Annotated in this window: 44 protein-coding genes and 1 riboswitch (2 of these 45 only partly in view); of the genes, 18 read left to right on the top strand and 26 right to left on the bottom strand. The window is 73.4% G+C overall.

Annotated elements, in window-relative coordinates; translation table 11 throughout:
* The 4 genes from ACFYW3_RS04325 to ACFYW3_RS04310 all read right to left on the bottom strand — a co-directional run.
* Nucleotides 1–39, bottom strand: partial view of an LPXTG cell wall anchor domain-containing protein gene (locus tag ACFYW3_RS04325; protein ID WP_351763300.1) — the 5' portion only. Its footprint begins 444 nt before the window's first position; only the first 39 of its 483 coding nucleotides appear in the window; it begins with the start codon at nt 37–39; its stop codon lies beyond the left edge, outside the window.
* A gap of 157 nt (nt 40–196) precedes the next feature.
* Nucleotides 197–1,111: a nitroreductase/quinone reductase family protein gene (locus tag ACFYW3_RS04320; protein ID WP_389385486.1), complete on the bottom strand. Its 915-nt coding sequence runs from the start codon at nt 1,109–1,111 to the stop codon at nt 197–199.
* Nucleotides 1,112–1,534: 423 nt separating this feature from the next.
* Nucleotides 1,535–1,906, bottom strand: coding sequence for a YbjQ family protein (locus ACFYW3_RS04315; RefSeq protein WP_267826701.1), 372 nt, complete (start codon nt 1,904–1,906; stop codon nt 1,535–1,537).
* A gap of 47 nt (nt 1,907–1,953) precedes the next feature.
* Nucleotides 1,954–2,304, bottom strand: coding sequence for a hypothetical protein (locus ACFYW3_RS04310; protein WP_389385485.1), 351 nt, complete (start codon nt 2,302–2,304; stop codon nt 1,954–1,956).
* Between the two features lie 395 nt (nt 2,305–2,699).
* On the opposite strand from ACFYW3_RS04310, the gene ACFYW3_RS04305 reads away from it, so the two are divergent.
* Nucleotides 2,700–3,185 (top strand): hypothetical protein, encoded by a 486-nt coding sequence (locus ACFYW3_RS04305; RefSeq protein ID WP_351763292.1) that lies wholly within the window; start codon nt 2,700–2,702, stop codon nt 3,183–3,185.
* Between the two features lie 85 nt (nt 3,186–3,270).
* Here ACFYW3_RS04305 and ACFYW3_RS04300 read toward each other — a convergent pair whose 3' ends face one another.
* The 3 genes from ACFYW3_RS04300 to ACFYW3_RS04290 form a co-directional block, all read right to left on the bottom strand.
* Nucleotides 3,271–3,630 (bottom strand): NTP pyrophosphohydrolase, encoded by a 360-nt coding sequence (locus ACFYW3_RS04300; RefSeq protein WP_351763290.1) that lies wholly within the window; start codon nt 3,628–3,630, stop codon nt 3,271–3,273.
* Between the two features lie 15 nt (nt 3,631–3,645).
* On the bottom strand, nt 3,646–6,021 hold the full coding sequence (locus ACFYW3_RS04295) for an AAA family ATPase (RefSeq protein ID WP_389385484.1): 2,376 nt from the start codon (nt 6,019–6,021) through the stop codon (nt 3,646–3,648).
* A 120-nt stretch (nt 6,022–6,141) separates the two neighbouring features.
* Nucleotides 6,142–6,573, bottom strand: coding sequence for a VOC family protein (locus ACFYW3_RS04290; protein ID WP_389385483.1), 432 nt, complete (start codon nt 6,571–6,573; stop codon nt 6,142–6,144).
* Between the two features lie 152 nt (nt 6,574–6,725).
* On the opposite strand from ACFYW3_RS04290, the gene ACFYW3_RS04285 reads away from it, so the two are divergent.
* Entirely contained in the window at nt 6,726–7,475 is a 750-nt protein-coding gene (locus ACFYW3_RS04285; protein WP_389385482.1) for a YoaK family protein, read from the top strand.
* Nucleotides 7,476–7,509: 34 nt separating this feature from the next.
* On the opposite strand, the gene ACFYW3_RS04280 is transcribed toward ACFYW3_RS04285, so the two are convergent.
* Nucleotides 7,510–8,469 carry a tellurite resistance/C4-dicarboxylate transporter family protein gene (locus tag ACFYW3_RS04280; protein WP_389385481.1) on the bottom strand — a complete coding sequence of 320 codons (960 nt, stop codon included), beginning with the start codon at nt 8,467–8,469 and terminating at the stop codon, nt 7,510–7,512.
* A gap of 186 nt (nt 8,470–8,655) precedes the next feature.
* On the opposite strand from ACFYW3_RS04280, the gene ACFYW3_RS04275 reads away from it, so the two are divergent.
* Entirely contained in the window at nt 8,656–9,330 is a 675-nt protein-coding gene (locus ACFYW3_RS04275; RefSeq protein ID WP_389385480.1) for a hypothetical protein, read from the top strand.
* Between the two features lie 78 nt (nt 9,331–9,408).
* On the opposite strand, the gene ACFYW3_RS04270 is transcribed toward ACFYW3_RS04275, so the two are convergent.
* From ACFYW3_RS04270 to ACFYW3_RS04245, 6 genes are all read right to left on the bottom strand, one after another.
* On the bottom strand, nt 9,409–10,035 hold the full coding sequence (locus ACFYW3_RS04270) for an alpha-ketoglutarate-dependent dioxygenase AlkB (RefSeq protein ID WP_389385479.1): 627 nt from the start codon (nt 10,033–10,035) through the stop codon (nt 9,409–9,411).
* Between the two features lie 239 nt (nt 10,036–10,274).
* Nucleotides 10,275–11,069: an enoyl-CoA hydratase gene (locus tag ACFYW3_RS04265; RefSeq protein WP_389385478.1), complete on the bottom strand. Its 795-nt coding sequence runs from the start codon at nt 11,067–11,069 to the stop codon at nt 10,275–10,277.
* A complete protein-coding gene (gene mmsB, locus ACFYW3_RS04260) occupies nt 11,066–11,980 on the bottom strand; it encodes a 3-hydroxyisobutyrate dehydrogenase (RefSeq protein ID WP_389385477.1) in 915 nt (304 codons plus the stop codon). Before mmsB ends, ACFYW3_RS04265 begins: the two co-directional genes overlap by 4 nt.
* Nucleotides 11,977–13,050 (bottom strand): enoyl-CoA hydratase/isomerase family protein, encoded by a 1,074-nt coding sequence (locus ACFYW3_RS04255; RefSeq protein ID WP_389385476.1) that lies wholly within the window; start codon nt 13,048–13,050, stop codon nt 11,977–11,979. Before ACFYW3_RS04255 ends, mmsB begins: the two co-directional genes overlap by 4 nt.
* On the bottom strand, nt 13,050–14,195 hold the full coding sequence (locus ACFYW3_RS04250) for an acyl-CoA dehydrogenase family protein (protein ID WP_351758366.1): 1,146 nt from the start codon (nt 14,193–14,195) through the stop codon (nt 13,050–13,052). Before ACFYW3_RS04250 ends, ACFYW3_RS04255 begins: the two co-directional genes overlap by 1 nt.
* A 5-nt stretch (nt 14,196–14,200) precedes the next feature.
* Nucleotides 14,201–15,700, bottom strand: coding sequence for a CoA-acylating methylmalonate-semialdehyde dehydrogenase (locus tag ACFYW3_RS04245; RefSeq protein ID WP_389385475.1), 1,500 nt, complete (start codon nt 15,698–15,700; stop codon nt 14,201–14,203).
* 224 nt (nt 15,701–15,924) lie between these two features.
* Nucleotides 15,925–16,104, bottom strand: a riboswitch (cobalamin riboswitch).
* A gap of 149 nt (nt 16,105–16,253) precedes the next feature.
* On the opposite strand from ACFYW3_RS04245, the gene ACFYW3_RS04240 reads away from it, so the two are divergent.
* Nucleotides 16,254–17,174: a cobalamin-binding protein gene (locus ACFYW3_RS04240; RefSeq protein WP_389385474.1), complete on the top strand. Its 921-nt coding sequence runs from the start codon at nt 16,254–16,256 to the stop codon at nt 17,172–17,174.
* Nucleotides 17,175–17,301: 127 nt separating this feature from the next.
* Here ACFYW3_RS04240 and ACFYW3_RS04235 read toward each other — a convergent pair whose 3' ends face one another.
* Together ACFYW3_RS04235 and ACFYW3_RS04230 are read right to left on the bottom strand one after the other, a co-directional pair.
* Complete coding sequence (locus ACFYW3_RS04235; RefSeq protein ID WP_267800889.1) at nt 17,302–17,634, bottom strand: YnfA family protein; 333 nt, start codon at nt 17,632–17,634, stop codon at nt 17,302–17,304.
* A 14-nt stretch (nt 17,635–17,648) separates the two neighbouring features.
* Nucleotides 17,649–18,461 (bottom strand): LysR family substrate-binding domain-containing protein, encoded by an 813-nt coding sequence (locus ACFYW3_RS04230; RefSeq protein WP_351758357.1) that lies wholly within the window; start codon nt 18,459–18,461, stop codon nt 17,649–17,651.
* 58 nt (nt 18,462–18,519) lie between these two features.
* Here ACFYW3_RS04230 and ACFYW3_RS04225 point away from each other — a divergent pair, with 58 nt between their 5' ends.
* Together ACFYW3_RS04225 and ACFYW3_RS04220 are read left to right on the top strand one after the other, a co-directional pair.
* Entirely contained in the window at nt 18,520–18,924 is a 405-nt protein-coding gene (locus ACFYW3_RS04225) for a DUF5997 family protein (protein WP_351381645.1), read from the top strand.
* Nucleotides 18,925–19,145: 221 nt separating this feature from the next.
* The gene (locus ACFYW3_RS04220; protein ID WP_053678698.1) at nt 19,146–19,379 is read left to right on the top strand and encodes a DUF6296 family protein; all 234 of its coding nucleotides are present in this window, start codon (nt 19,146–19,148) and stop codon (nt 19,377–19,379) included.
* Nucleotides 19,380–19,439: 60 nt separating this feature from the next.
* On the opposite strand, the gene ACFYW3_RS04215 is transcribed toward ACFYW3_RS04220, so the two are convergent.
* The gene (locus tag ACFYW3_RS04215; protein WP_351758355.1) at nt 19,440–19,799 is read right to left on the bottom strand and encodes a PRC-barrel domain-containing protein; all 360 of its coding nucleotides are present in this window, start codon (nt 19,797–19,799) and stop codon (nt 19,440–19,442) included.
* 186 nt (nt 19,800–19,985) lie between these two features.
* On the bottom strand, nt 19,986–22,067 hold the full coding sequence (locus ACFYW3_RS04210; RefSeq protein ID WP_351758352.1) for a SpoIIE family protein phosphatase: 2,082 nt from the start codon (nt 22,065–22,067) through the stop codon (nt 19,986–19,988).
* Between the two features lie 226 nt (nt 22,068–22,293).
* Here ACFYW3_RS04210 and ACFYW3_RS04205 point away from each other — a divergent pair, with 226 nt between their 5' ends.
* Together ACFYW3_RS04205 and ACFYW3_RS04200 are read left to right on the top strand one after the other, a co-directional pair.
* Nucleotides 22,294–23,034, top strand: coding sequence for an IclR family transcriptional regulator (locus ACFYW3_RS04205; RefSeq protein ID WP_389385473.1), 741 nt, complete (start codon nt 22,294–22,296; stop codon nt 23,032–23,034).
* Nucleotides 23,035–23,212: 178 nt separating this feature from the next.
* On the top strand, nt 23,213–23,539 hold the full coding sequence (locus tag ACFYW3_RS04200; RefSeq protein ID WP_389385472.1) for a putative quinol monooxygenase: 327 nt from the start codon (nt 23,213–23,215) through the stop codon (nt 23,537–23,539).
* A 33-nt stretch (nt 23,540–23,572) separates the two neighbouring features.
* Here ACFYW3_RS04200 and ACFYW3_RS04195 read toward each other — a convergent pair whose 3' ends face one another.
* The 5 genes from ACFYW3_RS04195 to ACFYW3_RS04175 form a co-directional block, all read right to left on the bottom strand.
* Nucleotides 23,573–24,064, bottom strand: coding sequence for a MarR family winged helix-turn-helix transcriptional regulator (locus tag ACFYW3_RS04195; RefSeq protein WP_351758346.1), 492 nt, complete (start codon nt 24,062–24,064; stop codon nt 23,573–23,575).
* A 51-nt stretch (nt 24,065–24,115) separates the two neighbouring features.
* The gene (locus ACFYW3_RS04190; protein ID WP_389385471.1) at nt 24,116–24,820 is read right to left on the bottom strand and encodes a M24 family metallopeptidase; all 705 of its coding nucleotides are present in this window, start codon (nt 24,818–24,820) and stop codon (nt 24,116–24,118) included.
* Nucleotides 24,807–25,655, bottom strand: coding sequence for a methyltransferase domain-containing protein (locus ACFYW3_RS04185; protein ID WP_351758340.1), 849 nt, complete (start codon nt 25,653–25,655; stop codon nt 24,807–24,809). Before ACFYW3_RS04185 ends, ACFYW3_RS04190 begins: the two co-directional genes overlap by 14 nt.
* Nucleotides 25,656–25,770: 115 nt before the next feature.
* A complete protein-coding gene (locus ACFYW3_RS04180) occupies nt 25,771–26,883 on the bottom strand; it encodes a MarR family transcriptional regulator (RefSeq protein WP_389385470.1) in 1,113 nt (370 codons plus the stop codon).
* Between the two features lie 171 nt (nt 26,884–27,054).
* On the bottom strand, nt 27,055–28,002 hold the full coding sequence (locus ACFYW3_RS04175; protein WP_389385469.1) for a methionyl-tRNA formyltransferase: 948 nt from the start codon (nt 28,000–28,002) through the stop codon (nt 27,055–27,057).
* Nucleotides 28,003–28,248: 246 nt separating this feature from the next.
* Here ACFYW3_RS04175 and ACFYW3_RS04170 point away from each other — a divergent pair, with 246 nt between their 5' ends.
* The 4 genes from ACFYW3_RS04170 to ACFYW3_RS04155 all read left to right on the top strand — a co-directional run bounded on the left by ACFYW3_RS04170 (nt 28,249) and on the right by ACFYW3_RS04155 (nt 46,670).
* Complete coding sequence (locus ACFYW3_RS04170; protein WP_389385468.1) at nt 28,249–29,598, top strand: lysine N(6)-hydroxylase/L-ornithine N(5)-oxygenase family protein; 1,350 nt, start codon at nt 28,249–28,251, stop codon at nt 29,596–29,598.
* Between the two features lie 131 nt (nt 29,599–29,729).
* Nucleotides 29,730–30,770 carry an iron-siderophore ABC transporter substrate-binding protein gene (locus ACFYW3_RS04165; RefSeq protein ID WP_389385467.1) on the top strand — a complete coding sequence of 347 codons (1,041 nt, stop codon included), beginning with the start codon at nt 29,730–29,732 and terminating at the stop codon, nt 30,768–30,770.
* Between the two features lie 45 nt (nt 30,771–30,815).
* On the top strand, nt 30,816–46,451 hold the full coding sequence (locus ACFYW3_RS04160; RefSeq protein ID WP_389385466.1) for an amino acid adenylation domain-containing protein: 15,636 nt from the start codon (nt 30,816–30,818) through the stop codon (nt 46,449–46,451).
* Nucleotides 46,452–46,529: 78 nt separating this feature from the next.
* The gene (locus tag ACFYW3_RS04155) at nt 46,530–46,670 is read left to right on the top strand and encodes a hypothetical protein (RefSeq protein WP_389385465.1); all 141 of its coding nucleotides are present in this window, start codon (nt 46,530–46,532) and stop codon (nt 46,668–46,670) included.
* 92 nt (nt 46,671–46,762) lie between these two features.
* Here the strand turns inward: ACFYW3_RS04155 and ACFYW3_RS04150 are convergent, their stop codons facing one another.
* Nucleotides 46,763–48,724, bottom strand: a complete 1,962-nt coding sequence (locus ACFYW3_RS04150; RefSeq protein ID WP_389385464.1) for an ABC transporter ATP-binding protein — start codon at nt 48,722–48,724, stop codon at nt 46,763–46,765.
* Entirely contained in the window at nt 48,721–50,418 is a 1,698-nt protein-coding gene (locus tag ACFYW3_RS04145; RefSeq protein WP_389385463.1) for an ABC transporter ATP-binding protein, read from the bottom strand. Before ACFYW3_RS04145 ends, ACFYW3_RS04150 begins: the two co-directional genes overlap by 4 nt.
* A gap of 194 nt (nt 50,419–50,612) precedes the next feature.
* Here ACFYW3_RS04145 and ACFYW3_RS04140 point away from each other — a divergent pair, with 194 nt between their 5' ends.
* The 4 genes from ACFYW3_RS04140 to ACFYW3_RS04125 are packed head-to-tail and all read left to right on the top strand — an operon-like array spanning nt 50,613 to nt 55,233.
* A complete protein-coding gene (locus ACFYW3_RS04140; RefSeq protein ID WP_389385462.1) occupies nt 50,613–51,683 on the top strand; it encodes a FecCD family ABC transporter permease in 1,071 nt (356 codons plus the stop codon).
* On the top strand, nt 51,680–52,795 hold the full coding sequence (locus ACFYW3_RS04135; RefSeq protein ID WP_351758317.1) for an iron chelate uptake ABC transporter family permease subunit: 1,116 nt from the start codon (nt 51,680–51,682) through the stop codon (nt 52,793–52,795). Before ACFYW3_RS04140 ends, ACFYW3_RS04135 begins: the two co-directional genes overlap by 4 nt.
* Complete coding sequence (locus ACFYW3_RS04130) at nt 52,792–53,649, top strand: ABC transporter ATP-binding protein (protein WP_351758315.1); 858 nt, start codon at nt 52,792–52,794, stop codon at nt 53,647–53,649. The genes ACFYW3_RS04135 and ACFYW3_RS04130 overlap by 4 nt, the downstream gene beginning before the upstream one ends.
* A 12-nt stretch (nt 53,650–53,661) precedes the next feature.
* On the top strand, nt 53,662–55,233 hold the full coding sequence (locus tag ACFYW3_RS04125) for an amidohydrolase (protein WP_389385461.1): 1,572 nt from the start codon (nt 53,662–53,664) through the stop codon (nt 55,231–55,233).
* A gap of 64 nt (nt 55,234–55,297) precedes the next feature.
* On the opposite strand, the gene ACFYW3_RS04120 is transcribed toward ACFYW3_RS04125, so the two are convergent.
* A complete protein-coding gene (locus ACFYW3_RS04120) occupies nt 55,298–55,453 on the bottom strand; it encodes a hypothetical protein (protein WP_389385460.1) in 156 nt (51 codons plus the stop codon).
* A gap of 60 nt (nt 55,454–55,513) precedes the next feature.
* On the opposite strand from ACFYW3_RS04120, the gene ACFYW3_RS04115 reads away from it, so the two are divergent.
* Both ACFYW3_RS04115 and ACFYW3_RS04110 read left to right on the top strand, forming a co-directional pair.
* Nucleotides 55,514–55,912, top strand: a complete 399-nt coding sequence (locus tag ACFYW3_RS04115; RefSeq protein ID WP_389385459.1) for a phosphopantetheine-binding protein — start codon at nt 55,514–55,516, stop codon at nt 55,910–55,912.
* 70 nt (nt 55,913–55,982) lie between these two features.
* Nucleotides 55,983–57,671, top strand: partial view of a non-ribosomal peptide synthetase gene (locus tag ACFYW3_RS04110; protein WP_389385458.1) — the 5' portion only. 120 nt of this gene lie beyond the right edge of the window; the window shows 1,689 of its 1,809 coding nt (coding positions 1–1,689); the start codon lies at nt 55,983–55,985; the stop codon falls past the right edge of the window.

Below are 57,671 nucleotides of genomic sequence, written 5' to 3'. Positions count from 1 at the left end.
CCGGCGGGCGGACAGGGTGACGCGCTTCAGGTTCTTCACGGTGGTACTCCACGGTCGTGCGGTCGGGACGAGGACGCGGAACCACGCCCTTCACCCCCGCACGACGCGCGACCTCCCCGGAGGTTGCCGCCGTTTCCGAAAAACTTTTCCGCGTGTGCCGTGAGGTGTCCGCGTCCGCCGGTTCCGGGGCCCGCCGTCAGGCTCCGCCGGGCGGTCCGGGCGGCCAGGGGACGTCGGCCAACAGCGGGAGCAGCACCTCCTCTTCGTGGTCGAGGTGCGCGTTCAGCGCGTCCGACATCCGTCGCAGCTCGCGGCGGAAGCGCTCCGGTTCGGCGACGGCGAGATCGCCCAACAGGGCGACCAGCGCGCCTTGGAGACGTGCGACCGCACGGTGCTCCTCGCGGAGCCGGTCGAACACGTCGGACAGGCCGGGGTGGTGGACGGCCATCCCCGGGAACAGGTGCGCGTCCTCGGTGGTGTGGTGGAACTCCAGGGACTGACAGAAGGCCAGGCACCGCTGCCGGATCTGGAGCCCGAGCGACGGGGGCAACGGGTCCCCGGGGCCCGAGTGCGCGGCCCGTGCGGCGAAGTGGGCCTCGACCTCGGCGCCGACGTGCCGGAGCTGCGCCCGTAGCCAGGTGTGCGTCTCCAGCAGTTTGTCGGCCAGGGTCGCCACCTCGCGCGGCGCCTCCCAGCCGTCGGGTTCGGCCCGCCGCAGTTCCACGACGGGCAGGATCCGGGTGGTGCGGGCCTGGTAGTCGGCGTACCCGGGGGATCTGCTCTCCACGTACGCGAACAGTTCCGCGCGCCGGGGTTCCTCGGCGGGGACGGCGAGGGCCTCGAAGCCCTCGGTCCCGAGTTCCACCCGTACCACGGGGTGGGCGAGCAGGTTGTGGTACCAGTCGGGGTGGCGGGGGCCGCCCAGGTCGGAGGCGACGAGCAGCAGGGCGTCGTCGTGGCGGACGTATCCGAGCGGGGTGGTCCGCTCGGTCCCGGTCCGGGCGCCGGTGGTGGTCAGCAGCAGCAGGTCCGCCCCTTCGAAGGGGCCGCCGACCTTGCCGTGGTGGGCGCGGAACTCCTCGATGACGGATCGGTTGAACGGTGTGGGCATGCGGATGTCTGTCTCCGGAACGTGGTGGGGGCGCGCACGGGCGGCGCGGGAGGTGCGTGGCGGCGCGTGCGGCGTGAAGTGGGTGGCGGGAGGCCACGTGGCGCGGATCGCGAGGCGGGACGCGAGGGAAGAACGAACGCCTCGGGCTGCTCGGCGTCAGATGCGGAGCGCGGAGTGCGAACTCATGGAGTGTCCCCTGAGTGAAGGGTGTTCGCCCGACCGCCGGCCGGCCCACTGCTCTTGGCCGGCGTCACGCGACACCGGTCCTCATTACACGCACGCGGCGCGCGTCTGTCAACGCCGAGGATCGTTCCCGGAGATGCCCGGTGATGCCTTGTGATGGCCGGTGATGGCCCGGGCGGGATGTTCGGGCCACGCTCACCGGGGTCGGCGCGGTGCCTCTGCCGGGAGCGCGGCGCCGGTTCAGCCGGCGGGTACCAGGACGACGGCCGTGCCGTACGCGCACACCTCGGTGCCGACGTCGGCGGCCTCGGTCACGTCGAACCGCATCATCAGGACGGCGTTGCCGCCCCGTGCCTTCGCCTGTTCGATGAGCCGCTCCATCGCTTGGTTCCGGGTCTCTACCAGGGTCTTGGTCAGCCCCTTGAGCTCGCCGCCGATCATGGACTTAAGGCCCGCGCCGATCTGGCTGCCCAGGTGGCGGGAGCGCACGGTGAGGCCGAAGACCTCGCCGATGACCCGCTCCACCCGGTAGCCGGGGACGTCGTTGGTCGTCACCACCATGACACCGGTCTGCTCGGCGCCGGGGCCGCCGCCGTAGTCTTCGATTCCCATGCGTCCCACTCTGGATCCGCGGGCCGTGCCGCGCATCCTGGCGGCCGTCAGGCGGGCCAGAGCGTCCACCGGTCGCCCAGCAGCCGGAACCTGCCCGAGGCGACCTCGCAGAAGGACAGGCCCTCCCCCGTGAACGTGCCGTTCGCGGGCTCGAAGGCGTACCTCTTCGACACGCCCTGGTAGGGGGTCGTGCGCACCGTGGGCAGCGGGTCGCCCCGGCCGATCCGCGGCCGCCCCAGGCCCTCGGCGCACCGGGCCGGCAGGTGGACCGCGTCGTAGGCCTCGGCCGCGTACAGGGGTGCGGCGGCGTTGCCGTGGCGGGTGCGGTAGGCCGCGGTGAAGGCGCGGGCCCGGGCCGACGACGCGGTGGCGGCGTCGAGCACGGTGGAGACGATCAACCATCCCTCGGCGCTCGGCCCCGCCTCGGTCAGGAAGTGTCCCGGCCGCCGCTCTCGCCCTCGCCCGCCCACGCCGCATGACGCCCCCGCCCCCTCGCCGGACCACCGTGTGGGTTCACCGTTTCGATCCCGGGCCGCGACCACCCTGAGTACGGTCACTCAACCCACCGAGCAGCAGGCGAAGTTGACTCCCGGGCCGTGGCGCAGTGCGGGCCGCACGGCCGGCGGGCACCCCGACGCGGCCCGGACGACACATTGGGCATTTCGGGCGAAACGGCGGTGCGCCGCCGGTGCCATGGGGCGCCGCGTGGTCATAGTCGTCCCTGGCAACCGCCAGGTTGCCGCCCGGCCCGCCCGTCGCGGTCGGGCGGATGTCTTTGCAGAGGAGCCGGCTCATGCTGAAGCCCACCAGGACCATCCTCGCTCTCGCCACCGGAGGCCTGGTGCTCGGCCTGGTCGGCGCGGGCACCGCCATCGCCGACGAGGGCCCGATGGACGACATGTCGGGACACGAGAAGGTCATCCTCGACGGTCACGACGACTACGACGACGGTGACTACGACCGGCCGCGCCACGCCTGGGGCAAGGTCGTCTCGCGCGGCCCGCTGAAGGTCCGCAGCAAGCCGAGCACCCGCGCGTACGTCCTGGGCAAGGTCCAGCCGCACCAGAAGCTCGCCCTGGAGTGCAAGACCCGCGGCGAGCGGGTCGACGGAAACAACATCTGGTACCTGCTGGCCGACCGGGACCGCGAGAACGTCAACGACGGCATGAACGGGGACGAGGACCGCACGGAGCGCATGAACCACAAGGACCGCAAGGACCGCTGGGTCTCCGCCCGCTACGTCGACAACTTCTCCCCCGTGAAGTGGTGCCGCAACTGATCGGTGACGTCCGCGTCCTGACGGCCGAGGGTCCGGCCCCCGCTCACGGGGGCCGGACCCTCGGCCGTCGTACGGGCGCTCGTGGTCAGTCCGCCGGGCGCACGCTCCGCGGTCCCGCGCAGCGCGCGCCGTACGCCTCGACGCGCGAGCGCAGTTCCCGGTCGGCCGTGACCACGACGCACTCGCGCCCGGTGTGGGCCGCGACGAGTTCCACGATCCGATCGTCGCCGCTCCCGGGCGCGGAGTCCACGCGCACCCCGGGCACGGACTCGACGCCCCGGGCGGCGCCTTCGACGACCAGGACGATCTCCTCGCCGGCGTCCCGTTCCGCAAGCCGGTCCCGCAGCCGCTCGGCGGCGGCCCGACGGTCGCGCCACCAGCCGTCGGGGACGGACCCGACGACGTTCGCGCCGTCGACGATCAACACGGTGCCGGTCGCGTTCACGGTGGCCGCCCTCCGTCAGAAGTCGCCGTAGTTGACCTGCCAGGTGGGCAGGCCCATCCGGCGCCAGACCGCGACCACCCGGTCCCGGTCGTCGAGCGAGACGCGCACCGCGTAGCGGTGGCGCACGTGCGCGTCGAACAGCTCGGCCTTGACGACGTCGTCGCGTCGGGTGTCGCCGGCCGCGCGCATCCACAGCTCGTCGTACGGCACCTGATGGCGCCTCAGCCAGGACTCCGTCTGCGGGCGGTGTTCCTCGCCGCGTCCGGACAGCAGCACGACGACGTCCCCGTGGGCCCGCCGGAAGGCGTCGAGCGCGCCCCGCACGGACTCGTTGAGCCGGTCGAGTTCGCAGCGCGTGAAGTCGTACGGCCCCCGATCGCCGATCAGGGCGAGCGTCCCGTCTATGTCGCACATCACCGCGGAGGGCAGCGCCGGGTCGGCCACGTACGGCTCGACGGCCGGCTGGTCGTTGAGCCACTCGGCGGTGAGCTTCCAGCCGCCCTTGCGGGACTTGGCGTGCTTGTCGGCCAGGATCCGGATGATCTCCTCGCCGACCTGCCGCTCGCGGGCGGCGTCCCGACGCAGGCACTCCTCCAGCGGCACGTCGGTGAAGTCGTGCACGACGAAGGTGGCGCGGCCCCCGACGGCGGCCTTGAGGCGTTTGGGGATGTTCGGGGTGAGGTGGGTGTTGTCCACGACCACGTCGAAGCCGCCCTCGACCGCCGCGCGCAGCGCCGCGTCCTGGATCTCCAGGACCGTCTGCTCGTGCTTGTACGAGTGGCCGCGCCCGTGATCGTGTCCGTCGAGCATGCCCCGGAGGTCGTCCAGGTTGACGCGTCGCATCCGGCCCCCGGATTCCGCCTGCAGGGCGCGCGCGGCGGTGGTCTTGCCGGAGGCGGGCAGGCCCGTCATGACGTGGACCACGGGCAGGGGACGCACGGGCGGCGCGTCGGCCGCCGGGGGTTCGCTCGCCGCGGGGCCGGGCTCGACGGCCGACGGCACGCCGGCCGACGGTCGCGGTACCGAGGGCCCGGCGCCGGAGGGCCCGGCGGACGAAGACGCGGTCGCCGACGACGCGGTGACCGTACGCCCGGTGACCGGGGTGACAGGGGCGACCGGCTTGCCCTCCGTGGCCGACCTGGCCTGTGCGGGTACGGTGCGCGCGCCGTCGCCGGGCCGGGGTGCGCTCTCCTCGTCCGTCAGGAAGGGGACGGACGCATCGGGTCGGAGGGAACGCCAGGTGAGCAGCTCGGTCGACTTCCCGTCGAGCCGCAGGAACATGGTGGAGCGCAGGATGCCGGCGGGCAGTTGCTTCGCGGCGCGCGCGAAGGCACCCCGGTCGGCGGCCAGGTGGGCGAGGCTCGCGAAGGCCTCGTCGATGGTGCGCTCGCGCTCCGCGGCGGCCTCCTCCAACCGGTCGATGACCTTGCGGACCCAGGCGTCGAACTCGTCCGGGACCTGCGCCAACAGCGCGTCGAGCGGCTTCCCGCCCCAGGCCCGAAGGTCGGCGACGGTGCACTGAAGGCCTTGGGCCAGCTCCTTCGTGGACAGGCCGGCGAAGCGCTGCACGCCGTGGCTGCGCCAGATGTCCCGCTCGTTGACGCCGGTGAGCACCCTGTGCAGGCGCACGTACTCGGCGATCTTGGCCTTGGCCCGGACGCCCGAAGCGAAGCGCAGCACGTACCCCTCGGCGTCGGTGCCGGTGGACGTGCCGCCCCCGAGCAGGGTGTTGGCCTCGGTCAGTGCGACGAGTTCGGCGAGGGGCATGGCGGGCCACACCTTGACGACGTCGCCGACGGCCCTCCAGTGCGCGGCGGCCTCGGAGAGGGGCACCTCGGTGCCGTCCGCGCCGTACGCGGCGAGGAGCACGAGGTCGCGGCGCTCGCCGTAGTCGACGACGATCCGGTTCTGCGGGTACAGGATCTCGGCGAGGTAGGTCACGCCCGGTACGAGCGCCGAGGTGTCCAGGCCGTCGAGCCGGCGCTGCGCCCAGGTCGCCTGGACACTGATGAAGGAACCCTTGGAGGCGACCCGCCAGCGGTCGGCGTAGTGGAAGACCACAGCGAGGCTGCCGTCGACCTTGTCGTAGACCTCGAACGGCTCGTCGGGCAGCGCGGGGGCGTACGGTTGGCCGGACTCGTGCTCGCCGACGTTGAAGAACTTCGGCAGCGGCAGGGCGACGATCCGCCCGGTGGTGTCGTCGGCGACGAGACCGCGGCAACGCCTGGTGACCTGGTTCCAGATCTGCTCGTACTGCGCGGTGCGCGTGTACGTGTAGATGGACAGCGGCAGTTCGGGGTGCGACTTGCGGGTCACGTACCCGGCGTCGATGGCCGCCGCGAGATCCTGGGCGGGCAGCAGTGCGTGAAGAGTCAGGTGATCCTGGCTCATGGGGTTCCTCCCGGTTCGAGATGCCGCATTCTCTCGTGCGGGAGACCTGCGCCGATAGTCAATTATGGCCGGATACCCGGGCTGATCAGGGATTCCTCGGTGGCGTGCGGGTTCCGCGGGCTATCGCGAGATGCAGAGCTCGTTGCCCTGCGGGTCGGTGAGGGTGGTCCAGACGCTCGGCCCCTGGCGGCCTTCGTGGAGGCGCTTGGCGCCCTTGGCGACGAGACGCTCGACCACGGCCTCGTGGTCGGGTCCGGTGCGCACGTCCAGGTGGACGCGGTTCTTGACGGTCTTGGCCTCGGGTACGCGCTGGAAGAGGATCCGGGGCGCGACCTCCAACCCGTCCGGGTGGCGGATCCCGGCCCCCGCCTTCCAGACGAGGACGCCGCGGTGGGTGGTGGTGTCGTCGTCGGTCGCGTGTCCCGCCTCGATCATGCTGCGGATGAACGCCTCGTCGCTGGGCTCCACTTCCCATCCGAGGGCGTCGGCCCACCAGTCGGCGAGCGGGTGCGGGTCGATGGAGTCGATGGTCACCTGAAACGTGTAGGCCATGCCGGGACCCTACTGAGTGGCGCGCCGGCGCGCCACAGGAACGTGGTCCGCGTCGTTTCGCCCGGGTCGCCCCGGCGATCGGTACCGTTTCCGGCACGTTCGGGCTTCGTCCGCCGGACGTCATCGGCCACTGCGCCTCATGGGGGCATCGGATGGGATCCGACCACGCGGGGAACGACCGGGGCGGGATCCTGCGGGCGCTCGCGGACCGACTGTTCCCGCCGGCCGGGGGCGGAGGCGGCGGAGCCGCCCGGCCGCACGGGCTGCTGCCGCCCCTGCTCGTCGTACTGACCTTCGTGAGCGGTCTGGTGGACGCCGTGAGCTACCTCGGCCTCGACCACGTGTTCGTCGCCAACATGACGGGGAACGTGGCCCTGCTCGGATTCGCCCTGGCCGGGGACCGGGAGTTGTCCGGCGCGGCGTCGATCCTGGCCCTCGCCGCTTTCCTGCTGGGGGCGTGGGCCGCCGGACGGTTGCGCCGGTCCGGGGCCGGGGGCGGGAAGGGACTGTTCGGTCCGCTGGTGGCGGTACAGGCGGTACTGGTGGCGGGGGCGCTCGCCGTGTCGGTGACCGGCGGCGGGCAACTTCTCCTGGTCGGACTGCTCGCGCTCGGCATGGGGCTGCAGAACGCCGTCGTCCACCGGCTGTCCGTCCCGGACCTCACCACCACCGTGGTCACCCGCACGCTGACCGGGCTGGCGGTCGACCCCTGGGGCCCGCCGTCGGTACGGAGGGTGGTCTCGGTGGTGGCCTTGCTCTGCGGGGCGCTGTGCGGCGGGCTGCTGACCTTGAACCACGGCTCGCGGTGGGCGCTGCTGGCGGCGCTCGTCCTGTTGGCGTGGGTGGCCGCGCTGGGCCTGCGCGGCGCCGGCCCCGGTCCGGAGCAGCCCGCCGGACCGTAGCCGCGTACCGGTCGGACCGGCCCGTACGTCGTCCTCAGGGCGCGCCGGCGGTGCGCCGGTCCAGGGCGAACGCCACACAGGTCAGCACGCAGGCGGCCACGGCGATCCACAGCAGCACCTCGCCCACCGGGCGCAGCCAGGCCACGCCCGTCGGATCGGCGGCCGACAGGCAGGCGGTGGCCGTCATCCCGAGAGGGAAGACCGTGGACCAGCGCCGGATGTCGTAGCGGGGGCGCGGGCGGCGCAGCTCGGCGGTGAGCAGGACGACGTACCAGGCCAGTGAGAGGCCGAGGGCGACGAGGGTGGCCGTGCGCAGCGCCGTGTGCGCAGCGCCCGTCCAGATCGGCGCGGCCGTGAGCTTGGCACCCGCGAGGGCGGTGATGGACAGCGCCCCGCCCGCCACCCAGTGGTCCCCCGCGCCGCCGCTCACCTCGTGGAGGTCGAAGCGGGCCAGGGCCAGGCCGTACAGGAGCACGCCCAGGCAGAAGCAGGCGAGTCCCGCCCGGCCGAGCCAGTCCCGGTGGAGGGTGACGCACAGCATCGCCGCGAGGACGGCCAGGCCCTGGGTGGCCACGCAGACCAGGAAGACGGCTCCCGGCATCCGCCGCTTCCAGTGCCGCAGGACGTGGTACAGCAGCAACGGCCAGAGCGCGGCGGCGAGGACGAGCAGGGCGGCGGCCACGGCCTCCCGGCCGGACTGGGCGAGCCGGGCGCCGAGCACGGTGGTGGCGGCGACGGCCGTCAGGGCGGACGGGGTGTAGGCCTCGGACCGGAGGCGGCGGCGGTCGGCGATCAGGCGGAGGCCGAAGTCGGCTGCCAGTACGAGCCACAGCGCCCCGGCGACGGCGAGCGCGGCCAGCGACAGGACGTCGTGGCCGATCAGTTCCAGGCCGATGGAGAGGATCCCGGCGGCCATGACGGCGGAGCCGGCGGCGGGCGGGAGTCCGGTCCACCAGCGGTCCGCGCGCACGAGGCGTCCCGGGAGGAGGCTCACCCCTCCAGCGGACACCCGTCGGCGGCGGCCCGCCAGCCCACGTCCGCCCGCGGGCCGGGTGGTGGGGGCGCTCGTGCCGGGAGGCGGGGCCGCCGGCGCGTCCTCGACCGGGGAATGCGCCGGAGTGCCGTACCCGGGGGCGGGCGGGCTGCCAGTCTGGGGGGACCACAACCTTGGGGGCCGTCCATGGAACGTGAGGAACGCCGGCGGGCACAGCACTCCGGACACGAGGTTCGGCCTTCCGCGTCGACGGGTGGGCACGGGTCGTACGCACCGCCCCCGCGGCGTCGGGGGATCCGGACCCCGACGTTCGCCCCGCACGACGAGGAGCGGCGGCGGCAGGAGTTCCTCACCGGGACGGTGCCGGCGGCGGGCGCCTGCGTGATCCTCCCGGTGGGCGTCGCACCGGACGCGGACGTGTTGCCCTCGTTGTTCGTCATCACCGTCCACGAGGACGAACGGACCTACGGACCGGCGCCCGAGCTGCGCGAGGCGTTCGCGCTGCTCGACGCGCGGGGCGCGGTGGAGACGAGCCGGGGGCTGGACGTCGACTGCGCGTGGTCCGGCTTCGGCGGGGTCAGACCCGTGGTCAAGCTGCGGCTGGACTTCCGGGTTCCGCGGACGGCGCCGCTCAGGTCGTCGGTGTCGATCGTGGTGCCGGCCGATCCGTACGCCGAGGTCTGGCACCACGTCCTCGATGGTGGCCTGCTCGGCGTCAGCACGAAGGCGCGGCTGGACCGGGTCACGAGCCTGCCCCGTTCGTCGTTCGCCGCCGGACTGGAGGCCTGTCTCCTGCTCGGCACGGGGCCCTCGCCGGTGTTGGAGCGGCTGATCACGACGTACGAGTGGCCGCGCGACTGAGCCGGACGGGCGGGCGGGCGAGCCGGACGGGCAAGCGGGCGGGCGGGCGGGGGCCCTGCGGGTCGGCGGGCCCGGGCGTCACATGACGCCGCGGGTACGGAACTGGACGCTGACGCGGGGGCCGACGGCGCGGGCCGACTTGGGCACCGCGTGCTCCATGGTGCGCTGGCAGGAGCCGCCCATGACCACCAGGTCTCCGTGCCCCAGCGGCAGCCGCAGCAGGGTCGGGCCGCCGTCGCGCGGGCGCAACACCAGGTCGCGGGGGTCTCCCACGGAGACGATGGCGACCATGGTGTCCTCGGTCGCGGAGCGGCCGGTCCGGTCGCCGTGCCAGGCGACGCTGTCCTTGCCGTCCCGGTAGAGACACAGCCCGGCCGTCACGAACGGTTCCCCCAGTTCGGGGGCGTAGTGGCCGGTCAGTGCCGTGCGGGCGTCGGTGAGCGCGGGGTGCGGGAGTGCCTCGCCGACCCCGTAGAAGGCGAGCAGTCGGGGCACGTCCACGTCCCGTTCGTACATTCGGCGCCGCTCCGCCCGCCAGGGGACATCGGCCGCCAGACGCTCGAACAGCGCGTCGGAACCGGACAGCCAGCCGGGCGCGTGATCGACCCAGGCGCCGGCCCCCAGCTCCGTGCGGCGCACTCCCGTGAGCGGGCCGAGCCGGATGTCGTCGGCCTGGTCGAAGAGGGAGCCCTGGAGCGCGTGCATGGTTCCCAGCCTACCCCGATAACCGAACACGTGCTCGAATGGCACGTCGGGATCGCCCGCGCCCGTTCCGTGGACGGGGCGCGGGCCGGTCGGGGCCGGCGCCGTGCGCCGTGCGCCGTGCGCCGTGCGCCGTGCGCCGTGCGCCGACAAGCGTGGAACCTGCGACCCCGCGCCGGCGCGGACGGGACTCGCGCCCGCGCGGGGCCGGCCCACTGACGGGCCGGCCCGCGCCCCTCGGGTCAGCGGTGAGTGAATCCCGGAGCACGCTTGTCCACGAAGGCGCTCATGCCCTCCTTCTGGTCGGCCGTCGCGAACACCGCGTGGAACAGGCGGCGTTCGAAGCGGACGCCTTCGGCCAGGGTGGTCTCGAAGGCCCGGTTCACGGCCTCCTTCGCCATCATGGCGACGGGCGCGGACATTCCCGCCACCGTCGCGGCGACGGCGAGGGCCTCGGCGAGGAGGTCGTCGGCCGGGACGACGCGGGAGACCAGTCCGGCCCGCTCCGCCTCCACGGCGTCCATGGTCCTGCCCGTCAGGCAGAGTTCCATCGCCTTGGCCTTGCCGACGGCGCGGGTCAGTCGCTGGGATCCGCCGATACCGGGGATGACGCCGAGTTTGATCTCCGGCTGCCCGAAGACGGCGGTGTCGGAGGCGAGCAGGATGTCGCAGAGCATGGCCAGCTCGCAGCCGCCGCCGAGGGCGTACCCGGAGACGGCGGCGACGGTCGGCGTGCGGAGGTCGCCGAGTCGGTCCCAGGCGGCGAACCAGTCGCCGAGGTACATGTCCATGTACCCCTGCGGCTGCATCTCCTTGATGTCCGCGCCGGCCGCGAAGGCCTTCGTCGAGCCGGTGAGGACGATGCAGCCGATGTCGGGGTCCCGGTCGAGGGCCTCGGTGGCGGCCACGACCTCGTTCATGACCGTGAGGTTGAGGGCGTTGAGCGCCTCGGGGCGGTTGAGGGTGAGCAGCGCGGTGCGACCCGTGCGCTCGACGAGGATCGTTTCGTGGGCGGTGTCGGTCACGAGGTCGGTCACGAGGTCGGTCCGTTCCGGTCCGTGGTGGTGGCGCGCAGGGCGTGGACGATGCCGGAGAAGTCCTGTGTGGCTCCGTCTCCTTCGGCGAACGCGGCGTACATCTCGGCGGCGCGCCCGCCGAGTCCGGCGTCGATGCCGCCCGCGCGCAGGGCGTTGGCGGCGAGCCCGAGATCCTTCGCCATGAGCGGGGCGGCGAAGCCGGGGCGGTAGTCGCGGTTGGCGGGGCTGGCCGGAACCGGTCCCGGCACCGGACAGTTGGTGGTGAGGGCCCAGCACTGGCCGGACGCGGTGGAGGCCACGTCGTACAGCGCCTGGTGGGACAGGCCGAGGCTCTCGCCCAGGACGAAGGCCTCGCTGACCGCGATCATCGAGATGCCCAGGATCATGTTGTTGCAGATCTTCGCGGCCTGTCCGGCGCCCGCTCCCCCGCAGTGCACGATCTTGCCGCCCATGATGTCCAACAGTGGGGCCGCCTCGGCGAACTCGGTCTCCGCGCCGCCGACCATGAAGGTCAGGGTGGCGGCCTCGGCGCTGCTCACCCCGCCGGAGACGGGCGCGTCGAGTGCCCGGTGGCCCGCCTCGCCGGCGGCGGTGTGGGCGTGAACGGCGTCCTCGACGTCGATGGTGGAGCAGTCGATGAACAGGGTTCCGGGCTTGGCGGCGGCGAGCAGTCCCTGCTCCCGGTAGAGGGCCAGGACGTGGCGACCGGCCGGCAGCATGGTGATCACCATGTCCGCCTCGGCGACGGCCAGGGCGGCGGAGTCCGCGACCTCCACGCCGGCCGACGCGGCGGAGGCGAGCGCGGCGGGGACGAGGTCGAAACCGATCACACGCCGGCCGGTCGCGGCGAGGTTGGCGGCCATCGGGCCGCCCATGTGGCCCAGCCCGATGAAGGCGATGACGCTGGTCACCAGGGCACCTCCTGAGGAGAGTCGGTGGCGGCGAGGCGCAGTTCGCGCCCGTCGTCGAGGGGGGCGAAGTAACGGGCCACGTCGGATTCCGTGACCTCTTCGAGGGTGGCCGGCGACCAGCGGGGGGCGCGGTCCTTGTCGATGACCTGGGCACGGATCCCCTCGACCAGGTCGGGAGAGCGCAGGGCCGTGCGGGAGATCCGGTACTCCTGTTCCAACACCCTTTCCAACGGCCCCGTTTCGCGTGCGCGGCGCAGGGCGGCCAGGGTGACCTTGAGCGCGGTGGGCGACTTGGTCAGGATGGTCTCGGCCGCGTCCTTGGCCTCGGGTTCACCGCTCGCGAGGAGCCGTTCGACGATCTCCTCGACGGTGCCGGCGGCGTAGCAGTGGTCGATCCACCCCCGTCTTCCGGCCAGCAGCCCGGGAGGGGCCTGGCCGACGTGGCGGGCCAGGGTCTCGTGTACGGGCGCGCGTCCGAGGTCCGCCGACAGTCGGTCGAGCCGATCGGCGGGGACGAAGTGGTCGGCGAGCCCGCACAGCAGCGCGTCGGCCGCGCCCACCGGTGCGCCCGTCAGGGCCAGATGGGTGCCCAGTTCGCCGGGCGCGAGCGCCAGGAGGTAGGTGCCGCCGACGTCGGGGACGAAGCCGATGCCGGTCTCGGGCATGGCCACGCGGGAGCGTTCGGTGACGATGCGAACGTTGCCGTGGGCCGAGATCCCGACTCCGCCACCCATCACGATGCCGTCCATCAACGCCACGTACGGCTTGGGGTAGCGGGCGATGAGCGCGTTCAGCCGGTACTCGTCCCGCCAGAAGTCCGCCGAGGCCGTACCCCCGGCCTTGGCGTCGTCGTGGATGGCCCGGATGTCACCACCCGCGCACAGCCCGCGCTCGCCGGCGCCGGAGACGACCACCGCCTCCACGGCCGGATCGCCGCGCCAGGCGGTCAGGGCCTCCTCGACGCGCAGCACCATGGGGTGGTTGAGGGCGTTCAGGGCCTTCGGGCGGTTGAGGGTCAGGCGGCCCGTGCGGCCCTCGACGTGGACAAGGACCTCCGCTTCGCCGGTCATCACAGGTTCTCCGTCAGGCCGCGGGCGACGATGACGCGCATGATCTCGTTGGTCCCTTCCAGGATCTGGTGCACACGGAGGTCGCGGACGATCTTCTCGATGCCGTACTCGCTCACGTAGCCGTATCCGCCGTGCAGTTGGAGCGCCCGGTCGGCGACGGTGAAGCCCGTGTCGGTGGCGAAGCGCTTGGCCATGGCGCAGAGCTGCGCGGCCTGCGGGTCGCCGTTGTCCAGGGCCTGGGCGGCGGTGCGGACCAGGGCGCGGGCGGCGGTGAGTTCCGTGGCCATGTCGGCGAGGCGGAACTGGAGGGCCTGTGCGTCGAGCAGGCGCGCTCCGAACGCCTCGCGGTCGGCGAGGTGGGCGAGGCTGCGGTCCAGCGCGCTCTGGGCGCCGCCGAGGGAGCAGGCGGCGATGCCGAGCCGACCGCCGTTGAGGGCGGTCATGGCCATGCGGAACCCGTCGCCCTCCGCGCCGAGCCGTCGCGCGGCGGGGATCCGCACCCCGTCGAGGAGGACCTGGCGGGTGGGTTGGGCGTTCCAGCCCATCTTGCGCTCGTCGGGGCCGAAGGAGAGCCCCGCGTCGGCGCGTTCGACGACGAAGGCGGAGATCCCGCGCGGCCCGTCGGCTCCGGTGCGGGCCAGGACCACGTACACGTCGGAGGCTCCGGCGCCGGAGATGAACTGTTTCACACCGGTCAACACGTAGTGGTCGCCGTCGCGTTCGGCGCGGGTGCGCAGTGCGGCGGCGTCCGATCCCGCGCCGGGCTCGGTGAGGCAGTAGCTGCCGAGGGTGCGGGCGGAGCAGAGGCCGGGCAGCCAGCGCTCGCGCTGGTCGGGGTCCCCGTACCGGTCGACCATCCAGGCGACCATGTTGTGGATGGAGAGGTAGCCGGCGATCGAGGGGCAACCGGTGGCCAGCACTTCCAGGACGAGCACCCCGTCGGCGCGGGTGAGCCCGGAGCCACCGGACTCCTCGCGTACGTGGATCCCGGCGAGGCCGAGGTCGGCGGCGCGGCGGAGCACGTCGACGGGGAAGTGCTTGTCCTGGTCCCAGGCGATGGCGTGCGGGGCGAGTTGCTCCTGCGCGAAGTCGAGGGTGACCTCGGCCAGGGCGAGTTGGTCCTTGCTGAGCAGGGTCGTGGTCATGGCGGTCACCCCATCGTCGGAATGGTGAAGCTGGCGCCTTCCTTGACGCCGGAGGGCCAGCGCGAGGTGACGGTCTTGGTGCGGGTGTGGAAGCGGATCGAGTCGGGACCGTGCTGGTTGAGGTCTCCGAAGCCGGAGCGCTTCCAGCCGCCGAACGTGTGGTAGGCGACCGGGACGGGGATGGGCACGTTGACGCCGACCATGCCGGCGCCCACCCGTCGGGTGAAGTCGCGGGCGGTGTCCCCGTCGCGGGTGAAGATGGCGACGCCGTTGCCGTAGGGGTGCTCGCTGGGCAGGCGCAGCGCCTCCTCGTAGTCGGCGGCGCGTACGACGCTCAGCACCGGGCCGAAGATCTCCTCGCGGTGGATCCGCATCCGGGGGGTGACCCGGTCGAAGAGCGAGGCGCCGGCGAAGTAGCCGTTCTCGTACCCGGGGAGGGTGAACCCGCGCCCGTCCACGACGAGTTCGGCTCCCTCGGTCACGCCGATGTCGACGAAGCGGTTCACCCGGTCGAGGGCGTCGCGGCTGACGAGCGGGCCGAAGTCGGCGTCCGGGTCGTCGGAGGTGCCGATGCGCAGGGCGGCGATCCGCTCCTTCAACATGGCGACCAGCGCGTCCGCGGTCTCCTCCCCCACGGGGACGGCGACGGCGATCGCCATGCAGCGTTCGCCCGCGGAGCCGTAGCCGGCGCCGATCAGGGCGTCGGCGGCCTGGTCGAGATCCGCGTCCGGCATCACGATCATGTGGTTCTTGGCGCCGCCGAAACACTGGGCGCGCTTGCCGTGGGCGGCGGCGGTGGCGTAGATGTGCGCGGCGATCGGGGTGGATCCGACGAAGCCGAGGGCCTGGACGCGCGGGTCCTCCAGCAGGGTGTCGACGGCCTCCTTTCCGCCGTTGACCACGTTGAGGACGCCGGGCGGCAGGCCCGCCTCCAGGAAGAGTTCGGCGAGCCGCAGCGGGACGGAGGGATCCCGTTCGGAGGGCTTGAGGATGAAGGCGTTCCCGCAGGCCAGGGCGGGGGCCGCCTGCCACAGCGGGATCATCGCGGGGAAGTTGAAGGGGGTGATGCCGGCGACCACGCCGAGCGGGGCGCGCAGCGAGTGCACGTCGATGCCGGAGCCCGCGTTGTCGGTGAACTCGCCCTTGAGGAGGTGCGGGATGCCGGCGGCGAACTCGACGACCTCCAGGCCGCGTTGCAGGTCGCCGTGGGCATCGGCGACGGTCTTGCCGTGTTCGGCGGACAACAGCCGGGCCAGGGCGTCCCGTTCGCCCTCGACGAGTTGGAGGAAGCGCAGCAGCACGCGGGCGCGGCGCTGCGGGTTCCACTGGCCCCATTCGCGCTGGGCCGCCTCGGAGTCGGCGATGGCCGTCCCGGTGTCGGCGCGACCGGCCAGGGGGACCCTGGCCTGGACCGTTCCGGTGTTGGGGTCGTGGACGTCGGCGTACAGGCCGGAGGTGCCCGGGGTGTGCTTGCCGCCGATGAAGTGGGTGAGCTCGCGGATCATCGAAGCCTGCTCTCGTCAGGTGTGATCCGAGGAGGGCGCGACGGGCCGGCGGCGCGGCGCGATCGGGGTGCGCGGCGCGGGGCGGGTCGCGGGACAGTGAAGGCGTGGCCGCCTTCGGTGAGTCACGAACGCGCGGACAGGGCCGCGCGCTTCGGGAACTCCGCCGGATCACCTGGGCCGTGGTCACGTACCGGTGCCATGCGTGTCTGCTCCATCCTCGTGGACAACACGGAACACCCCGCGGCCGGTATCCTGACTCCCGGATCAACGCGCGCTCTCCGGCCTTCCCAACGGGTTTCCCCGTCAGTGGCCTGTCCTGCTGGAAGAGCACACTCCTCGGTCACAGTGGCGGGACCGCGTCGGATTCACACCGACTTCCCTGCACCGCGGGCTTGCCCAGGAACATATAGTTGGACGTCCTAGTAAGTCCACCCCCGCCCGTCGTCCCGGGCGCGTCGCGCGAGTGGCGCTCCACCGCGAGCGGCCGGAAATCGCCGCGGTGAGGCTCGCTCGGGTCGGGCGCCACTTCCACGACAGGGCCTACGCTCGGGGGATGCGCATCGTTTCGCTGCTGCCCGCCGCCACCGACATCGTGGCCGAACTCGGGCTGCTCCCCGATCTGGTCGGCCGTACGCACGAGTGCGACTGGCCGGCGGCGGTGGCCGGCGTGCCGGTGGTGACCTCCGCCGCGTTCTCGTCCGACGAGCTGTCCAGCCGGGAGATCTCCGAGGCGGTCGGGGGCGCGGCACACAGCGGCTCCTCGCTCTACGACCTGGACGTCGAGGCGCTGGGCGCGCTGGCGCCCGAGGTGGTCCTCACCCAGGACCTGTGCGACGTGTGCGCGGTGTCCTACGCGGGCGTGAGTCGGGCCGTGCGCGTGCTCGACGGAGGACCGAGGGTGCTCAGCCTGGAGCCGCGCACCCTCGACGACGTCCTGGACTGTCTGGTCCGCGTGGGTGAACTGCTGGGCGTACCGGAGGTCGCCCACGCCGGCCGGGCGCGGGCGCGGGCCCGACTGGAGGCCGTGCGCGCCGCCGTGGCGGGCCGTCCCCGGCCCCGGGTGGTGGCCATCGAATGGCTGGATCCGCTCTGGCCCGCCGGGCACTGGGTGCCCGAACAGATCACCGCGGCGGGCGGGGAGCCGTTGATCGCGGCCCCGGGCGAGCACACCCGGCCGATGGACTGGGACACGGTACGGGCCGCCCGACCGGACGTCCTGCTCCTGCTGCCGTGCGGGTTCAGCCCGCGGCGCACGCTCCGCGAGCGCGGGGCGCTCACCGCGCTGCCGGGGTGGTCGGAGCTGCCGGCGGTGCGGTCCGGCGAGGTGTGGGTGCTCGACGGGCCCGCGTACTTCAACCGGCCGGGCCCCCGGGTGGTGCGGGGCGCGGAGGTCCTGGCACGGGTGCTGCACGGGGTCCGGGTCGGTGACCCGGTGACGGAGACGGAGGCCTTCCGGCTGCCCGACCCCGCCTGACGGGGGCCCGCACCGGGCACGCGGGCAGGGCGGGTCGCGCCGTGACCGGACCGGCCAGGCCTGGCCGCCCGCGAGGGCCCCGGGGGGCGGCGAACGGCGCGCCGGCGGCCGGGCGGGAACCGGTAGGTCAGCCCCGGGGCGCGTACATGATCACGGCGACGCCGGCGAGGCAGAGGCAGGCGCCGATCAGGTCCGCCCGGTCCGGGCGGTAGCCGTCGAGCACCATGCCCCAGATCAGCGAGCCGGCGACGAACACCCCGCCGTACGCGGCGAGGATCCTGCCGAAGTTCGCGTCCTCCTGGAGGGTGGCGACGAAGCCGTAGATCCCGAGGGCGATCACGCCCGCGCCGATCCACGCCCAGCCCCGGTGCTCGCGGACGCCCTGCCACACCAGCCAGGCTCCGCCGATCTCGAAGAGGGCCGCCGCGAGGAACAGGCCGACCGAACGGGCGACGAGCACGTCGGCGCCCGCTTCTAGCGGCCGCGCGGCTTGCCGCGCTTGCCGCCGCCCTTGCCCGCGGTGCCGCCCTTGCCACCCTTGCCGCCCTTGGGGGCGCCGGCGCCACCGCGCGGGTTCTTGCCGCCGGCCTTGCCGCCGGTGGCTCCCCGTCCGCCTCCGCCGGGCGCCGGGCGCTTGCCCTTCGGCTGCGCCGGGGCGGGCGCGGGGGCTGCCAGGGAGCGGCCCCGGGAACTGTTCACGGTCCGCCCTCGGACGATGCCGATGAACTCCTCCACCAGGTCGGTGGTCTCCTCCTCGGGCCAGGACAGCGCCACCCGCGACTCGGGGGCGCCCGTCAGCGGCCGGTAGGTGAGGTCCTTGCGGTGGTACAGGCGCGCGAGGGACTGCGGGACGACCAGTACGCCGATGCCCGCGGCCACCAGCTCGACGGCGTCCTCCGTCGTCGCGGGGCGCTCGATCGCGGGCCGCCCCGGCAGGGTCTCCCAGTCGAGGGTGTCGTCGAGGGGGTGCAGCACGATCTCGTCGGCCAGGTCCCCGGTGGACACCTCCTCGGCAGTCGCCACCAGGTGGTCCTTCGGGATCACGACGACCGTGGTCTCGGTGTAGAGCGGGATGGCACTGAGGTCCGTGCGGTCGATCGGCAGCCGGACGAATCCGGCGTCCGCCTCGCCGGCGCGCAGCGCGTCGGGGGCGTCGGCGGGGGCGACCGCGACGAGGGTCAGCGGGATGCCGGGCAGGCGTTCGTTCCAGATCCGCACCCACTTGGTGGGTGTCACCCCCGGAACGTAGGCGAGCCGGAACGAGGGAGGTACTTCCGAGCCTGTCACCGGGCCAGGTTACCGGCCGTGGTCAGAGGTGGTGCACACGCTCGATACTCTTGACTCCATGACGTCGCACAAGACCGCCCAGACCATGAAGCCCGCGACCGCGGCGAAGAAGCTGGGTGTGTACCTCGAAGCCACCCCCGCCGAGTTCCAGGAGGGTGTCGTTTCGCGCAGCGAGTTGGGTGCCCTGCAGACCGATCCGCCCGAGTGGCTCCAGGAGCTGCGCCGCAACGGCCCGCACCCCCGGCCGGTGGTCGCGGCCAAGCTGGGTGTCTCCATCGCCGGTCTCGCCCGGGGCGGGGTCACCGAGCCCCTCACCACGGAGCAGATCGAGGCGCTGAAGAACGAGGCCCCCGAGTGGCTGCAGAAGGAGCGTGCCACGCAGGCCGAGGTCCGCAAGGAGACGGTCCGCATCAAGGAGAAGAACGCGCAGAAGCAGGCGCAGCAGGAGCAGCAGGAGGGCTGAGCCCCCGCACGCCGCACCGCCGCGAGCAGCCCCGGACCCCTGTCCGGGGCTGTTCGCGTGTCCGGGCCGGTGCCGCGACCGGATCCTCGGCTCGTTTCCCGGGCTCGCTTCCCCGGTCGGTGGGCGTCCCTCTGGGCCAATCGCCGCAGTGAAATGGACGTGCCCGGGGCGAGGCCTTCCCATGGAGGGACGGCCGACGGCGGCACGGATCGGGAGGTGCGGTGGACGAGGACCGGTATGAGCTGGTGTTCCGGAGCGGCGAGGACGGGGGGCGGGCGCAGGACAAGGTCCTCGTCTCGCGGACCTCGCAGGCGGGACCGGGTGGACATCCCGTGTACGCCGACGAGACCGGGATCATCCGCGCGGAGATCAGCGATCAGGGCGAGGTCAGGATGCTGGCCTCGGGCGGTCAGCAGGACCCCGAGTACCCCGTGGTGGCCCGCCGACCGGAGTGAGGGCCCGACAGGGGCCCTGAGGAGCGGCGCGGCCCGGGTGGGGTGTGCCGCGCCGGCGGTTCAGGCGCGGTGTTCCGGGCCGCCGGTGTAGTAGGCGCCGACCTGGCGGTGGTACTCCGCGTCGGTGAGGTGTCGGTCGCTGACGAACTCGGGCGCGTCCTTGATCTGCGCCTTGGTGCGGTCCACGTGGATCCGCTGTTCGTCCTGGTCGATCCGCGTGACCGTGCCGGCGGGCAGCAGGACTTCCTTGCCGAAGATCCAGTGGCCGGTGTCGACGACGAGGTACGACGCGCCCACCACGTCGGAGTGCTTGTCGACCTTGCCGATGTGGCCGTCGGTCGCCTCGACCTTGAAACCCGTGAGGTCGATGTCGCGCAACCGACCCGACGTCTCGCGGTATCCCCATACGTCGTCGGACATGGAACCACTCCTTCGCTGTCGTTTCGGTCCTCCGGCCTGGCACCTGCCCGGTCCCGCGTGCCTCAAGCGGGCGGTACTCGCGCGATGAGGTGCGAGCAGGTCCTCACGTACGCGTGGCCCGCGAGCGGGAGCCGTACGTGTCGACCGGCCGACGAGGCGCGGTGGGCGACGGCCGGGCCGACCGGGTCAGCGCGGGCGGGTGCGGGCGATGAGCAGGGCCACGTCGTCCCGGTCGTCGGGGTGACGCAGGGCGCCCAGGAGCACGTCGCAGGTCTCCTCCAGGGGGCGCTCCGGGTGGGCGAGGAGGGCGGTCAGGGCGCGCAGGCGCACGTCGATGTCCTCGTCCCGGGTCTCGACCAGCCCGTCGGTGTAGAAGACCAGCTCGTCGCCGACGCCCAGTTCGAACGTGGTGGCCTCGAAGGGCACGCCGCCGACGCCCAGCGGTGCCCCGGTGGGCAGGTCGAGCAGTTCGGGGTCGCGGCCGGGGCGGACCAGTACGGGCGGCAGGTGGCCTGCGGTGGCGATCCGGCAACGGTTGGCGTGCGGGTCGTAGACCGCGAAGACGCACGTGGCCATGGTGTGACCGAGGCCGGTCGTGGTGTGGTCGAGCCGGGTCAGCACGGCGGCGGGGTCGAGGTCCAGCTCGGCCAGCGTCCGGGCCGCGGTGCGCAGTTGCCCCATGGTCGCGGCCGCGTTGATGCCGCTGCCCATGACGTCCCCGACCACGAGCGCGGTCTTGTCGTCGGGCAACGGGATGACGTCGAACCAGTCGCCGCCGACCTCGCCGACGGCCGCCGCGGGCTGGTACCGGTAGGCGATCTCCAGGCCCGGCGTGACGGTGGGTTCCTGGGGCAGCAGGTGGCGTTGGAGCGTGAGGGCGGCCCGGCGCTGGCGCTGGTACCAGCGGGCGTTGTCGATGCACACGGCGGCCCGCGCGGCCAGTTCGGCGGCGAGCAGGACGTCGTCGTGGTCGAAGGGCATCGGGTTGCTCGTCCGCTGGAGGCCGAGGACGCCGATGACCTCCCCGCGGGCGGTCAGGGGCACCGCGAGGTAGGAGTGCAGCCCGGCCTCGACGAGCAGCGCCGCGGCCTCGGGGTTCCGGGCGATCCCGGCCAGCTCCTGGTCGGTGACCTGCCGCACGAGGATGGCCCGGCCGGTGAGCACGCACTGGGTGACCAGGCGGGTGGCGTCGTAGCGGGCGAGTTCGCCGACCGGGTCGACGGCCAGGGTGGCGGGGCCGGGACGGGCCGCGGTGACGGCGAGGGCGCGGAACTGCACGGTGTCGGCGTGCGGGTCCTCGGGCGGCTTGTCGGTCCTGAGGATGCTGTCGAGCACGTCGACGGTGGCGAGGTCGGCGAGTTCCGGGACGGCGATGTCGCCCAGTTCGCGGGCCGTCACGTCGAGGTCGAGGGTGGTGCCGACGCGTACGGACGCGTCGGCGATCAGGGCGAGGCGTTGCCGGGCCAGGGCGACGGCCCGTGAGGTCCGGTGCTGTTCGGTGACGTCCACGACGGAGGCGGCGACCCCGATCGCCCGTCCCACCGAGTCGGCCAGCCGGTAGAGCGAGACCGACCAGGCACGCTCGTCGCCGGGGTCGGCCGGGGTGTGGCCGGTGGTGAGCCGGTTCAGTTGCGGGACGCCGTCGTCGAGGACCTCGCGCATGGCCGCCTCCAGGGGTCCCGAGTCCAGGAGCGGGAGGGCCTCGTGGAGGTACCGGCCCAGGTGTTCCTCGGCCGGCATTCCGTTGATCCGCGCGAGCGCGGGGTTGACCAGGACGTAGCGCAGGTCCGTGTCCATGACCGCGAGGCCTATCGGGGACTGCTCGACCAGCCCCAGGGACAGCGCCAGGCTGCGCTCCACGCGCCGCAGCACGGTCCGGTCGGAGGCGATGCCCAGGGCGTACGTCTTGCCCCGGGCGTCTTCCAACCGCATGTTGCGGAACTCCGCCAATCGGGTGCTGCCGTCCTTGTGCGACACCGGGAACACGCCGGCCCAGGGCCCGCCGCCCGCCATGACCGCGGCGAACAGGGCCACGACGCGGTCGCGCTGCTCCTCGCCGACGAGCAACTGGGCGGCGAAGCGGCCCAGGGCCTCCTGGGCCGTGTAACCGAACAGTTCCTCGGCCTGTGGGCTCCACAGCGCGATGCGCCCGATGTCGTCGAGCAGCACCGCCGCGACGCCCAGGTCGTCCAGGAGCCCGCCCGGTTCCGCGAAGAACTCGTCGCCGGGCGCATCGGAACCGGGGGGAACGGCATCAGCACTGCTCATGCCGGCCGCTCCTTCCCACCACCGGGCCCGGAGGTCGGTGGTTCTGCCCGCTCCCTTCCCGCGCACGCGTGCCGGGTGGGTTCCATCCTCCCTCCACCGCGCGGAACCGGCAGCCGCAAGTCCGCCGATCCGGTGGCCGCGCCCCCGACGGGGCGACGGGGACGCGGGCCCGCCGGCGTAGGGTCGGGAGGTCTCGTACGTCGCCATTCGCCCCGGGGAACCCGCCATGCCGCACCACGGTCCGCAGTCCGTCGACCGGGCGCTGGCCCTCCTCGACGCGGTGGCCGACGCGGACGGGCCGGTCAGCGCCAAGGCGCTGGCCCGCCGGACGGGCTGCTCCCTCTCGACCGTCTACCACCTCCTGGCCCCGCTCACGGAGCGCGGCCACCTCGTGCGGACGACGCGCGGGTACGCGCTGGGGCCGCTGATCCCCCGGCTGCACCGCAGCTACCTGCGGCACCTGGAGCCGGCGCCGGGCGTCGGCGACGTGTTGGCGCGGCTGCGCCGGGCCACCGGCGCGGAGGCGTACTACACCGCGTACCGCGGCGGACTGATCACCGTGGTCGACACGACGGCGCCCGTGACGGACACCGCGAACCCCTTCACGCCCGGGCGGGAGACCCGCGCGCACGCCACCGCGCACGGCAAGGCGCTGCTCGCCGAGATCCCCCGCCCGCTGCGCCGGCGCTACCTCGCGGAACACGGCATGGCGCGCCTGACCCCGGCCACCATCACCGGCGCGGATTCCCTGGAGGCGGAGCTGGCCCGGGTGCGGGGGCAGGGTTACGCCGTCTCGGTGGGCGAGGCCGACCCCGCGTACACGTGCGTGGCGGTCGCGCTGCCGGCGGAGCGGCCCCGGGGGGACGACGCGGTGCACGCGCTGTCGGTGTCGCTGGCGACCCGGGAGTACCGGCGGCGCCCCGAGGAGGTCCGGGGCGCGCTCGCCCGCGCGGCGGGGCTGCTCTGAGGCTGCCGGCGGTTCGCGGCGGCGCCGGGCGCCCGGTTTCCGGGCCGGGGCGCTCGGGCGGGTCAGGGGCGGCGCCGGGGTCTCGTTCGGCGACCGGCGGGGCGCCGCTTTCCGAGCCCGTCGGAAACCGGGCCGGTCCCGCGTGCGGGGGCGGGCATCGGGTGCCAGGCTGGTGTCCATGATCTTCATAGCCGTCAGGTTCGACGTCCGTCCGGAGCACAGCGACAACTGGCTCACGCTCGTCGACGATTTCACCCGAGCCACCCGCGCGGAGCCGGGCAACCTGTTCTTCGACTGGTCGCGCAGCGTCGACGACTCGAACAAGTACACCCTGCTGGAGGCCTTCGCCGATGCGGAGGCGGGAGCCGCGCACGTGGCGTCGGAGCACTTCAAGGCCGGGATGGAGACGTTGGCCGGCGCCATCGCCTCGACCCCGGAGATCATCAACGTCGAGGTGCCCGGCCAGGGCTGGAGCGCCATGGCCGAACTCTCCCCGCGTCCCTGAGCCCTTCCGCGGCCGCGGGCGGGCCCCGTCCCGTCAAGGGGTCGTGGCCGCCTCGACGTTGGCGACCATCCTGCGCAGCACCTTGAGCGCGGTCACGTACTCCTCGTCCGCGATGCCCTCGTGAACCACCGAGCGCAGCTCGGTCACCAGGGCCCGCAGCCGCACTCGGGCCGATTCCCCGGCCTCGGTGAGGTGCAGGCCCCGACCGTCGTCGATCGAGAGCCATCCCCGGTGGAGCAACTGGTCCACGACCCGGGCGATCTCGTGCGGTCCGTCCGCGAGGGGCGTCAGCCCGGTGACCACCTCCTCCCTGCTCGGCGGCCGAGGACCGCCGTCGACCCGGTTGAGGACCCAGTACTGCGGCTGTGTGACGTCGATCCCGGCCATGGCGTCACGCAGTTGTCGGGTGACGACCGTGTGGGCCAGGCCGCTCCAGTAGCCGATGGGCTGGGTGGCCAACGTGTCGTCGGTGGCGGCCGGATCGGCCGGCGCCTGGTCGGTGGCGGTATCCGTCAACGGTTTCATGATCACGAAGCTACCCCTCGCGAGCCGGCCGAACACCGCGGGAGGGGGGGCCTACGCGAGGTCGAGGAGCTGTTCGTAAAAGCCTCCGAAGCCGCCCGGCTCGTGCACCAGGTGAACCTCCAGGATCCAGTGGCAGCGCCACCCGACCCGATCGGTGCGGCGCAGCGGTCGGTCGTTGTCCGGGGTGACGTAGGACTCCACCTTGGCACCGTCGATCAGCTCGTGCGGGAACTCCCCCACCAGGTGTCCCGCGTGCCAGCCGCCGAGCGTCCAGCCGGTCTCGGCCGCCGAGTGCTCCACGGCCGCGTACAACTGCTTCCCGGTGACGTGGGGATCCTCGCGGAAGGCCCGCCGGCCCTCCGCGAACACCCGGGCGAGGTCGTCCCGGAGCCGGTGCTTGACCGGGTCGTCGCCGAAGACGAAGGTGCGGCCGAAGTCGGCCTCGTACTCCTCGAAGATCGGGCCGAAGTCCGCGAAGGCGATGTCGTCCTCCCCGATGATCCGGTCGGGCGGGTTCTCCCGGTAGGGGAACATCGTGTGCGGGCCGGAGCGCACGATCCGCTTGTGCCAGTGCTTCGTGGTTCCGAACATCTCGTTGGCCAGGTCCCGGATGCCGTCGCTGGCCTCCCGTTCACCGGCGCCGGGCACGACCAGACCTCGCGCCTCGACCTCCGCGAACAGGGCCTCCGCCTTGCGTTGCGCCTCCACCAGGCCCAGTGCGCGCAGTTGCTCGTCCATCCGATCAGGTACCCCCATGGAACTGTTCCTCTTCCGCTTCCGGTGTCGCGCGCACGAGCACGAGCGACCCCTCGTGGAACGACCGACGCCGCAGATGACCGAACCGTTCGTCCCACACCCCCGAATCCAGGTCCGCCCGCAACCGTGTCGTGAAGCGTTCGCGGACCCCGTCGTCCACGAAGCTCCACGCCGAACACGCCTGCCGTGCCGCCGGATCCAACAACATCTCCGGACGCCCGAAGTACGCCTCGTTGAACCCGTCCGTGCAGTCCGACGGAATCGGCACCGCCCGCACACTCCCACACCCGCCCAGAGCCGCGGCCATCATTGCGATGGAGGGATACCGGTGCGCCTCCATGTCGAGGACCTCGGGCGCGTACTCGTACAACCAGAAGTCACGCACCCGTTCCGGGTCACAGGTCAGCACCACGACCGGGCCCCGGGTGACCCGCCGCATCTCGCGCAGGCCCGCCCCCACGTCCGACCACTGGTGGACGCTGAACAGGGTCATCGCCCCGTCGAACTCCCCGTCGGCGAAAGGCAGGTGCTCGGCGACCGCGTCCACCGCCCGCGGCAGGCCCGCGGCGCGCCGTGCCCGCATCGACTCCGAGGGCTCCACCGGCGTCACGGCCGGCGCCGCCGACTCGTACGAACCGGCCCCCGCGCCGACGTTGACCACCCTGCGCGCACCACCGAGGGCCTCGGCCACGAACTGCGCGATCCTCGGGTCCGGGCGCCGGTGAGGCGCGTGGCCCGCACCGATGTCGCCGCGGTCCACGTCACCCGCACCGCCCTCCACGCCACGGACGTTCACCGCCACCGCCACCGCCTCCTCCTGAACCGGGAACCACACCTCCCTACATACTGCATGTGCGACCCTGTTTCGTACATCAAGCCGCATATGCTTGTCGAAACAGCCAAGAACCGTGCAGATGTGGATCTGTAGGGGCCTCCGGACCCGGTCCGGCTCAGCTCTCGGTCATCAGTCCACCCGGCAGCGGATCGAAGTACTCGCTCGCCGACATCTCGGTACCGTCCTCGGTCCGGACCCGCCGCAGCGCCAGCCCCTTTCCCGGCGCCGACCGCCCGCCCGTTCCCGCCACGATCACCGGACCATCGGAGGTCGAGCGCACCACGCGGCCGGGCGCGCCGTCGTACCGGTCCGGCGTGACGGTGGCGGCCAGGATCTCCAGGCGGCGCCCGCCGTGGTGCGTGTAGGCGGCCGTGGAGGAACGGGACTGGGCCCGGACGAGATCGCCGATCTCCTCGGCCGACCGGTTCCAGTCGATGCGCAGGGCCTCGACGGATCGGACGCCGGACCGGTGCGGCGCCGCGGGGTTCGCGACCGGGCCGCCGGATTCCTCGTGGACGGTGTGGGACGGGGTGGTGTCGAAGTGCCGGTGCACACGGCGCAGCAGGGAGCCGAGTTGAGCGCGCTCGGGGGCGCTCAGGGGGCTCAGGAACTCCTCGTCGGCGGACGCGATGTCCGCGTTGAGGCGACTCAGCGCGGCACGACCGTTCTCCGTGAGGTCCACGACGACCCGGCGGCGGTCCTCGGTGTCGCGGGTGCAGTCGACGTGGCCGGCGCGGTTCAGGTCGTTCACGATCTTGACGAGATCGCTGGCGTTCATGTCGAGACGCGTGGCGAGGGTGCCCTTGGACTGCGGGCCGAGGTCGGACAGCAGCGCCAGCACGGTCAGGTGCCACAGGCGCAGCCCGTGCTCGGTCAGTTTGGCCGTCAGTCTGCGTCGGGCGGCCTTGCCGATCGCGTAGACGAGGTAGGCGTTCAGGTCGAGGACGCTGGGCGGGGTCGCGCTCTTGGGTTCCGCCACCGCGGTCGGTCTCCCGCAGTGTTCGGTGCCATCGGCGGCGGGCGCCGGACCCGTCTCCGGCGCCGTTCTTTCCCGCTCGGCCTCCGGTGCGGCGGCCCCCGGCGCCGGCGGAGCACCGGTGGTCGGGTCGGCGTTGGTGAGGGCGCCGAGCACCCGCGCCCAGTCCGCCTGGGTGTTCCCCACTCCGATGATGACGAACGGGGACCCGGCGGGGTCCCCGTTCGCACCGGTGGTCGTTTGTCGCTCCATCAGCTTCCCCTCATTCCCCGTTCATTCGTTTGCCGAGTGCGCCACCGACGGAATGACGTCGCCGCCCCACGGATCCGGTGATCCGCGCGGCGGCGAGGGGTCGGGTCGGCGCCCCGTGGTCGATGCGGGGCGCCGTCCGGTCGATCGGCGGGGACTTCGGCGTGCGGCCGCTCAGGGCCGACTGGTCAGATATCCGCCCATGGAGGTGAAGTACTCCGTCGCGGAGAGTTCCCGGCCGTCCTCGGTACGGACCCGGGTGACGGCGAGTCCGTGGTTGCGGCCGGTGCGCGCGTCGGCGCCGGCCACGATGACGACCCCGGCGCCCTCGCGGTAGAAGATCCGGCCGGGGGTGCCCCCGTACCTGGCCTCGGACACCACGGCGGCCAGGATCTCCAGGCGCCTGCCCCGGTGATGGGTGAAGGCGCTCGGGTAGGGGTCGGACTGGGCCCGGACCAGGCGCGCGAGGTCTTCGGCGGGCCAGTGCCAGTCGATCCGGACGTCTTCCTCGGCGCGCTTGTGGAAGAAGCTGGCGAGCGAGCGGTCCTGCTTGGTGAACTCGGTCCGGCCGGAGGCGATCAGGTCGAGCGCGCCCACGGTGACCGGGGCGATCAGGTCGACCGTCTTGTGGAACAGGTCGGTCGCGGTGTCGGTCGGTCCGACCGGTACCGCCTGCTGGACCACGATGTCCCCGGCGTCGAGTTCCTCGTCCATCAGGTGGGCGGTGACGCCGACTTCGGACTCGTTGTTGATGAGGGCCCAGATCAACGGGGAGAAGCCCGCGTACTTGGGGAGCAGCGAGTCGTGCACGTTCAGGGTGCCGTGGCGCGGCAGGTCGTAGATGCGCGGGGGGATCCAGGTGCGCCAGTTGTTGGCGACGATGATGTCCGGATCCGCTTCCTTGAGGCGGGCGAACAGTTCCTCGTCGTCCGGGCGGTTGCGGATCTCGACGGGCACCGCGTGCTCGGCCGCGAGGTCGGCGACCGAGTCGCTCCAGATCTTCTCGTAGGCGTGCTCGCTCTTGGGGTGCGTGACGACCAGCACCACGTCGTGCTCGGAGTCCAACAGCGCCTGCAGAGTGCGATGTCCCCAGGTCTGGTACCCGAACATGACGACCCGCATGCGGTCCTCCTCAGAAGAATGATGGATTGACTCCAGTAAAGCAAGGCTTACCTAACTACGCAACGCCCCCATATCCTGGGTTGGTTGAACGCGAAATCCACCGGGAAGGGGGCCCGTTGCCCCATCGACAGGGGTGGAGGATCAGGTTAGGCTAACCTAAGTTCTACTGGCAGTCGCACGTCGTCATGCCTTGCTTCCGCTGTTCCCCTCACACCTGGCAAGCGGCCGCCCCCCGATGGGAGTGACATGTCACAAGCTCTTCCTGACGATGCGCCATTGATCCACGACCTGATTGGAATCGGCTTCGGACCGTCCAATGTGGCCATGGCCATCGCACTGAGCGAGCACAACGCGAGCGTCGGCAGGGAGGGGGCGGTCACGGCCCACTTCTTCGAGCAGCAGCCCCGATTCGGCTGGCACCGCGGCATGTTGATCGACGACGCCACCATGCAGGTCTCCTTCCTGAAGGACCTGGTGACGCTGCGCAATCCGACGAGCGAGTTCAGCTTCCTCTGCTACCTGCAGAGCCGGGACCGGCTGATCGACTTCGTCAACCACAAGAACCTCTTCCCGCTGCGCGTGGAGTTCCACGACTACTTCGAGTGGGCGGCGGCCAAGGTCGACGACATGGTGTCCTACGGCCACGAGGTCATCGCCGTACGGCCCGTCGTGGTCGACGGCGTGGTGCGGTACGTGGACGTGATCGCGCGATCCGGCGCGGAACCGGTGGTCCACCGGGCCCGCAACCTCGTGATCGGCACCGGACTGCGACCGCGGATGCCGGAGGGCGTCGAACGCACGGACCGCGTCTGGCACACGTCCGACCTGCTGACGAGGGTGGACGCGCTCAAGGACACCGCCCCGTCCCGGTTCGTCGTGGTCGGCGCTGGCCAGAGCGCCGCCGAGAACGTGGCCTTCCTGCACCGCACCTTCCCCGAGGCCGAGGTCTGCGCGGTCTTCTCCCGGTACGGCTACAGCCCGGCCGACGACAGCGGGTTCGCCAACCGGATCTTCGACCCGGACGCGGTCGACGAGTACTTCGCCGCGCCCGAGGACGTCAAGCGCAAGCTGATCGAGTACCACGCCAACACCAACTACTCCGTGGTGGACATCGACCTCATCGACGACCTCTACCGGCAGCAGTACCAGGAGAAGGTCCTGGGCAACGAGCGGTTGCGCTTCCTGAAGGTCTCCCGTCTCACCGACGTGGTGGAGACGCCCCACAAGGTGCTCACCACGGTCGAGTCACTGATCACCGGAGAGCGGACCCATCTGGACGCCGACGTGCTGATCTACGCCACCGGCTACCGTTCGGCCGACGCGCTCGGCCTCCTCGGCGAGGTCGCCCGGTACTGCCTGCTGGACGAGCGGGGTCGGGTCAGGGTCGAGCGGGACTACCGCCTGACGACCGATCCCGAACTGCGCTGCGGCATATACCTCCAGGGCGGCACCGAGCACACCCACGGCATCACCTCGTCCCTGCTGTCGAACACGGCGGTCCGGGTCGGGGACATCCTGCGGTCCATCGTGGACCGCGGCCCGGAGCCCGCCGGCGGACCCCGCCGCGCCGCCGACGAGATCGGCTCCCCGCTCTAGAACCTCGTCGTCACGGTCCCGCCCGGCGCCTGTACGGCGCGCCGGGCCGGTGCGACGTACACCCGCACGCCCGCACGCCCGCACGCACCACGCACTCCCGCACGCCCGCAGTCCCGTGAAAGGAAACACCCGTGCCACTCGGTACCCGCTCCGCGTCCACGAGATTCGCCCGCCTCCTGCCCCGAGTCGCCGTGGCCGCGACGGCGGCGCTCACGCTCGCCGCCTGCGGCGGTGGTGACTCCGACAAGGCCGACACCGCCAAGTCCGGCGAGACCGGTGCGGCGGCCGGGGCCTTCCCCGTGACGCTGGAGCACAAGTACGGCAGCACGACGATCGCCGAGCAGCCGAAGAAGGTCGTCACGCTCGGCCTGTCCGACCAGGACGCGGTCCTGGCCCTCGGCGTGAAGCCCGTCGGCGCCGTCGACTGGTTCAAGGAGCAGCCGTACGGCAAGTGGCCCTGGGCCAAGGACCTGTGGGGATCCGCTCCCCCGCAGGTCGTCGGCGAGCGCGACGAGTACAACATGGAGAAGATCGCGGCGCTCAAGCCCGACCTGATCATCGCCCAGTACTCGGGCATGAAGAAGGAGCAGTACGACACCCTGTCCAAGATCGCCAAGGTGGTGGCCCAGCCCAAGGGCTCCGAGGACTACCAGGCGACCTGGCAGGTCATGACCAAGCAGATCGGCAAGGCACTGGGCAAGGACGCCGAGACCGGGAAGCTGATCGCGGGCATCGACGCGCGTTTCAAGGCCGTCCGGGACAAGCACCCCGAGTGGAAGGGCAAGACCGTCTCGGTCGGGGAGCCCTACGAGCCCGGCAAGTTCTCGGCCTTCTCCCCCAAGGACCCGAAGGTCATCTTCCTGAGCGAGATGGGCTTCACCACCTCCGAGGCCTACCGCACGGCCCTCGGCAAGGAGAACGTCGCCGACCTCAGCTCCGAGCGCCTCGACGTCATGGAGGCCGACCGCACGGTCTGGCTGGGGACCGCCGAGACCGAGGCCGCGATGAAGGCGGACCCGCTCTACCGGAAGACCAAGGTCCACCAGGAGAAGCGCGACCTGTTCCTGCCGTACGACAGCCCGGACATCGGCGCCGCGCTGTCCTTCAACACGGTCCTGAGCATCCCGTACGCCATCGACCAGGTCGTGCCGAAGCTCGAGGCCGTCAAGTGACGCAGGTCCCCGTCCCGCGCGAACCAGGGAAAGGCTGAACGAACGATGTCTGACGCCGCCGAGCCGGACAACCCGGCATCCGACTCCGCAATACCCGTCACCGGCGGGCAGGCCGGGATCTGGCCGGCCCAGCGGATCGAGCCGGACAGCTCGGCCTACAACGTCACCTTCACCCTGGAGTTGCGCGGGCCGGTCGACCGCGACCGCCTGACCGCCGCCGTGCGGCAGGTGGTCGAGGAGGCCGAGTGCCTCCACGTACGGTTCACGGCGGACGCCGACGGGCAACCCCGCCAGCACACCGAGCGGTTCCCGGTCCACGTTCCCCTCGTCGACCTGCGGGACGCGCCGGACGCGGAGTTCGCGGCCTGGGACTGGATGGAGGCCGACCGCGCGCGGCCCTTGGACCTCGCGCGGGGCCCCCTCTTCCGGCACGCCCTGGTCCTGCTCGCCGACGATCGCGTCCTGTGGTACCAGCTGTACCACCACATCGTCATCGACGGCCTGAGCGTGGGACTGCTCTCGCGGCGGGCCGGCGAGCTCTACGGCGACGCGGGACCGGTCGGCGGGATCGACTGGACGTTCACCCGCCTCACGGACTCCGAGGCCGCCTACCGCGCCTCCACGAGCTTCGCGGAGGACCGCGCGTACTGGCTGGAGCGGCTCGCGGACCGGCCCGAACCCGTGCGCCTCGTGCGGCGCGGGCCCGCGGTGATCGCCCGCCGGGTGCGCCGCACCGACGAGTACTCGGCGCGGGACACCGCACGCCTGCACGCCGGCGCCGAGCGGTCGGGCGTACGGCTCTCCCGGCTGCTCGTCGCGGCCGTGGCCGCGTACCTCCACCGGGTCACGGGCGCACAGGACCTCGTCCTCGGGCTGCCCGTCACCACCCGGGTGGACCCGGGGACGCGGGAGGTCCCCGGCATGGTCTCCAACATCGTCCCGCTGCGGCTGCGCGTACGGCCGGACATGACCGGCACGGAGCTGCTGGCCGAGGTCGACCGGCGCGTCACCGAGGCGGTGGCCCACGGCCGTTACCGCTCCGAGGAGTTGGCCAAGGACCTCGGGCTCGTCGAGGGCGTGGCCGAACTCGTCGGTCCCACGGTCAACGTGCTGCCCGGCACGGGCTGGCTGCGCTTCGGCGAGCACCCGGGTGACCTGCGCCCCCAGTGGATGGGACCCGTCAGCGACCTGGCCGTCACGGTGGGCGAATCGCAGCGCGGCGCCGTTCGCTTCCACTTCGACGCCGACGCGGACGTGAGCGACGACGAGGAGGTCGGCGGCCACGCCCGGCGTCTGCGCCGGGTGCTCGACTCCCTCGTCGACGCGCCGGAACTCCCCCTCGGTCGGATCGAGTTGCTCTCGGACTCCGAGCGGGACCACCTGCTCGGCTCGCTCGGCGTCAGCCCCCACCCCACCGAGGACGTGTCCTGGCCGGCCGCCTTCGAGCGCCGCGTGCGACTCTCCCCGGACCGCACGGCCCTCGTGTACGAGGACCGCACCCTGACCTACGGGGAGCTGAACTCCGCCGCCAACCGGCTGGCCCGGCTGCTCCTGGCCCGCGGGGTGGGCGCCGAGGACGTCGTCGCCGTGGCGGTTCCCCGATCCCCCGAACTCGTGGTCGCCCTGCTCGCGGTGATGAAGGCCGGCGCGGCGTACCTGCCGCTGGACGCCGACCACCCCCGCGAGCGGATCGCGTACATGCTCGCCGACTCCCGCGCGCGGACCGTCGTCACCACCCGGGAGACCGCCGACGGACTGCCCGAGGGCACCGCCGCCGGCCGGCTGGTGCTCGACGATCCGGCGACCGTCGCGGAGCGGGCGGCGGCCGATCCCTCGGACCCCGGGGTTCCGGTCGTCCTGGACCAGGCCGCCTACGTCATCTACACCTCCGGGTCCACCGGGCGCCCGAAGGGCGTGGTCGTCTCCCACGACGGCATCGGCAGCCTGATCGCCACCGCCACCGAGCGGATCGGCATCGACGAGGACAGCCGCGTCGTGCAGTTCGCCTCGGTCGGCTTCGACGTCACCGTCTGGGACCTGGTCATGTCGCTGTGCGTCGGTGGTCGGGTCGTTCTCGTGCCCGCCGAGCGCCGGGTCGCGGGCCCGGCCCTCACCGACTACATCCGCGGGCACGGCGCCACCCACATGATCCTGCCACCGTCGCTGGTCTCGGCGCTCCCCGCGGAGTGCGAGCTGCCCGAGGGCTCGGTGCTCGTCGTCGGCACGGAGGCCGTGCCGGGCGAGCTGATCGCCCGCTGGGCCGGGCGGGTGCGCATCGTCGTTGCCTACGGGCTGACCGAGGCGACCGTCAACTCCACTCTGTGGTCGGCGGATCCGTCACGTCCGGGGCCCGCGCCGATCGGCCGCCCCGACCCCAACACGCGCACGTACGTGCTCGACTCCGCGCTCCGCCCCGTCCCGGTGGGGGTGGAGGGCGAACTGTACGTCGCGGGCCGGGGCCTGGCCCGGGGCTACCTGGGTCGGGCCGCGCCGACCGCGGAGCGGTTCGTCGCGGACCCGTACGGGGACCCGGGTACGCGGATGTACCGCACGGGCGACCGGGTCCGCTGGGGCGCCGACGGGAACCTGGAGTTCCTGGGCCGGGCGGACGGTCAGTTCAAGATCCGGGGGCACCGGATCGAACCGGGCGAGATCGAGAGCGCGTTCATGGCCTGCCCGGGCATCGCGCAGGCCGCCGTGCTCGCCGTCAAGGACCACCGGGGGGCCGGGCGCCTGGTCGCCTACCTGGTCGCCGACTCCGGGGCGAACGAGGCGCACGAGGCGCACGGGGCCTCTGGCGATCGGGGCGGCGCCGGACACGCCGCTGACGGACACACCGCGGACGGGCCCGCCGCGGACGCGGTCGTGCGGGCCGCGCGCGACCGGGTGGCCGAGGTGCTGCCGGAGCACATGGTGCCGTCCGCGGTGCTGCGCCTGGACGGCCCCCTACCGCTGACGCCCAACGGAAAGCTCGACACGCGGGCGCTGCCCGCGCCGCGCTGGACGGAACTCACCGGGGACGCGGAGCCGACCACGCCGGCCGAGGCGCTGTACGCCGGACTGTTCGCGGAGGTGCTCGGGCTGCCTTCGGTGGGCGTCCACGACAGCTTCTTCGAACTCGGCGGCGACAGCATCGTGGTGATCCGACTGGTCACCCGGGTCCGGGAGGCCGGTGTCGAGGTCAGCCCGCGCGAGGTGTTCCGGCTGCGCACCCCGGCCGCGCTGGCGCGGGCCACCGGCGCCGCGTCCCCCGACGCACGGCCGCCCGCCCCGCTGCCCGAGCCGTTCTCCCTCGTCGCTTCGACGGCCGCCGAGCGCGCCGACTTCGTCGCCGCCGTCCCCGACCTGGTGGACATCGTCCCGGCCACGCCCCTCCAGGAAGGTTTCTTCTTCCACGCGCAGATGGACGGTGCCGGGGCCGACGGGTACGCCGTGCAGGACACCCTCGACCTCGCGGGCGACGTGGACGCTGACGCGCTGCGCGTCAGCGTCCAGCACCTGCTGGATCGTCATCCGCTGTTGCGCGCGGCCTTCGTCCAGCGCCCCGACGGCCGGATCCTGCAGCTCGTCGGCGAGCACGTCGAGTTGCCCTGGAGCCGGGCGAACCTTTCGGGTCTGGACCCTGACCGGCGGGACGCGGCGGTGCAGGAGGCCGCCGCGGCGGAACGGGCCGCCGGTTTCGACCTGGGAAGGCCGCCGCTGCTGCGGGCGGCCCTGCTCAGGCTCGGCGCGGACCGGTCGCTGTTGATCCTGACCCTGCACCACATCATCGCCGACGGTTGGTCGGTGTCCCTCCTGCTGCGCGACCTGCTCGCCGGGTACCGGCCCGGCGAGGTGCCGCCGCGCCCGACACCCGATCCGGGCTACCGCGCGTACGCGGGCTGGCTCGCGGGCCTGGACCGGGAACGGGCGCGCGCCGCGTGGCGCGGGGCGCTGGCCGGGCTCGACGTACCGGCCGGGTTGCCCGTGCGGCCGGTGGGGGCGGGTGCCGGCGGGTTCGGCCGGGTCACCCTGGATCTCACGGAGCGGGAGACGGCCGCGCTGACGGCGCGGGCCCGCGCACTCGGGCTGACCCTGGGCACGGTCGCGCAGGGCGCCTTCGCGCTGGTCCTCGCGGACGTGCTCGGCTCGTACGACCTGGTCGTCGGGGTCACGGTCTCGGGTCGGCAGGCCCCTGTCCCGGGGGTCGACACCCTGGTCGGCCTGCTGATCAACACCGTTCCGGCGCGGCTGGCCTGGCGTCCGGAGCAGCCGCTGGGCGAGGTGCTGTCCCGGTTCCAGGAGGGTCAGGCGGAGCTGCTGGACCACCAGCACCTCGGCCTGGCGGAGATCCAGCGTGCCGTGGGCCGGGGCGAGTTGTTCGACGCGCTGGTGGTGGTCGAGAACCTGCCGGACGGCGGGGAGCGCCGCGATCCCGCGGGACGGATCCGGATCACCGGCTCCCATGTCCGGGACTCCGTGCACTATCCGCTCGCGTTGACCGTCCTGCCGGGCGCGCGGCTGGGCCTGCGGCTCGATCACGACCGTTCCCGGCTGGACGACCGGGCCGCCGAGCTGTTCGCCCGGCGACTGCGCGCACTGTGCGCGCAGTTGGTCGCCGATCCGGCCCTGCCGGTGGCCCGTGTCGGCCGCGGGGTCGCCTCGGGAGCCCTGGCCGGGACGGTGCGGCCGCTTCCCGGCACCACCGTGCACGCGGCGTTCACCGCCCAGGCCCGTCGAACGCCGGAGGCGACGGCGCTGCGGCACGACGGCCGTGGCACCGGATTCGGCGAACTGGACTCGCTGGCGCAGTCGTTGGCGCACCGGCTGGCCGCCGAGGGCGCGGGTCCCGAGGTCGTGGTCGCGGTCGCGGTGCCCCGTTCGGCCGGCGAGGTGGTCGCGCTGCTCGGCGTGCTCAAGGCGGGCGCCGTGTGCCTGCCCGTCGATCCGGGGGCGCCGTCCGAGCGGGTCGGGCACATGCTGGTCGACTCGGGTGCGCGGATCCTGGTCACCACCGGGGAGGTGCGGGACGCGCTGCCCGCCGCGGCCGGGGTGCGCACGGTGCTGGTCGACGTGGACGGCGCCCTCGTCGGGGCCTCCGTGCACGGTCCGCGCGCGCTCCCGGACACGGATCCGGACTCCGCCGCCTACCTGATGTACACCTCGGGGTCCACGGGCCGGCCGAAGGGGGTGGTGGTGACGCACCGCGCGCTGGCCGGGCAGCTCGCCTGGACGGCCGAGCGGTTCGGCTTCGGTCCGGACGACCGGGTGTTGCACCAGTACGCGGCCGGCTTCGACCCGTCGCTCCAGGAGGTGTTCGTCCCGCTGCTGACCGGGGGGACGGTCGTGATCGCCCGGCCCGACGGGCACCGCGATCCGGCGTACCTGATCTCCCTGATCCGCTCCGAACGGGTCACGACCCTCGACCTGGTGCCCTCGCTGTACACGGCGTTGCTGGCCGAGGAGGTGACCCCGGGCGGCGACGGGCCCTGGTGGTCGGGTCTGCGCCGGGCGTTCAGCGGCGGCGAGGCCCTGACGGTCCCGGCGGCCCGGCGCTGGCGCGAGCGCACCGGCGTCCCGCTGTTCAACGTGTACGGGCCGACCGAGGCGGTCATCCAGGTCACCGGCTGGGAGGCCGGCCCGGATCCGCTGCCCGGCGGGGGCACGGCCGCCACCGTGCCCATCGGCCGTCCGGTGTGGAACACCCGGCTGTACGTGCTCGACCGGCACCTGCGGCACGTGGCCGCGGGTGAGGCGGGAGAGCTGTACATCGCCGGTGCCCAGCTCGCCCGCGGCTATCACGCGCGCCACGCCCTCACGGCGGAGCGGTTCGTCGCCGATCCGTTCGGCGCTCCGGGCGAGCGGATGTACCGCACCGGGGACCTCGTCCAGTCCACCGCGGACGGTGTGCTCACCTGTCTGGGGCGCACCGACCACCAGGTCAAGATCAGGGGTAACCGGGTGGAACTCGGGGAAGTCGAAGCGCGCCTGCGCGCCGAGAGCACGGTCGGCGAGGCGGTCGTGGTCGCCCGCGCCGACGAGCGCGGGGTCAACCGGCTGGTGGCCTATCTGGTCCCCGCCGGCGTGGACGCGGTGCCCGACCCGGAGGAGGTCCGCCGGTCCCTGGCCGAGTCGCTCCCCGAGCCCATGGTGCCGAGCCACTTCGTCGTCCTCGACGCGCTGCCGTTGACCGCGGGCGGCAAGACCGACCTGGCGGCGCTGCCGGCGCCCGAGGTGCGGCGCGGCTCCCGACCGGCCCCGGCCGACTCACCGGGTGACCGCGAACGGCGGTTGCGGGAGGTGTTCGCGCAGGTCCTGGGCCTCGACGAGGTAGGCGGCGACGAGGACTTCTTCGTGCTCGGCGGGGACAGCATCCTGTCCATGTCGGTGGCGGCGCGGGCCCGCAAGGCGGGGCTGACCGTGACCCCCCGGGCGGTCTTCGAGCACCGTACGCCGGCCGCGCTGGCGGCGGCGGTCACGCCCGCCGGGGCCGCGCAGGACGGTCCGGAGGTCGCCGCCGACTCCGACGGGGTCGGCGACCTGCCGTTGCTGCCGATCGTCCACCAGCTCCGGGAGGACGGCGGTCCGATCGGCCGCTTCAACCTGTCGATGCTGCTCCGCTCCCCCGCCGGGGCCGACCTCGCCTCCCTGGCCGGCGCGCTCCAGGCCGTGGTGGACCACCACGACGGCCTGCGCCCGGTGCTGTCCCGGATGGACCTGGGGCCGGCCCTGCCGGCCCTGTGGTCGGCCGTGATCCGGCCCCCCGGCGCGGTGGACGCGGCGGGCCTGTCGCGCCGCGTCGACGCCCGCGGTCTCGACGGGGCCGCGCTGCGGGCCCTGATCGCCGAGGAGTCCGACGCGGCGGCTTCCCGGCTGGACCCCGACGCGGGGACCGTCCTGCAGGCCGTCTGGTTCGACGCGGGCGCGGGAACGCCGGGTCGACTGCTGCTCGTCGTGCACCATCTGGCCGTCGACGGGGTGTCCTGGCGGGTGCTGCTCGGTGACCTGGCCGTCGCGTGGGAGGCGGTGGCGCGCGGCGGACGGCCCGTGCTGGAACCCGTGCCGACCTCGCTGCGGCGGTTCGCGCGGGAGGTCGTCGAGCAGGCGACCTCGCCGCGGCGGCAGGCCGAACTGCCCTACTGGGCGGGGGTGCTGGCCCCCGGGGCGGAGTTGCTGCCGGGCGCGGGTCGGACCGGTACCGTCGGGGCGGCGCGTGAGCACGAGGTCCGGTTGACGGGCGAGGAGACCAGGGCGCTGTTGACGGCGGTGCCCGCGGCGGCCGGTGCCGATGTCACCGAGGTGCTGCTCGCGGCGCTGCGGGTGGCGGTGGCCCGGCGCGGCGGCAAGCCCGAGGGCGACCTGCTGGTGGACCTGGAGCGGCACGGGCGCGAGGGCTTCGGGGACGGGCTGGACCTGTCCCGTACGGTCGGCTGGTTCACGGGACTGCATCCGGTGCGGCTGCCGGCGGCGGGCGATCCGTGGGAGGTCCTCGGGCGGGTCCGGGAGGCGGTGCGTTCGGCTCCGGACGCGGGCGCCGGGTACGGCATGCTGCGTTACCTCAATCCGCAGCTCGCCCCGGTCTTCGCCCGGCTCTCGGGTGCCCAGTTGCTGTTCAACTACTTCGGTCGGCTGCCGGCGGACCAGGATCGGGACTGGGCACCCGCCGTCGAGGCGGACGCGGTGCGCGTGGAGCCCGACGCGGGGCTGGCGATGCCCTACGCGCTCCAGGTCAACGCCGTCTGCGCGGACACCCCGGCCGGTCCCGAGCTGCGCGCCACGTGGACCTGGCCGCAGGGCGAGGGCGGGGCCCTGACCGGGCAGGACGTGTGCGAACTCGCCGACGCCTGGACGGCGGCCCTGCGCGAGTTGATCGCCGGCGCCGGAGCGGACGTCACGCGCGGGCTCGGGCCGGCGGACCTGTCGTTGGTGGACCTCGACCAGGGGGAGATCGACGTGGTGGAGCGGGCCGCCCCGGCGCCCGTCGCCGATGTGTGGCCGCTGTCGCCGCTCCAGGAGGGCATCCACTTCCACGCCAGTTACGACACGTCCGCGCTGGACGTCTACACCGCCCAGGACTGTTTCGACTTCGACCGTCGCCTCGACGTGGACCGGTTGCACGCGGCCTGCGCCACGCTGCTGGCCCGCCATCCGGCGCTGCGCACCGGCATCGTCGGCGACGGTCTGCCGGGCCCGGTGCAGTTCGTCTGCCCGCCGGACACGATCACGGCGCCGTTGGTCGAGACCGATCTGACGGGGCTCGACGAGGCGGCGCGGGAGGAACGGCTGGCGGAGATCTCCGCGGCGGACCGGTTGCTCCGCTTCGACCTGACGTCGCCCCCGCTGTTCCGGCTCCGGCTGATCCGGCTGACCCCGGGCACCGACCGGCTGATGCTCAGCCACCACCTGGTGGCCTGGGACGGCTGGTCGCAGTCCCTCTTCCTGGAGGAGCTCCTCGGCCTGTACGAGTCGGCGGGCGACGCCGCCGGGATGGGGACGCCGGGAAGCTACCGCGACTACCTGGCCTGGCTCGCCGGGCAGGACGTCGACGCGGCCCGGGAGACCTGGCGGCGCGCCCTGTCCGGGCTCGCGGAACCGACACTCGTGGCGCGGGAGCGCGGCGGCGAGCCGACGATCCCGCGCCGCCGTTCCCTCGACCTCGGCGCGGAGCTGAGCGAGCGGCTGCGCCGGTGCGCCCGGGAGCAGGGGTTGACCGTCAACGCGGTGCTGTCCGCGGCGTGGGCCCTGGTGCTGTCGGCGGCGGTGGGCCGGGACGACGTGGTGTTCGGCGCGACGGTGGCGGGTCGTCCCGCGGAGGTGCCGGGCGTCGAGTCGGCGATCGGCATGTTCCTGAACACCGTGCCACTTCGGGTGCGGCTGCGGCCCGAGGAGAGCGTCCTGGAGCTGCTGCGCCGGGTGCGTGCGGAGCGGGTCGCGGTGATGGACCACGAGTACCTGGGGCTGGCGGAGCTCCAGCGGGCGGGCGGTCACGGGGTCCTGTTCGACACCCTGTACGTCCTGCAGAACTTCGCCGACGAGGACGGTTTCCGCCGGCTGGCCGAACGGCACGGCATCACCGGTGTGGGCAGTGTGGACGCCACCCACTATCCGATGACGCTGATCGTCAATCCGGCCTCGGTCGTCGGCGTGAAGCTGGAGTACCGCTCCGACCTGATCGACGACGAGCGGGCGGCGGCCACCCTGGAGCGCTACCGGCTCGTGGTGGGCCGGCTGATCGACGGCCTCGCGGAGCGGGTCGCGGCGCTGGACCTGCTGCTGCCCGAGGAACGGGCCGCCCTGGACCGGGCGTCGGCGGCTGACCTGCCGGTGCCGAACGAGACCGTCGCCGACATGCTGGCGGACCAGGTCGGCCGTACTCCCGACGCGGTCGCGCTGGTCTTCGGCGCGCGGGAACTCACGTACGCGGAACTGGACGACCGGATCAACCGGTTGGCCCGGCTGCTGCTGGCCCGGGGCGCCGGACCCGAGCGGGTCGTCGCCCTGGCGCTGCCCCGTTCGATCGAGATGGTGGTGGCACTCTTCGCGGTGCTGCGCACGGGGGCCGCGTACCTGCCGCTCGACCTCGACCATCCCGCCGACCGGCTGCGGCTGATGATCGAGGACACCGGTCCCCTGTGCGTGGTGTCCACGGTGGCCGTCGCGCCGACCCTGCGCGGGGAGGCGGGCCCGCTCGCCGTCGAGTTGGCGTTGGACGATCCGGCGGTCGTCGCCGAGCTGGCCGGGCTGTCCGGCGGGGTGGTCACGGACGCCGAACGGCCGGCGTTCGCCCACACGGTCGCGGACCGGTTGGAGCACCCGGCGTACGTCATCTACACCTCCGGTTCCACCGGTCGCCCCAAGGGCGTCGTCACCCCGTACCGGGGGTTGACGAACATGCAGCTCAATCACCAGGTGGAGATCTTCGATCCGGCCATCGCCTCGGCGGGCGGCCGGCGGCTGCGGATCGCGCACACCGTCTCCTTCGCCTTCGACATGTCCTGGGAGGAGCTCCTCTGGCTCGTCGAGGGCCACGAGGTGCACGTGTGCGACGAGGAGCTGCGGCGCGACGCCGCGGCCCTGGTGGACCACTGCGACCGGCACCGGGTGGACGTGGTGAACGTGACCCCGACGTACGCCCAACTGCTCATTGAAGAGGGCTTGTTGGAGCGGGACGAGGCCGCGGGCAGACACCGCCCCGCGCTGGTCCTGCTCGGCGGCGAGGCCGTGTCCGACGCGGTGTGGGGCCGGCTGGCCCGTACGGAGGACACGTACGGCTACAACCTGTACGGCCCGACCGAGTACACGATCAACACGCTCGGCGGGTCCACCGCCGAGAGTGCCGGCCCGACCGTGGGCCGGCCGATCCGCAACACGCGCGGGCACGTGCTGGACGCGATGCTGCGGCCGGTCCCGCCGGGCAGCCCCGGTGAGTTGTACATCTCCGGCACCGGCCTGGCGCGCGGCTACCACGACCGGCCGGCGCTGACGGCGGAGCGGTTCGTCGCCGATCCGTTCGGGGCGCCGGGGGCGCGCATGTACCGGACGGGTGACCTGGTGCGACAGCGCCCCGACGGGTTGATCGACTTCCTCGGTCGGACCGACGACCAGGTCAAGATCCGCGGCTACCGGGTCGAGTTGGGCGAGATCGGGGCGGCTCTGTCCGGGCACCCGCTGATCGCCCACGCGGCCGTCGTGGTGACGGAACACGCGGGGAACAAGCGGCTGGTGGGGTACGTGGTGCCCGATGCGGCGGCGGCCGAGGCCGGCGACACGCTGCTCACGGAGGTCCGCGAGCACCTCAAGGCGGTGCTGCCCGGCTACATGGTCCCGGCCGCCCTGGTGGCCGTGGAGACCCTGCCGTTGACGGTGAACGGCAAGCTGGACGTACAGGCCCTGCCCGCACCGGACCCGGGCGGCTCCGGCACCCGCCGGCCGCCGCGCACCCCCCGGGAGGAGGTGCTCCGGGCGCTGTTCGCGGAAGTGCTCGGGCTGCCGGAGACCGCCGTCGGCATCGACGACTCGTTCTTCGACCTCGGCGGTCACTCCCTGCTGGCGACCAGGCTCGTCGGCAGGGCGCGCACCGCCCTCGCGGTGGAGCTGGCGATCCGGGACCTGTTCGAGGCCCCGACCGTGGCGGAACTGGCCGGGCGCGCCGAAGGGGGCGGGCCGGCGGGCCGGCCCGCGCTCACGGCGGGCGAGCGGCCGGCCGAACTTCCGCTGTCCCACGCCCAGCAGCGCTTGTGGGTGATCCAGCAGATCGACTCGGCATCGGCCGCGTACAACTTCCCGCTCGTGATGCGGCTGCGCGGCCGGCTCGACGTGGCGGCCTGGCGGGCGGCGCTGGCCGACGTCACGGCCCGCCACGAGGCCCTGCGCACGGTCTTCGTCACCCGGGAGGGCCTGGCCTTCCAGCGGGTACTGCCCGCGGACGGGGCCCTGCCGGTGGTGGAGGTCGCCCCGGCGACCGAGGAGGAGCTGCCCGCCCTGATCGACACGGCGGTGCGCCGCCCGTTCGACCTCTCGGGGGAACTGCCGCTGCGCGCGACGGTCCTCACGGTCGGCGCCGAGGACCACGTGGTCGTCCTGCTGCTGCACCACATCACCACAGACGAGTGGTCGGACCGGCCGTTCCTGCGCGATCTGACCACCGCCTACGCCGCCCGGCTGGGCGGGACGGCCCCGCACTGGGAGCCGTTGCCCGTGCAGTACGCGGACTACGCGCTGTGGCAGCGGGAACTGCTCGGTGACGTCGCCGATCCCGGCAGCCTCGCCGCGCGGCAACTGGACTACTGGCGCGGCGCCCTGGAGGGGGCGCCGGAGGAGATCGAACTGCCCGCCGACCGGCCCCGACCCGCCCGGCCCGTCTTCACCGGTGGTGAACTGGACGTCTCGTTCGACGCGCGGGCGCACCGGGGGCTGCGCCGGCTCGCGAAGGAGCACAACGCGAGCATGTTCATGGTGGTGCACGCGGCCGTCGCGGCGCTGTTGCACCGGATGGGCGCGGGAGCGGACATACCGATCGGCTCTCCCATCGCGGGGCGCGGCGACGAGGCCCTGGACGACCTGGTGGGCTTCTTCGTCAACACGCTGGTGCTCCGTACCGATCTGGGCGGGGACCCCGCCTTCGGTGAGCTGGTGGACCGGGTGCGCGACACCGCGCTGGCGGCGTTCTCGCACGCCGACGTGCCCTTCGAGGCGGTGGTGGAGAAGCTCAATCCGACGCGCTCGCTCGCCCGCAACCCGCTCTTCCAGGTCATGGTCGGCTACCACCACCGCACCGGTGAGGACGCGGCCCTGCCCGGGTTGGCGGTGGAGTACGTGCCGTTCCGGATCAGCTCGGCCAAGTTCGACCTCGTGTTCAGCTTCACCGAGCGCACGGGCGCCGGCGACCCGGAGGCGGACGGACTCGACTGCCGGCTGGAGTTCGCCACCGAGCTGTTCGACCGCGAGAGCGTGGAGCGGCTGGGCGAGCGGCTGCGCCGGCTCGTCTCGGCCGCGGCCGTCGACCCGGACCTTCCGGTGTCCCGTCTGGAGATCATGGACGTCGGGGAGCTGCGTCTGGTGCGGGAGGAGTTCAACGCCACCGACCGGGTGGTGGACGAGCTGTCCCTGCCCGCGCTGTTCGCGGCTCGGCTCGCGGAGCGGCCCGACGCCCCGGCGGTGGTCGAGCGGACCACGACACTGGGTTACGCGGGTCTCGACGCCCGGTCCGACCGGATCGCCCGGCTGCTGGCCGCGCGCGGGGTGGGCGCCGAGAGCGTGGTCGGGGTGGCGGTGCCGCGCTCGATCGACATGGTCGCGACGGTGCTGGCGGTCCTCAAGCTGGGTGCGGCGTTCCTTCCGCTCGACCTGGTCCATCCCGCCGACCGGCTGGCGTACATGGTCGAGGACTCGCGTGCCGTCCTGGTCGTCGGAACCGAGTCCGTGGCGGGGAAGATCCCCTCGGTCGAGGGGGTCCCGGTGGTCCTGTTGGACGCCCCGGGCACGGCGGCCGAGCTCGACGGGCTGCCCGACGGGGCCCCGGACCTGCCGGACGTCCCCCTGGACGGGGCCGCGTACGTGATCTACACATCGGGTTCGACGGGCCGCCCCAAGGGCGTGGTCGTCCCGCACGAGGGCATCTCCAGCCTGGTCGCCACGGCCGTGGACCGGATGGGGTTGCGCCGCGACAGCCGGGTTCTCCAGTTCGCGTCGATCGGCTTCGACGTGGCCGTGTTCGAGCTGGCGATGGCCCTGTGTCACGGCGGCCGGCTGGTGCTCGTCCCCGACGAGGCGCGGGTGGCGGGATCCGCGCTCACCGAGTTCCTGGCGGAGCAGGGCGTCACGCACATGATCCTGCCGCCCTCGCTGGTCTCGGCGCTGCCGGCCGGCTGTGAGCTGCCGGAGGGCTCGACGATCCTGGTCGGCACCGAGACGGTGCCCCCGGACCTGTTCGAGCGCTGGGGCGCCACGGTGAACCTCATCGCGGCGTACGGACTGACCGAGGCCACCGTGAACTCGACGCTGTGGCCGGCGCGTCAGGCCGGCGGGCGTCCCGGCGGGCGGGTGCCGATCGGTCGTCCCGACCCCAACACCCGCTGCTACGTGCTGGACGCGACCCTCTCCCCCGTCCCGCCCGGGGTGACCGGCGAGCTGTACGTCGCGGGTCGGGGTCTGGCCCGCGGCTACCTGGGCAGGCCCGGGCTGACCTCCGAGCGGTTCGTCGCCGACCCGTTCGGGGCGCCCGGCGGCCGGATGTACCGCACCGGGGACCGGGCCCGTTGGCGGCGGGACGGCGATCTGGACTTCCTGGGCCGGGTCGACACGCAGGTGAAGATCCGCGGTTTCCGCATCGAGCTGGGCGAGATCGAGGCGGCCCTGGCCGCGCATCCCGGCGTGGCGCAGGCCGCGGTGGTGGCCGACCGGGACGGGGACATCGTGCGTCTGGTGGGGTACGTCGTGGCGGAGCGCGGGGAACTCGATCCGCGGGCCCTGCGCGCGCACGCGGCCGGACTGCTCCCGGAGTACATGGTGCCCGCCCTGGTGGTGCCGCTGGACGGACCGCTGCCCCTCACCCCCAACGGGAAGCTGGACCACAAGGCGCTGCCCGCGCCCGACTGGTCGGGGATGACGGGCGACGCCCGGCCGGCCGATGCCACCGAGACACGGCTGGCGCGGTTGTTCGGCGAGATCCTCAAGCTGGACGAGGTCGGTGTCCACGACGACTTCTTCGCCCTGGGCGGCCATTCCATGGCCTCCATGCGCCTGCTGGGCCTGATCAGGGCCGAGTTCGGGGTGGAGCTGAGCATCCGGGACGTCTTCGACGCCCTCACGGTCAGCGGCATCGCGAAGCGGCTGGCCGGCGCGCGGGCGGCCCGGCCGGCCCTGCGGGCCGGCGCCGGATCGGAGCCGCAGGAGCTTCCCGCCGCGCCGGTGCAGGGCGCGCAGTGGCGGGCGTACGGACCGCGGCCCGGTTTCGACAGCGCGCTCGCGCTGCGCTCGCCGGGCGGGCTCGACGCCCGCGCGCTGGCCGACGCGCTGGCCGACGTGGTGGACCGGCACGCCCCGCTGCGCACCTCCTTCGAGGAGGACGCGGGTGAGCTGTGGCTGCGTCCCGCCGTCGAACCGCCGGTGCTGGCCGTCGAGGAGTGCGCGGACCTGGAGTCCCGCCTCGCCGAACTCGCGGGCGAGACGGCGGACCTGACCTCGCAGGCCCCGCTGCGGGCGCGGCTGCTCACCGCTCCCGACGGGACGCAGGCCCTGGTGCTGGCCTCGCACCACCTGGCGGTGGACGAGTGGTCGGTGGTGCCGCTGTTCCGGGACCTGACGACGGCGTACGCGGCCCGGGTCCGCGGCGCCGCGCCCGACTGGGAGCCGTTGCCGGTGTCGTACGCGGACTACGCGCTCTGGGCACGCGAGGTGCTCGGCGACCTCGACGACCCGGGCAGCGCGGGCGGGCGGCAGCTCGCCTACTGGCGCCGGACGCTGCGGGAGGCGCCGCACGCCCTGGCCCTTCCGACGGACCGTCCGCGGCCCGCGGACGCCGGGCGGGCGGGATACACGGCCGGGCAGGTGCCGTTCGTTCTCGACGAGGGCTTGCACGCCCGGGTGGACGCCCTGGCCCGGGAGAGCGGCACCAGCATGTTCATGGTGCTGCACGCGGCGCTGTCGGCGCTGCTGACGGCGCACGGCGCGGGTACCGACCTGCCGATCGCGACCATGGTCGCGGGCCGGTCGGACGAGCGGCTCGCCCCGCTGGTCGGTTGCTTCCTCAACACGGTGGTGTTGCGCACCGACACCGGCGGCGACCCGACCTTCCTGGAGCTGCTGGCGCGGGTGCGGGAGACCACGCTGAGCGCGCTGGACCACCAGGAGGTGCCGTTCGACGCGGTGCTCCGCGCCTCGGGGTTGTCGGCGCGGGGGCCGCAGGTGGCGGTGGTCCACCACGAGCAGGCGGACCTGGCCGAGTTGGAGGGCGGCATGGGCACCTTCCAGGCCGTTCCGGTCGCCCGGACCACCGCGGAGCTGACGCTCGGGTTCTACGAACCGCGCGGCGGGGGACCGGTGTACGGCGAGCTGATCCACGCGATCGAGCTGCTCGGCCCGGCCAAGGCCCGGCGGCTCGCCGAGGAACTCCACGTGCTGATCGGGCACGTGGCCGACGATCCGCGGCAGCCGCTCTCGGAGCTGTTCGCGATCATGTCCACCAGGAGTGGGAACGCATGACGACCCGATGACGATCCACCCGTCGGAGGCCCCCGGGGAGGCTTCCCGGTCCTGGCCGACGACGAGGACCGGCACTCGTTGTGGCCCGCCTTCGCCGAGGTGCCCGCCGTCCGGCGGATCGTGTTCGGGGAGGACACCCGGGGCGCCTGCCCGACGTACGTCGAGACCCACCGGACGGACGCGCGGCCCAAGAGCCCGGTCGGAGGGCGGGAGGACTGACCCTCCGGGGCTCCCGGAGACGGGCGGAGCCCCGGACCTCGCTGCCGCGACGTCCGGGGCTCTCGACTGCGTATCGGGCCTTCCCGGGGCGCTCAGGCCTCGCGGGGCCGGGGCAGGGGCAGGGCGCCGTCCGTCGGACCGGAGCGCCGGCTGTCGGACCAGGCCGCCCAGAGGCCGGCGTAGCGGCCGCCCGAGGCGACCAGTTCGGCGTGGGTGCCGCTCTCCACGACCCGGCCCCGGTCGAGGACGACGATCCGGTCCGCGCTCGCCGCCTGCGGCAGCCGGTGGGCGACCATGAGTCCGGTCCGGCCCTCCAGGGCGCGCAGCGCGGCGGCTTCCAGGGTGCGGGCGCCGGCGCTCCCGGCGTCGGCGGTGGCCTCGTCGAGGATCGCCACCGGCGGATCGGCGAGCACGAGCCGGGCCAGGGCCAGTTGTTGGGCCTGCGTCACCGTCAGCCGGTGTCCGCCCTCCCCCACGACGGTGGCCACGCCCTCGGGCAGGGCCTCCACCCAGGTCAGGGCGTCGACGCGGGCCAGCGCGGCGGTGATCTCCGCGTCGGTCGCCGCGGGGCGGGCCAGCCGCAGGTCGTCCGCGAGCGGTCCGGCGAAGACGTGGACCTCCTGGCTGATCAGGGTCACGGCGGCGCGTACGCCCGCCGGGCCGAGCTCGCGGGTGTCGGCGCCGCCGAGTTCGATCGAGCCGGAGGTCGGTCGGTGGACGCCGGCGATCAGCTTGGCGAGGGTGGTCTTGCCGGCGCCGCTGGCGCCGACGAGCGCCACGCGTTCCCCGGTCCGGACCTCCAGGTCCACCTCGGTCAGGACCGGGTGGCCGGCCTCGTAGGCGTGGCCGAGCGCCCGGACGCGTACGGAACCGTCGGCCGGTCGGGCCGCCCCCGCGGGGCCTTCCTCGGCGGGCAGGGAGGCGACGCCGACGAGCCGGGCGAGGCTCGCGCCGGCGGACTGGGCGTCGTCGATGAGGAAGAGCGCCGTGTTGACGGGGTTGAACAGGCCGTGGAAGTAGAGCGCCGCGGCGGTGGCGGTGCCGATGCTCACGGAGCCGTTGCCGACCAGCAGGAAGCCCGTGACCAGCACGGCGGCGAGCCCGATGAACTCGGCGAGGTTGAGTCGGGAGAAGAAGCCGGAGACGAGCCTGATCCCGCGCAGCGCCAGGTCCACGGCCTCCCGCGAACGCGCGTCCAGCAGTCGGGCGTGCTGCCCGGTCAGGCGGAACGCGCGCACCGTGCGCACGCCGCCCACGCTGTCGAGGAGCTGGTGCTGGAGGGCGCCGTTGGCCACGCGGTGGGCGGCGTACACGGGGACCGCGCGCGGGATGTACCAGCGGACGGTCAGGACGTGGACCGGGACGGCGAGCAGTACGGCGAGCGGGAACCGCCAGTCGAGCACGGCGAGTCCGGCCAGGGTCAGCACGATGGTCAGGAGGGCGGTGGTGAACTCGGGGAGGGCTTGGCGCACGACCCGGGTGATGAGGGTGACGTCGCCGGTCACCCGTGAGGTGAGGTCGCCCGAGCCGGCCTGTTCGACGCGTTCCAGCGGAAGGTTCAGGGCCCGTTCGATGAACCGTTCGCGCACCCCGGCGAGGACGGTTTCGCCGAGCCGTGCGACGAGGGAGCTGCCGAGGGCGGTGGCGGCGCCCCGGCCGACGGCCACCGCGAGGAGAAGGATCATCGGGACGGTCAGCGAGCCGGCGCCCCGGTGTGCGGCCACCAGGTCGACCATGCGGCCGAGGATCGGGGCGGTGAGTAGGCCGATGCCGGTGCCGAGGGTGAGGACGGCGGCGGCGGTGAGGGCCTGGAGGCGGCGTCCGCGCAGCAGTTCGGCGACGGCGGCGAGGGTCTGTCGGCCGGTGGCCACGGGCAGGATGGCGCGCGCGGCGGCGACCGGGCCGCCCCGGGCGGACGCGTCGCCCGGCGGCGGCGCGTCGGTCGGCGGCGGCACGTCGGTCGACCCGGGCGACTCGTCGCGCCCGGTCGGTTCCTCGCGCCCGGTCGGTTCCTCGGGCCCGGTCGGGTCCTCGGGCGTGTGGTCGGGACTCATACGAGCACCACCGATCGGTAGGACGCGTCGTCGGTGACGAGTTCCGGATGGCGGCCGTCGGCGGTCACGGCGCCGTCGCGGATGACCACGACACGGTCGGTGACGGACAGCAGCGCGGGGCTGGTGGTGACGAGGAGCGTGGTGCGTCCCTTGCGCAGGTCGCGCAGGCGGGCCGCGATCAGCGACTCGGTGACGGTGTCCACGGCGGTGGTCGGGTCGTGGACGACCAGGACGTGCGGGTCGGCGGCCAGGGCCCGGGCCAGCGCGACCCGTTGGCGCTGCCCGCCGGACAGCGACCTGCCGCGTTCGCTGAGCGGGGTGTGCACGCCCTGGGGCAGCGCGCGGGCCACGTCGTCGGTGGTGGAGGCGTTGAGCACCGGGCCGAGGTCGGCCACGGAGGTGTCGGCGCCCGCCCGGACGTTGTCGAGCAGGCTGGCCTCGAAGAGGTCGGCGTCGTGGTGGGCGACGAGGACGGCGCGGCGGACGGCGTCGGGGTCGAGGCGGGACAGGGCGATCCCGCCCAGTTCGACCGTGCCGCGCTCCGGGTCGAACTCCCGGCCGAGGCACAGCAGCAGGTCGGTGGCGGCGGCCGGGTCGGGGCAGACGACACCGACCAGGCTGCCCTCCGCGATGTGCAGGTCGATGTCGCGCAGCGCCCCGTACGAGACGCCGCGCAGCCGCAGTCCCCCCGTGAACGGGTCGGGCAGGACGGCGGTTCCGGCGGGCACGGCGTGCGAGGAGTCGAGCACCTCGCCGATCCGGGCGGCGGAGGCGCGGCCCTGGGCGAACTCGGCGCTGACGTAGGTGAGGAGTTGGAAAGGCCCGAGGAGGAACTGCGCGAGACCCACGGCCGCGACGAGTTCACCGACGCTGAGCGAGCCGTCCATGGCGAGGCGGGCTCCGACCAGCCCGATGACGGCGATGAAGACGCCGGTCAGGGACAGGATCGCCCCGTCGTGCCAGGACCGGCTGCGGGCGGCGCGCAGGGCGGCCGCGAGGGAGTCCCGGCTGGTGCGGCGGTACCGGTCCACGGCCGCCGGTTCGGCGCCGATGCCCTTGAGCACGCGCAGGCCGGCGACCAGGTCGGCGGCGACTCCGGAGGCGTGCGCGGCCTGATCCTGTTCGGCCTCGCTGCGCCGTTCGAGGGGGCGGCTGATGAGGTGTCCGAGCCACAGCAGGGGCGGTACCCCGAGCAGGATGAGCAGGCCGAGGGGTACCGATACGCGCAGCAGGGCCACGGCGCTGACGGCGAGTCCGGCGACGGCGGCGATCCCGTACGGCAGGGCGGCGACCACGGCGCCCACCCGGGCCGCGTCACCGGTGGCCATGGCGGTGAGCGCGCCGGGCAGTCGGCCGGAGTCGGCGCCGCCGCGCGGGTCGAGGACCCGGGCGCCGAGTTCGGTGCGGATGCGGTGGGCGGCCAGTTCGCCGGAGCCGTCGGTGATGCGGGCCGCGGTGCGGTAGCAGGTGGACAACACGAGGAAGAGCACGGCGAGGACGAGCAGCCAGCGCAGGAGCGCCGCTCCGGATCCGGTGGCGACGGCCCGGTCGATGATGACGCCGATGACGACGGGGACCATCGCCTCGCAGGCCTGGTGGGTCGTGCCGAGGAGCGAGGCGGCGGCGACCCGGCGCCGCTGCGCGGTGATCGCGCGCCGGAGGACAGAGCCTCCGGGTGGGCTGCCGTCGAGCATGCGGGACCTCCGGAGGTCTCGGGTTAGGTGAGGCTACTCTAATGTTCGACCCTCCCCATCGGGTGCGAATTCCCCCGTCGGACGGACTGCCATGCGATGCGGGCGCGTTGACCCCTCGGCGAACATTCGGTTAGCCTCACCTAAGTTGAACGTGCTTGGTTGCGTTGTGCGATCGGTCGCCGAGGGGAGCCGTGTTGTCGGTCGAGACCCGGGCGAAGGTCGGACGTGATGCCGAGGAGCTCCCGGCTCCTCGGGGACGCGGAGCCGCGATGGCGGCCGTGCGGAGCGTGGGGTTGCTGGTCGCGCTCGCCGCGCTCGTGGTGATCGCCCTGCTGAGCGTGTGGTCGGGCACCCGCGACATCCCCTTCACCTCGACGTGGGGGGTGCTGTGGAACCCCGACGGCTCGCAGACCTCCGTGATCATCCACAGTTACCGGATCCCCCGGACCGTGCTCGGACTGCTGGTGGGCGTCGCCCTCGGGTTGTCCGGCGCCCTGATGCAGGCCCTCACCCGCAACCCGCTGGCCGACCCGGGCCTGCTCGGGGTGAGTCTGGGGGCCTCGACGGGCGTGGTGGTCGCCATCGCCTTCCTGGGCATCGGTTCGGCCCTCGGCTACGTCTGGTTCGCCTTCGTGGGAGCCGCCGTCGCCTCGGTCGTGGTCTTCCTGCTCGGCTCGGCCGGGCGGAAACTGGCCACCCCCGACCGGCTGGTGGTGGCCGGGGCCTCCGTCACCGCCGTGTTGTACGCCTTCAACTCCGCGATCCTGCTGCTGAACCCGCGCGCCTTCAACCAGTTCCGCCACTGGACGGTGGGTGCGCTCGCCGGCCGACGGATGGACGTGGTGTGGGTGATCCTGCCGTTCGTCGTCGCCGGCCTGGTCCTCGCCCTGCTGCTGGCCCCCTCCCTCAACGCCCTCGCCATGGGCGACCAACTCGGCCGCGCCCTGGGGGTGAACGTCGGCCGCACCCGGATCCTCGGCGTGATCGCCGTGATGCTGTTGTGCGGGGCGGCGACCGCCGCCGCCGGGCCGATCGGGTTCGTCGGCCTGGTGGTCCCGCACGTGGCCCGCTTCGTGGTCGGCCCCGACCAACGCTGGGTGATGGCCTACTCGGTGGTGCTGGCACCGATCCTGCTCGTCGGGTCCGACGTCCTGGGCCGGGTGATCGGCGCGCCCGGCGAGATCCAGGTGGGCATCGTCACCGCGTTCGTCGGGGCGCCGCTCTTCCTCGCCCTCTGCCGCCGCCGAAAGCTGGTCATGCTGTGAGCCCCGCCCGGGGGACGGAGTCGCCCGACGCGGCCGTCCGCCCGAAGTCCCGTCCCGGCGCCCCCTCGCGGGTGATCAGCGGCCGGGTGGTGCGCGGCCGTCGAGGGGGCGTCTCCCTGCGCTTCCACGGCCGTACGCTCCTCGTCGGCGGCACGCTGGCCGTCGTGCTCGTCGCCGTCATGCTGGTCACCCTGACGACCGGCGACTTCACCCTGTCCGTGCCCGAGGTCCTCCGGGCCCTCACCGGCCAGGGCTCCGGAGCGGCCGACTTCATCGTCAACACGCTGCGCATGCCCCGCCTGGTGACCGCCCTGTGCGTGGGCGCCGCCCTGTCGGTGAGCGGCGCCATCCTGCAGAGCCTGACCCGCAACGCCCTGGGCAGCCCCGACATCATCGGCTTCACCAACGGTTCGGCGACCGGGGCGCTGGTCGTGATCGTCACCCTGCACGGCAGCATGACCCAGATCGTGTTCGGCGCCCTGATCGGAGGGCTGGGCACGGCCCTCGCCGTGTACCTGCTGGTGTTCAGCGGGGGCGTGCAGGGGTTCCGTCTCGTCGTCGTCGGGATCGGGGTCAGCGCGCTGCTGCTCGCCGTCAACGCGTACCTGATCACCCGCGCCAGTTGGCAGGAGGCGCTGGAGGCGCAGGCCTGGCTCGTCGGCACCCTCGGCAACCGGACCTGGGACCACGCGGCGGCCGTCGGGATCGCCGTGGCCGTCCTGCTGCCGCTCGCGTTCCTCCTGGGCGGCCGGCTGACCATGGTGGAGATGGGCGACGACACCGCGATGGCGCTCGGGGTGAACGTGGCGCGCACCCGGACCGCCCTGCTGATCGTCAGTGTCTCGTTGGCCGCCTTCGCCACGGCGGTGACCGGCCCGATCGTGTTCATCGCGCTGGCCGCGCCCCAGTTGGCCCGCAAGTTGATCCGTTCCTCGGGTTCCGGCCTGGTCCCGGCCGCCCTGATGGGCGCCGTCCTGCTGGCCGTGAGCGACCTCGCGGTGCAGCGCCTGTTCACCCACGCCCTCCTTCCGGTCGGCACCGCCACGGGAGTCATCGGCGGTCTCTACCTCATCTGGCTGCTGGTCACCGAGTCGCGAAAGAGCCGCGCATGACACGTACGAGCGCTCCCGACACCGTCCCGACGGCCCGGCTGCGGGCCGAGGGCCTGACCCTCCGCTACGAGCAACGGACCGTGGCCACCGACCTCGGGGTGGTCATCCCCGACCACTCCTTCACCGCGATCATCGGCCCCAACGCCTGCGGGAAGTCCACCCTGTTGAAGGCGCTCGCCCGGATGCTCAAGCCCACGGCGGGCGAGGTCTACCTGGACGGGGCCGCCATCGCCTCGTACCGCTCGCGCGAGGTGGCCCGCCGGCTCGGCCTGCTCCCGCAGACCTCGACCGCCCCGGGCGGGATCACCGTCGGCGACCTGGTGGCCCGGGGGCGCTACCCGCACCAGCGGATGCTGAAGCAGTGGGCCCCGGAGGACGAGGACGCGGTGGTCGAGGCGATGCGCCAGACCGGAGTGCTGGAACTCTCCGACCGGCCGGTGGACGACCTCTCGGGCGGGCAGCGCCAACGCGTCTGGCTGTCCATGGTGCTCGCCCAGCAGACGTCGATCCTGCTGCTCGACGAGCCGACCACCTACCTCGACATCGCCCACCAGGTGGAGGTGCTGAACCTCTGCGCCGACCTGCACGAGCACAAGGGCCACACCATCGTCGCCGTGCTCCACGACCTCAACCAGGCCTGCCGGTACGCCGGTCACCTGGTGGTCATGAGGCCCGGCGGCACGATCGCCGCCGAGGGCGACCCCGCGACGGTGATGACGGCCGAGCTGGTGCGGGACGTCTTCGGCCTGCCCTGCCGGATCATCGAGGACCCGGAGACCGGCACCCCGCTGATGGTCCCCACCGCCCGCACCCGCCACCCCCTGACGCCGGAACCGGTGGCTCCCACTTCCTGAGGACCGATGCCCATGCTCAGTACGCGGCTGACCAACGCGCACGTCGTCACCATGGACCCGGCGCACCCCGTAGCCCACGACATCGGGATCTGGCGCGGCCTGATCGTCGGCCTCGACGAGGCGGTGACGGGGCTGCCCGCCCGGGAGGTGGTCGACCTCCAGGGCGCCACCGTGTTGCCGGGGTTCATCGACAGCCACGTCCATCTGGCCTGGACGGGGCTGAAGGCGGCCACGCCGAGCGTGGCGCCGTGCGAGCGGGTCGAGGACGTGTTGGCGGTGGTGGCGCGGGCCGTCGCGGACAAGCCGCCCGGGGCCTGGGTGGACGTCGTCGGATACGACCAGCGGGCCCTGAGACGGCATCTGACGGCCGTCGAACTGGACAAGGTCAGTGCGGGCCGCAAGGTGTTCATGCTGCACGACTCCGGGCACGGCTGCGTGGTCAACAGCGCCGTCCTGGATCTGCTGCCCGCCTCGGCGGCGGCCGGCGGGGGTTTCCTCGCCGAGAGCGCCATGACCGCCGCCCGACGGCTGCGACTTCCCTACTCCCAGGAGGAGTTGGCCGACGCCATCGAACGCGCCGGCCGGCAGTGCCTGGCCGAGGGCATCACCGCCTGCGCGGAGGCCGGGATCGGTGGCGGGCTCCTCGGCCACAGCCCGGTCGAGGCCGGCGCCTACCAGTCGCTGCGCGACCGGGGCCGGCTTCCGCTGCGGGTCCAGTTGATGGCGGCCGGGGACACCCTGCGCCCCGTGGCGGCCCACGCGGACGACGGTTTCCCCCGCGCGCTCGACCTCGGGCTGCGGACCGGGTTCGGGGACGACTGGCTGTCCGTCGGCGCGCTCAAGATCTACACCGACGGCGGCATGATGGCCCGTACGGCCGCGCTGACCGGCCCGTACGTCGGGACGGACGGCATCGGTGAACTCCAGGACTCCCCGGAGGCGATCACGGACCTGATCGTGGACGGGCACCTCGCCGGCTGGCAGCTCGCGGTGCACGCCATCGGCGACCGCGCCGCCGACCTCGCCTTGGACGCGCTGGAGCGGGCGCAGGGTCTGCGGCCCCGGCCGGACGCCCGGCACCGGATCGAACACGCCGGGCTGATCCGCCCGGACCAGTTGCCGCGGTTCGCCGCGCTGGGTCTCAGCGCGGTCGTCCAGCCGAACTTCCTGCGGTACTTCGGGGACGACTACGCGGCCGTCATGGGCCCCGAGCGGGCCCCGTGGATGTACCGGGGCCGCGGGTTCCTCGACCACGGGGTCACCCTGGTGGGCAGTTCCGACCGGCCCGTGACGGACGGTTCCCCCCTGCGGGCCGTCCAGTTCATGGTCGAGCGGGCCTCGCTGTCGGGGCGGGCGATCGGCCCGGACGAGGCGATCAGCGTCGAGGAGGCCCTGTACGCGTACACGGTCGCCGGCGCCCACGCCTGCCGCTGGGAGGACCGCGCGGGCAGTCTGGCACCGGGGAAGCGGGCCGATCTGGTGGTGCTGGCCGACGATCCCTCGCGGGTGGAGACCTCGCACATCGGCGACATCGAGGTACTCGACACCTACGTGGACGGCGTGCCCACGGCGGGCCGGGTGTGACCGCGCCCCGCCGGCGGGCGGGCGGGCGCCGCGCGCGTGCGTGCGCGCGGCGCCGCACGGCGGGTCAGGTGCCGGTTGGCTCGTGGTCCCGGTCCGGGACCACGGTGGTGCCGGAGCGTTCGGCGGGTCCGCCGAGGACCGCCCGCAGCACGGCGCGCGGCTCCCGGCCGTCCAGGACGTGCGCCGAGCCCACTCCCGAGCGGACCGCCCGGTAGACCACTCCGCCGTACTCGAACCGGCCTGGTCGGCGGGTGAGTTGCGACGCCGGCTGCCGTCGTACATGATTCCGGAAACCCTCGTGGGGCTGGCCGAGCTGCCGTTGACGCCGGCGGGCAGGACGGACTTCCTCGCGTTGCGGGCGCCGCTGCCCGCGCCGGAGGGGACGCCCGACGCCCCCGCGCCGGAGGTCGCCGGCACGGCGGAGGCACGGGGACGGGGACGGGGACTGGGACGGGAGGAACTGGTCGCGAAGCTGTTCCGGGACGTGCTCTCCCTGCCCGAGGTCGGGCTCGACGACGACTTCTTCGAGCTCGGCGGCGACTCGCTGCGGGCGATGCGGCCGGCCTCCGAACTCCAGGCCGAACTGGGCGCCGAGTTGGACATCGAGCTGCTCTTCGACGCCTCCACGGTCCGGGAACCGACGGCCGCCCTCGCCGAGGCCCTCCCCGCATCCGGCTGACCGCACGGCAGTGCGCGCCGCGGGCAGGCAGAGCAGACACACACACCACACACCGATGGGAACACGCGTGATGGCCACCCTTCTCGAACCGGCCGACGACCGGCTCGACACCCTGCTGCTGAGACGGTGGGACGCCGCCCCCGAGCGGATCGCCGTCGTCGACGGCGACCGGGAGATCACCGCGGGCGAACTCCGGGACCGCTGCCTGCGGGTCGCCTCGCTGCTGCGGCGGCGGGGGGCGCGTCCCGGCGACCGGGTGGCGGTCTACGTGGAGCGCTCCGCGGAGTTCGTGACGGGCGTGAGCGGTGTGGTCCTCGCCGGCGCCGCCCAGGTGGCGTTCGACGCGAACGACCCGGTGGAACGCACCCTCGACATGCTGGCCGACTGCCGGCCCCGGCTGCTGATCACCACCGAGGCCCTGCGGTCCCGGCTCCCCGCCGGGCTCGACGTCGAGGTGGTCACGGTCGAGGAGTGCGCGGCCGAGGCGCCGGTCGGCGCGTTCGAGCCGGCCGCCGACCTGGCCGAGCAGCCCGCCGTGGCCATCTACACCTCCGGCTCCACCGGCCGCCCCAAGGCGTCGCTCATCCCGCACCGGGCGGTCGCCCGCCGCCTGAAGGCGCTCCAGCGCGCCCACGGGCTGGGCGAGGACGACCGGATGCTGCACCACACCGCGTGCAGCTTCGACATGTTCCTGATCGAGGTGTACTGGCCGCTGATCACCGGTGCCACGATCGTGATCGCCGCTCCGGGGCGCCAACGCGACGCCGACTACCTCGCGCGGATGATCCGCGAGGCGGACATCACCACCTTCTACTGCGTGGTCTCCCTCCTCGACCTGTTCCTGCTGGCGCGCGGCCCGCAGGAACGTTTCGACGGGCTGCGCCGGGTCCTGACCGGCGGGGAGCCGCTCGGCCCCGAACTGGTCCGCCGCTTCCACGCACGGTCCACCGCGCCGCTCACCAACCTGTACGGGCCGAGCGAGTGCACGATCTACTGCACGGCGTGGGTCCCGCCCCGGGACACGGAGCTGGACACCGTGTACATCGGCCGGGCCATCGAGGACACCACCCTGCGGATCCTCGACGAGGACGGCCGTCCGGTGGCCGACGGGGAGCCGGGCGAGCTGTACATCGGCGGCGCCGGTCTCGCCCTGGGCTACCTCGACCGGCCCGAGCTGACGGCCGAGCGGTTCGTCCCGGACCACCTCGGCGATCCCGGCGACGTCCTCTACCGTTCCGGGGACCTCGTGCGGAGCCACCCGGTGGGCGGGCTGGAGTTCCTCGGCCGGGTGGACCTCCAGGTAAAGGTGCGGGGCTACCGCATCGAGCTCGGCGAGATCGAGGCCGCGGCCCTGCGCGTGCCCGGGGTCCGCCAGGCGGCCGCGGTCGCGTGCGGGTCCGGCGGCGAGGCGCGCCTGGTCGGCTTCCTGGTCGTCGAGCCGGGCATCGACCCGGAGGCCTTGACCGCGGCCGTTCACGCGGCACTGCGCTCGGCGCTCCCGGGGTACATGGTTCCCGCCGCCCTCACCGTGTTACCGGAGCTGCCGCTGACCGCCAACGGCAAGCTCGACCGGACCCTGCTGGCGGAGCGTGCCCTCACGGCGCTGCCCGCCACGACCGCGTGGGAGTCGCCCGCCGGGGAGGCGGGTGAGGTGGAGAAGCTCGTCGCCGATGTCTGGTGCGAGGTGCTCGGCCTGCCGGCGATCGGCCTGCACGACGACTTCTTCGACATCGGCGGGGACTCCTTCAAGGTGATCCGT

Origin of the sequence: Streptomyces sp. NPDC002602 (assembly GCF_042889445.1) — a bacterium.
GTDB lineage: Bacteria > Actinomycetota > Actinomycetes > Streptomycetales > Streptomycetaceae > Streptomyces.
The sequence above is the reverse complement of the archived record's forward strand: the minus strand, read 5'-3'. Positions and strand labels throughout refer to the sequence as shown.

What these genes read in the sequence shown, in the direction of transcription:
- ACFYW3_RS04320 (WP_389385486.1), bottom strand. Translation starts at nt 1,111, where the DNA reads ATGCCCACACCGTTCAACCGATCCGTCATCGAGGAGTTCCGCGCCCAC.
- ACFYW3_RS04315 (WP_267826701.1), bottom strand. Translation starts at nt 1,906, where the DNA reads ATGGGAATCGAAGACTACGGCGGCGGCCCCGGCGCCGAGCAGACCGGT.
- ACFYW3_RS04305 (WP_351763292.1), top strand. Translation starts at nt 2,700, where the DNA reads ATGCTGAAGCCCACCAGGACCATCCTCGCTCTCGCCACCGGAGGCCTG.
- ACFYW3_RS04295 (WP_389385484.1), bottom strand. Translation starts at nt 6,021, where the DNA reads ATGAGCCAGGATCACCTGACTCTTCACGCACTGCTGCCCGCCCAGGAT.
- ACFYW3_RS04290 (WP_389385483.1), bottom strand. Translation starts at nt 6,573, where the DNA reads ATGGCCTACACGTTTCAGGTGACCATCGACTCCATCGACCCGCACCCG.
- ACFYW3_RS04285 (WP_389385482.1), top strand. Translation starts at nt 6,726, where the DNA reads ATGGGATCCGACCACGCGGGGAACGACCGGGGCGGGATCCTGCGGGCG.
- ACFYW3_RS04275 (WP_389385480.1), top strand. Translation starts at nt 8,656, where the DNA reads ATGGAACGTGAGGAACGCCGGCGGGCACAGCACTCCGGACACGAGGTT.
- ACFYW3_RS04270 (WP_389385479.1), bottom strand. Translation starts at nt 10,035, where the DNA reads ATGCACGCGCTCCAGGGCTCCCTCTTCGACCAGGCCGACGACATCCGG.
- ACFYW3_RS04255 (WP_389385476.1), bottom strand. Translation starts at nt 13,050, where the DNA reads ATGACCGGCGAAGCGGAGGTCCTTGTCCACGTCGAGGGCCGCACGGGC.
- ACFYW3_RS04250 (WP_351758366.1), bottom strand. Translation starts at nt 14,195, where the DNA reads ATGACCACGACCCTGCTCAGCAAGGACCAACTCGCCCTGGCCGAGGTC.
- ACFYW3_RS04245 (WP_389385475.1), bottom strand. Translation starts at nt 15,700, where the DNA reads ATGATCCGCGAGCTCACCCACTTCATCGGCGGCAAGCACACCCCGGGC.
- ACFYW3_RS04240 (WP_389385474.1), top strand. Translation starts at nt 16,254, where the DNA reads ATGCGCATCGTTTCGCTGCTGCCCGCCGCCACCGACATCGTGGCCGAA.
- ACFYW3_RS04225 (WP_351381645.1), top strand. Translation starts at nt 18,520, where the DNA reads ATGACGTCGCACAAGACCGCCCAGACCATGAAGCCCGCGACCGCGGCG.
- ACFYW3_RS04215 (WP_351758355.1), bottom strand. Translation starts at nt 19,799, where the DNA reads ATGTCCGACGACGTATGGGGATACCGCGAGACGTCGGGTCGGTTGCGC.
- ACFYW3_RS04210 (WP_351758352.1), bottom strand. Translation starts at nt 22,067, where the DNA reads ATGAGCAGTGCTGATGCCGTTCCCCCCGGTTCCGATGCGCCCGGCGAC.
- ACFYW3_RS04205 (WP_389385473.1), top strand. Translation starts at nt 22,294, where the DNA reads ATGCCGCACCACGGTCCGCAGTCCGTCGACCGGGCGCTGGCCCTCCTC.
- ACFYW3_RS04200 (WP_389385472.1), top strand. Translation starts at nt 23,213, where the DNA reads ATGATCTTCATAGCCGTCAGGTTCGACGTCCGTCCGGAGCACAGCGAC.
- ACFYW3_RS04195 (WP_351758346.1), bottom strand. Translation starts at nt 24,064, where the DNA reads ATGAAACCGTTGACGGATACCGCCACCGACCAGGCGCCGGCCGATCCG.
- ACFYW3_RS04190 (WP_389385471.1), bottom strand. Translation starts at nt 24,820, where the DNA reads ATGGGGGTACCTGATCGGATGGACGAGCAACTGCGCGCACTGGGCCTG.
- ACFYW3_RS04180 (WP_389385470.1), bottom strand. Translation starts at nt 26,883, where the DNA reads ATGGAGCGACAAACGACCACCGGTGCGAACGGGGACCCCGCCGGGTCC.
- ACFYW3_RS04175 (WP_389385469.1), bottom strand. Translation starts at nt 28,002, where the DNA reads ATGCGGGTCGTCATGTTCGGGTACCAGACCTGGGGACATCGCACTCTG.
- ACFYW3_RS04170 (WP_389385468.1), top strand. Translation starts at nt 28,249, where the DNA reads ATGTCACAAGCTCTTCCTGACGATGCGCCATTGATCCACGACCTGATT.
- ACFYW3_RS04160 (WP_389385466.1), top strand. Translation starts at nt 30,816, where the DNA reads ATGTCTGACGCCGCCGAGCCGGACAACCCGGCATCCGACTCCGCAATA.
- ACFYW3_RS04150 (WP_389385464.1), bottom strand. Translation starts at nt 48,724, where the DNA reads ATGAGTCCCGACCACACGCCCGAGGACCCGACCGGGCCCGAGGAACCG.
- ACFYW3_RS04145 (WP_389385463.1), bottom strand. Translation starts at nt 50,418, where the DNA reads ATGCTCGACGGCAGCCCACCCGGAGGCTCTGTCCTCCGGCGCGCGATC.
- ACFYW3_RS04130 (WP_351758315.1), top strand. Translation starts at nt 52,792, where the DNA reads ATGACACGTACGAGCGCTCCCGACACCGTCCCGACGGCCCGGCTGCGG.
- ACFYW3_RS04125 (WP_389385461.1), top strand. Translation starts at nt 53,662, where the DNA reads ATGCTCAGTACGCGGCTGACCAACGCGCACGTCGTCACCATGGACCCG.
- ACFYW3_RS04115 (WP_389385459.1), top strand. Translation starts at nt 55,514, where the DNA reads ATGATTCCGGAAACCCTCGTGGGGCTGGCCGAGCTGCCGTTGACGCCG.